Here is a 41,895-nt window from a genome sequence, read left to right as displayed (position 1 = left end):
AACTCGAAGGTCAGCAGCGCCACCGAATAGCGGGTGACGGAGCGCATGTGGACGAGGTTGGGAATGCCACGCGCGGCGATCTCGATGGGCGCGGTGACACGGCTTTCGAGCTCCTCCGGCGTCAGGCCGGCGGCGCGCATGGAGACGAGCACCTGCGTCGGCGCGACATCGGGGAACGCGTCGATGGGCAGCTTCAGATAGGCGTTGGCGCCCCAGGCGACGAGCGCGATGGCGGCAATGAAAGCGATGAGGCGCTGGCGCAGGGCCAGCTCGGTCAGGCGTCCGAGCATGGCCTCACTCCTCCCCGGTCTCGGAGAGTTCGGCGACGAGGGCGAGGAGGCCGCGGGTGGCGATCTCGGTGCCCGGCGGAAGGTCGGCGCGGAACGCCACGCCGCGCGCCGTCTCGGCGACGACCTGCACCGGCACGGCGAGGAAGCCGCTGGCATTGCGGGTGAAGACCCAGGTCCGGTCGCGATGGCGCACCACGCCTGAGGGCGGCGCCAGCCACTGGGCCAGCCCGCTCTGCTCCACACGGACGGAGACGTTCACGGCGAGGCCAGGCCTCACGCTGCCGCCATTGGTGTCGACCTCGGCAACCACCGCGACCGACTGGGTCGCGGCATCGACGGTCCGGCCGATGCGGATGACGCGGCCCTGCGCCCCTTGGGTCGGCAGGATGACGCGGGAGCCGACCTGCAAGGCGCCGAGGCGCGTCGCCGGTACCTGGATATTGACCCAGAGCGGGCTGAGGTCGGCAATAGTGAAGATCGGCGACGACGCGACGACACGCTCGCCGGCGCTGGCGTGACGAATGGTCACGACGCCGTCCATCGGCGCGCGCATCTCCAGGGAGGCCATCAGCCGGCGCGTCCGCCGCAGCGTCTCGACGCCCTCATCCGCCATGCCGATGAGCTTCAGCAGCTGGATCTGCTCGTCGAGCTTCGCAGCGGCATTCGTCGCCTCGGTCTCGGCGACGCGCAGGTCGCGCTCGGGGATCACCCGGCTTTCATGGAGCGAGCGGGAGCGGCGCAGCCGGTCCTGGGCGAGGCTCTCGTCGGCAATGGCGGTGAGGAAACCGCGCTGCGCCTCGATCAGCTCGGGCGAGCGCATGGTGGCGATGACCTGGCCCTTTCGCACGGCCTCGTCCGGGGCCACGAGCACGGTTTCGACGAGGCCCGCGGCGGGGGCGGCGACCACCCGGATCTGCTGGGGCGGAACGGCCACCATGCCGGGGAACGACAGGTCGGTGGCCCCGGATTCCGGCTGGATGGGGCTCAACTGGATGCCGGCGGCGCGCACCGCCCGTTCATCGATGGACAGGGGCACGGGCCGGAGGGCCGTAGATGACTCAAGGGCTGCGGCGCGGCCCGTGGGGATGACGGACAGGGCGATGAGCAGCGAGGCTGCGGCAGGTCGAAGGAACAGACGGGTCATGGCTTTGCAAACGGTGAGAGGCGCCCGCCGCGGTGCGGGGGCGATCGGGAAGGTCGGGGTGAGGGAAGCGGGTCAGGCGCGGCGATGACCAGGGGGCGGTGGCCGATGCGGCACACGGCCCCTTGCCGGTTCACGGGCCAGGGAGCTCCCAGCGGGCACGTCAGGCTCACGCGGGGCGTCAGAACGAGTTCGGTCAGTCATGGTCTTGCCAATCGGACCGGCGCAGAAAGGTCGTCAGGTCGCGACATCGCGAGATCGCCGGATGATCTCGCCAGAGGGGCCCGCGCCTCCATGCGCATGAACCATGCGCAATATATCAAAGGCTTTAAATCGCTAGGTCGTAGTCTCCACTGCTCAAGCGAGGCCTTAAAAAACCGGCATGCGCCTCGCCCGCAAAAATAAAACCAAACGTAAAGGATTTATTGATGCACGAAGCGATGACGACACTGAAGCAAATCAGCCGATCAAGGCGTGTGCACCATCTACGCGATGAGATATTCGTTGATCAGATGGCAGTTTGTCGCATAGCGGTAAAATAATACGTAGGAACGTTCACATCTTCGGGAATGAGAGCCGTCTAATTCGCCAGTTTCGAAGCGGTGACCATCAGGGTCACGACAAGGCCATCAGGCTCCCAGGCATAGTCGATGGAGCCGCCGAGATGGCCGTTGACGCTCCGCGTCACCAGCTGGCCCCCGTAGCCGCCATTGGTGGGGCGATCGACGCGGGGGCCTCCCCGCTCCAGCCAGACGATCTTGAGCTTGTCGCCCTCCAGCGCGCCGGACAGATCGAGCGTGCCCGTGTCCGATGACAGCGCCCCGTACTTCACGGAATTGGTCGCCAGCTCGTGCAGGACGAGCGCGAGGGTGGTCGCGGCGCCCTCGCCGACGCCCATGCGCGGCACCGCCACCCGGATGCGGCCGCTGAAGGCGCCGAGGTCCTCGTAAGGCGACAGCAGGATCACCAGCAGATCACCGAGCAGGGCTGCCTTGCCCTGGTGGCCGGGAAGCGGGCGGACGAGATCATGCGCCCGCCCGAGCGCCGTCAGGCGGCTGGTCAGGTCCTTCGCCATGTCGGCCGCCGTGGTGCAGGACCGCGAGGCGATCTGGGTGAGCCCCGAGGCGATGGCCAGCAGGTTCTTCACCCGATGGCTCATCTCGCCGGCGAGGAGCTCGTGGCCCTCTTCGGCCTGCTTGCGCCCGGTCACGTCGAGGAAGATGCCGTACATGAACCCCTGGTGCATGCCGATATCGCTGCCAAGGCCGCGGGCCGATATCCAGCGGATCTCGTCGCCGATCATGATGCGGAAGTCGGTCTCGTAGGAGCCCTCGATGCCGCGCGTCGCCGCGAAGGCGGCGCGCACGCGGTCCCTGTCGGCGGGGTGGATGCGGGCTGAGAGATCCTCGAAGCGCAGGGCGTCCGTGGGCTCGACGGCCCACATCACGAAACCCTGCTCGTCCATGTCGAAGCGGTCGTCGGCGACGTGCCAGGACCACAGCGAGACCCCCGCGGCCTGGATGGCGCGGCGCAGGCTGTCGGGCGTCCAGGAGCTCAGCGACATGGGGCAGCCGACAGGTTGTGAAGCTTGGCAGGTTACACCGATTTTATGCGCGGGATGCGTTTTTCTATGCGCACGACGCGCCGGCCGCAACCGAGCCCGGTTACCGCATCAGGCCGGCGGCCCTCAGCGCATCCTCGATGATCTTGCCGACGCCCCCGGTCGCCGAGGGAGGTGTCCACTGCGGAACGGATCGGTCAGCAAAGGGACGGCCCGGGGACAGGGAGGGTGTGACGCTCTCGCTGGGGGCGGAGGAGGACTGCACGGTCTCGGCTGTCGTCAATTGCCAGAAGCGCGCGATATGGAGCGTCGAGGAGATCCCGGCATCGAGCATGAAGGGCCCCGTGCTGCCGAGGCCGCCGGCGCCGTCGAGCGGCGCGCCATGGCCCATGCCGGCAATGCTGAACGCCTCGATCCGCGGCGACCCTGCCGCGTCGTGCCAGACGCGGCGGGTATGCGGGCCGAGACTGGTCTGCGCGGCGTCGACCTGTTCGACGCCATGCAAGCGGCTCCATTGCGCGACGAGGGCATCCATGTTGGCGGGTGCCACGGTCATGTCCGCGGCCCCATGCCACAGCGACAGCGTCGGCCAGGGGCCCGGATGGCTGGAGGCCTGCCGCACCTTGCTCTCGAGGTCGCGCCGCGCGGGCAGCCCATGGCCGCGCATCCGGTCGAAAGCCTCGGGCACGGACGCGGCGGAACCGAAGGGGAGCCCCGCAATGATCGCGCCGCTCGCGAAGAGTTCGGGATAGGTGGCGAGCATGGCGGCCGCCATGGCGCCGCCGGCGGAGAGGCCGGTGACGAAGACCCGGTCCCGGTCCAGCCCGTGAAGGCTGATCATGGTGCGGATCATCCGGGCGATCGACAGCGCCTCGCCGGACTCTCGCGCGACATCGCCAGGAGCGAACCAGTTGAAGCAGAGATTGGGATTGTTCGACCGCTGCTGCTCGGGAAACAGAACGGCAAAGCGCTCCAGGTCCGCCAGCCGGGACCAGCCCGTGCCGTGATCGTAGTCGGCGGCGGTCTGCGTGCAGCCGTGGAGTGCGACGACCAGCGGCGCCCCGGCCGGCAAGCCCTCGGGGACGTAGCAGAAGGCGGCCAGATCCCCGGGATTGGCGCCAAAGCCGCCCAGCGCGGTGAGGCGGGAGGGGACGGCCGGGTGCAGCGAGGGCTGCCCGCGGGCCGTCTTCAACCGGCTGATCAGATCGGAAAGGGAACGCATCGCAAGCTGTCCTCGTCGGTCATGCCGACTCAGCGATGACGACCATCAACCCATGGGGCAGGCACATGTTGCATCGCAGCATCAAAATGCCTGCCGTGCAAGGAGCCCGCCAAAGATCGTGCGCGGGTTCACTCCCGCTGCGGCGGGCAAACGCCCCATGTCAGGCACGGCGACTGGGCTAACGCCACGTTCCGCCCCACATAGCGCCGGCAGGACCATTCCGCTATGGTCCGGCCAACCTTACAGGACCTGGCCATGTCAGCAGCCGCCCAGACCGATTTCGGATTCCGCCGCGTCGACCTCGACGCCAAGCAAGACCTCGTGGACGACGTCTTCCACAAGGTCGCGGCGCGCTATGACCTGATGAACGACATGATGTCGGCCGGCCTCCACCGCGTCTGGAAGGACGTGATGGTGACACGGCTCGGTCTGTCGAAGACGCGGCCCTTCCGCCACCTCGATGTGGCCGGCGGCACGGGCGACGTCGCCTTCAAGGTGGTCGGTGCCGGCGAGCGCGCCACCGCCACCGTCTGCGACATCAACGGCGAGATGCTGAAGGTCGGCCAGGGCCGCGCCGACAAGCGCGGCCTGTCGGACCGCGTCACCTTCGTCCAGGGCAATGCCGAGGACCTGCCGTTCCCCTCCTCGCATTTCGACGGCTACACCATCGCCTTCGGCATCCGGAACGTGCCGCGCATCCAGAAGGCGCTCGACGAGGCCTATCGCGTGCTGCGCCCCGGCGGCCGGCTCCTGGTGCTGGAATTCTCGCCCGACGTGGTGCCCGGCCTCGACCGCGTCTACGACGCCTATTCGTTCACGGTGATCCCGCCCATGGGCCGCATGGTCACCGGCGATGCCCAGCCCTACCAGTATCTCGTCGAATCCATCCGCAAGTTCCCGCGCAACGACGTCTTCGCCGGCATGATCGCCAAGGCCGGCTTCTCGCGCGTCGAGGTCACGCCGATGACCGGCGGCATCGCCTGCCTCTCCGGCGGCTGGAAGATCTGACGCCGTGATCGCAGGTCTTCTCCATGCCATCCGCCTGGGGCGGGCCGGCTTCGTCTTCGCCCGCGAGGGCGTCCTCGCCCTTGTCGATCCCGCGGCGCTGCCGCCGCCGGCCCGGCTCGGCCTGCGCATCGCCCGCCTCATCGAGCGCCGCCGCGCCGGCACGCGCTCGGATCGCCTCACCGCCGCCCTCACCCGCCTCGGCCCGACCTATGTGAAGCTCGGCCAGTTCCTCTCGACCCGGCCGGACGTGGTCGGCCCGCTCATCGCGCGGGACCTCGAAAGCCTGCAGGACAAGGTGCCGCCCTTCGACCAGGCGACCGCCGAAGCCATCGTCGCCGAGACCCTCGGCGAGCCGGTCGCCTCCGCCTTCATCGCCTTCGGCCCGCCGATCGCCGCCGCCTCCATCGCCCAGGTCCATAAGGCCCGGGTGCGCGACGGCGAGGTGGAGCGCGACGTGGCGGTGAAGATCCTGCGGCCGAACGTGGCGGACCGCTTCCGCGCCGATCTCGCCGACTACTACTTCGCCGCCCATCTCGCCGAGCGCCTCGTGCCGGCAAGCCGCCGCCTCAAACCCCTCGGCATCGTCGACACCCTCGCCCGTTCCATGGCCATCGAGCTTGATCTGAGGCTCGAGGCGGCCGCGGCATCCGAAATGGCGGAGCGGACCAAGGACGATCCCGGCTTCCGCGTGCCCTCGGTCGACTGGAACCGCACCGGGCGCTCCGTCCTCACCACCGAATGGATCGACGGGCTGAAGCTGGGCGATCGTGCGGGCCTCGACGCCGCCGGCATCGATGCGCGGGCGCTTGGCCAGATCGTCATCCAGAGCTTCCTGCGCCATGCGCTGCGCGACGGCTTCTTCCATGCCGACATGCACCAGGGCAATCTGTTCGCCGACCGCGATGGCAATCTCGTCGCCGTCGATTTCGGCATCATGGGCCGCATCGGCCCGAAGGAGCGCCGTTTCCTCGCCGAGATCCTGCTGGGCTTCATCACCAAGCAGTATCGCCGCGTCGCCGAGGTGCATTTCGAAGCCGGCTATGTGCCGGCCCACCATTCCATCGATGAGTTCGCACAGGCCATCCGCGCCATCGGCGAGCCGATCCATTCGCGCACCGCCGACCAGATTTCCATGGCGAAGCTCCTGTCCCTGCTCTTCGAGGTGACGGCGATCTTCGACATGAAGACCCGCACGGAGCTGATCCTGCTGCAGAAGACCATGGTGGTCGTCGAGGGCGTCGCCCGCTCGCTCGATCCGCGGCTCGACATCTGGACCAGCTCGGAGCCTGTGGTGCGCGAGTGGATCACCCGCAATCTCGGTCCGGTCGGGCGCATCGAGGAGGCGGGCGCCGGCGTCCGCGAGGTCGGGCGCGTCATCGCCGAGGCGCCGGCCCTGCTGACGCGCGCCGCCATGCTGTCGGAGCGCATCGACGAATTGACCCGCGAGGGCTTCGTGCTCGCCCCGGACTCGCTCAAGGGCATTGGCGAGGCCGAGGCCCGCCGCAACCGCTCCTCGACGGTGGCGCTGTGGATCATCGCCGCGCTGCTGGCGGCGAACCTGATCTGGGGGTGAGCCATCCGGAGAAGTGGTGCGGCTGGCAGGCCCCACCCGCACCCTCCCCTTCTCGCATTGCTCGAAGGAGAGGGGGACCATGACGTCCCACCTTCTTCATGGTCGGTCGCGCCTGGCCCCGCCGTTGCGAACAAGGCGGGAGCTGGTAGTCCCCCTCCCCGCGCAGCGGGGAGGGTGAGGGTGGGGCATTCCAGGGTCCCTAACCCCCGAAATACCGATCAATGATCCGCCGGTAGATCGCCGTCAGCGCCACCAGATCCTCGACCCCCACCCGCTCGTCCACCGCGTGCATGGTCTGGCCGACAAGGCCGAACTCGATCACCGGGCAATAGTCCTTGATGAACCGCGCGTCCGACGTGCCGCCGGTGGTCGACAGTTCCGGGCTTCGTCCGGTGACCTCGGCAATGGTCTCGGCGACCATCTCGACGAAGGGGCCGGGCTTGGTGATGAAGCTCTGCGAATTGCCTCGCGCGTAGCTGACCGACGGCGTGATGCCCGGCCGCGCCGCCTCGGCCACGACGGCCTCGATCCGCGCCTTCAGGCTGTCGAGCGTATGCTCGTCGTTGAAGCGGATGTTGAACCGGGCGGTCGCCGCCTGCGGGATGACATTGGTCGCGCCATTGCCGACATCGATGGAGGTGATCTCCAGGTTCGAGGGCTGGAAATGGGCGTTGCCCGCATCGAGCGGCTCGGCGGTCAGCCGGTTGAGGATCGCCAGAAGGACGGGGATCGGGTTGGCCGCCCGCTGCGGATAGGCGACATGCCCCTGTCGGCCCCCGACCGTGACGATGGCCGAGAGCGAGCCGCGCCGGCCGATCTTGATCATGTCGCCGAGGGCCTCGGGATTGCTCGGCTCGCCGACGATGCAATGGTCGAAGCGCTCGCCGCGCTGATGCGCCCAGGCGATGAGCTTCTCCGTGCCGTTGACCGAGGGGCCTTCCTCGTCGCCGGTGATGAGGAAGCTGATCGAGCCCTTCGGCTTGCCGCCCTCGGCGGCCACATGGTCCAGCGCCGCTGCGAGGAAGCAGGCGATGCCGCCCTTCATGTCCACTGCGCCACGGCCATAGAGCTGGCCGTCGACGATCTCGCCGGCAAAGGGCCCGTGGCGCCACTGGCCGGCATCGCCGGGTGGCACCACGTCGGTATGGCCGGCAAAGGTCAGGTGCGGGCCCTCGGTGCCGATGCGGGCATAGAGGTTGTCCACGTCCGGCGTGCCCGGCTCGGAGAAGGTGACGCGCTCGACCGTGAAGCCGGCAGGCTTCAGGACGCTTTCGAGGAAGGCGAGGGCACCGCCCTCCGCCGGTGTGACGGAGGGGCACTGGATGAGGGCGCGCGCCAGCGCGACCGGATCGGATGTCATGTCTGAGGAACTTCCAGGGGATCGGGGCCATAGCGGTTCGGGCCGCGGGTGCCCTGGAAGAAGCCGAGATCGACCAGCGCCCAGAGGCCCGCCAACGCGATGGCGATGGAGAAGAGATTGGCGAGCAGGCTCTGCCCGCCCATGGTCATCGGCAGCACGATGGCCTGGAGCTGGAAGGCGATGTTGAGCGCCGTCAGGGCCTGGACATAGGTCTGCGGGTAGTCGCGGTCGTTCGAGCGCTTCACCATGAGGAAATAGCCCGGCAGGGCCATGGCGAGGCCGGCGAGACCGATGAGGATGATCGCGCCCCACATGCCGCCGATCATCGAGCCGATCGCGCCCAGAACCACGCTGAGCACGATATTGGCGACGATCAGGATGGCGATGCCGATCCAGAAGTCACGGCGGGGAATGCGGCCATCGCCGTTCAGGAAAAGATATTGAAAGTCCATGGGTCTGCCTCGGGTCTGACACTGCCGGAAACGCCACCCGTGCCAAGGGTGGCCGGTGGCGCCCGCAAGGTCAACGCCGAAGGTTTCCGCCCCATGTCGCCCACCGGGGCCTCGTCGCACAGGTCAGGCGAGCGGGTCGGGCCCATGGGCGTTGGGGCCCTCCTGCCCGCGCAGGAGGCCAAGGTCGATGACGAGGACGATCAGGGCGATGAGCACCCACAGCCCGAGGATCGACAGCACGGGTCCGACAGGGCCCGAGGAATCGAGATAGCCGAGCACCTGCAGCACCGTCACGAGGAAGGCGGGGAGGAACAGGAAGAGCAGGTAGAGGTCGGAATGGCCGCGATCGTGGGCCCGTTTGATGGCGAGCGCCAGCGAGGGATAGAGGAAGGCGAGCCCCACCACCGCCGCGGCGGGATTGCCGCCGAGGCTCAGGGCCACGCGATCGGCCAGATAGGCCACGATGTTGAGAGCCGCGGCGGCGATCCAGAACGGCAGCCGCGGAATGCGCCCCTCGAAGGAGAGCAGGAGATAGGACCAGACGGCGGGGACCGCCCAGACCTTCCGGCTCGTCCAGTCGAAGCGGGCCACGGGACCTGCCGCCTCAGTCGCGCAGCAGTTCGTTGATGCCGGTCTTGGAGCGGGTCTTCTCGTCCACCGTCTTGACGATGACGGCGCAATAGGTCGACGGGCCCCAGTTCTCGCCCGGCAGCGCCTTGCCCGGCAGGTTGCCGGAGACGACGACCGAATAGGGGGGCACGCGCCCGACATGGATCTCGCCGGTCTGGCGGTCGACGATCTTGGTCGAGGCCGAGAGATAGACGCCCATCGAGATCACCGAGCCCTGGCCGACGACGACGCCCTCGACCACCTCGGAGCGCGCGCCGATGAAGCAGTTGTCCTCGATGATCGTCGGGTTCGCCTGCAGCGGCTCCAGCACGCCGCCGATGCCGACGCCGCCGGAGAGGTGCACGTTCTTGCCGATCTGGGCGCAGGACCCGACCGTCGCCCAGGTGTCGACCATCGTGCCCTCGTCGACATAGGCGCCGAGATTCACGAAGGAGGGCATCAGCACGACATTCCTGGCGATGAAGGCCGAGCGGCGCACGACGCAGTTCGGCACGGCGCGGAAGCCGGCGCGGGAGAATTCGGGGGCGCCCCAGCCGTCGAACTTCGAGGGCACCTTGTCCCACCAGGATGAGCCGCCCGGGCCGCCGGCAATGGTGGTCATGTCGTTGAGGCGGAAGGACAGCAGCACCGCCTTCTTCAGCCACTGGTGCACGACCCACTCGCCGGTCTCCTTCGAGGCAACGCGCAGCGTGCCGGCATCGAGCAGGTCGAGGGCGGTGTCGACGGCCTCGCGGATCTCGCCCTTGGTCGCCGCCGTCACCTCGGCGCGGTTCTCGAAGGCGGTCTCGATGACGGACTGGAGCTGGGCGTGGGACATGGTGCGGGTTCCGCGGGAGGCCAGGATCGGTCGCGCCTTGTCCCCGTGCCTTGGGGTCCTGTCAAGCGAGGCGGTGACGCGCACATGCCGGCTGCGACGGCAGGCCATGGCGCGATGCGCCCTCCATCCTGTATGAGGAGCGCCGGAAGCGGGCCGATATCGAGTGCGGCAACCGCATCATGCGAGAGATCGTTGTACCTCGAGATAGCGATTATCCTGGTCTTGACCGTCGTCAACGGCGTCCTGGCCATGTCCGAACTGGCGGTGGTCTCCTCCCGCCCCGCGCGTCTCAAGGTGCTGAGCGAACAGGGTAGCCGCGGTGCCGGCACCGCCCTCCGGCTGGCCGAGCATCCCGGCCGCTTCCTCTCCACCGTCCAGATCGGCATCACCCTCGTCGGCGTGCTCTCTGGCGCCTTCTCGGGCGCGACCCTCGGCGTGCGCGCGAGCGACGGCCTGCAGGAGCTCGGCCTCTCGCAGAACATCGCGGAATGGCTCGGCGTCGGCGCGGTGGTCATCCTCATCACCTATCTGTCGCTGATCATCGGCGAACTGGTTCCCAAGCAGGTCGCCCTGCGCGACCCCGAGCGCATCGCTGTGATGGTGGCCCCGGCCATGTCGCTGCTGTCGCGCGTCGCCGCTCCACTCGTCTGGCTCCTCGACAATTCCGGCCGCCTGGTCCTGACGCTCCTCGGCCAGCGTGGCGAGAGCGGCGAGAAGGTCACCGAGGAGGAGGTGAAGACCATCATCGCCGAGGCGGAGACCGCCGGCGTGATCGAGCGCGACGAGGGCGAGATGATCGCCGGCGTCATGCGCCTTGCCGACCGCACCGCCAACGCGCTGATGACGCCCCGTCGCGAGGTGGAGGTCATCAATCTTGCCGAGCCGCTGGACACCATCCGCCAGCGCGCCGTGGCGACGCGCCGTTCGCGCCTGCCCGTGCAGGACGGCGATTCCGATTCCATCGTCGGCATCATCCTCGCCAAGGACCTGCTGGAGGCCTTCGGCGCCCGGGGCCGCCCGGACATGGCCAGCCTCATCCAGGACGTGCCGGTGGTGCTGGACCGCACGCCGGCCCTCGACGTGCTCAGGGCGCTGCGCGCCTCCAACGCCCACATGGTGCTGGTCTTCGACGAGTACGGCCATTTCGAGGGCTTGATCACCGCCAACGACGTGCTCGAGGCCATTGTCGGCGCCCTGCCCGACGAGGCGGACGAGGAGCCCGCGGTGGTCGCCCGCGCCGACGGCTCGCTGCTGGTGGCTGGCTGGATGGCGGCGGACGAATTCGCCGCCCAGTTCGGCGTCGCCATGGACCGCGATGCGGATTTCCACACCGTGGCCGGCTTCGTGCTGCATGAGATGCAGCGCCTGCCGCAGGTGGGCGAGGCCTTCGACAAGGGCGGCTGGCGCTTCGAGGTGATCGACCTGGACGGCCGCCGCATCGACAAGATCCTCGCAACCCGCATCGGCTGATCCGCACGCTGATTTTGCATGACTGCAAGAATCCACTTGCCGCTCTCGCATCAGCCGGGCGGCAGGCGCATGTTTTGGGACGACGCGGCGCGCAGCCGCAAACGATCCGAGGAGCATGACCATGACCACCGCCACTGCCGCCCCTCTCGTCCCCACGGAGAGCCCGCCGCGCCCCGTCGCCGCCGGCACCCGCATCGGCCATGTCCACCTGAAGGTGGCCGATCTCGACCGTTCGCTCGCCTTCTACCGCGACGTCCTCGGCTTCGAGGTCACCCAGCGCTACGGCGACCAGGCGGTGTTCCTGTCGGCCGGCGGCTATCACCACCATATCGGCCTCAACACCTGGGAGAGCCGGGGCGGCCGCCCGCCCGCGCCGGGCACGACCGGCCTCTATCACACGGCGATCCTCTATCCCGACCGTGCAGCGCTCGCCGATGCCCTGCGCCGCCTCGTCGAGGCCGGCATCCGCCTGGATGGCGCCAGCGACCACGGGGTGAGCGAGGCGCTCTATCTCTCCGATCCCGATGGCAACGGCGTCGAGCTCTACCGCGACCGGCCCGAGGCGGAATGGCCGCGCAATGCCGACGGCACGCTCGCCATGGTGACGAAGCGCCTCGACCTCAACGCGCTGCTGGCCGAGGCCCCCGCCGCCTGACGCCTCACCCCGCCCAGTGCCAGCCACTGAACCGGGCGGTGATGACGAAGAGCCCGATGGCCCCCGCCGCGAGCACGGCGAGGGTCAGCCGCGGGCGGTGCTCCAGCAGCAGCGCCGCGGTCACCATGGCCGGAAAGACGATGAGGACGTAGCGCGGCATCGAGCCGAGCCCCGGCAACCCGGTGGCAACGGTGAGATAGGGAATGGCCAGCGCGAGGGCGCCATAGAGCGTCCAGGTCCAGGGCAGCCGCCAGGCACCGATGACCACCAGCGCCGTGAAGACCAGGAACCACGGCACGCCCCCGTTGGTGGACAGGATCGGCCGCAGCGTCACCACCCGCCACAGCCGCTGGCCAGCGCCGAGGGCGCCGGACCAGGCCTCCTGGCCCCGCAGGAAGGCCAGCGGATCGCCGAACACCCAGGCCTGCCAGGCCATGAACGCCAGGAGCCCGCCGATGCCGACGAGGCCGAGCGCCGCGCCGAGGACGAGGCGTCGCGGGACAGGCCCCGCACCGGCGAGCACGACCTGCGCGACCAGGGCCGCCGTTGCGGCGACCGAGGTGAGCCGGGCCGCGGTGGCGAGGCCCGCCGCCAGGGCGGCCGCCCAGAACCAGCCGCGCGCCATGGCAAGGAACATCAGCAGCACGAGGACCAGCGTGACCTGCTCCGTATAGGCGGAGGACAGGAACACCGAGGTGGGCGTGAAGGCGAGGATCGCCGCCGAGAGGATCGCGACCTTCGGCCCGAAAACCGGCCGCACCAGCGCCGCCAGCAGGCCGACGGCCGCGAGGGATGCCAGGTTCCCCACCACCAGCAGGGCGTCGAAACCGCGCAGGCCGGTGACGACCGACAGGCCCCGCGCGAGCATGGGCAGGAGCGGGAAGAAGACGATGGAGGCCTCGGCCTGGGGCGTCGCACCGACGCGGTAGCCCTCGCGCACGATGCTCATGTACCAGCCGGCGTCCCAGCGCAGCAGCCGGTGGAACCAGTACTCCCCGACGCTCCACAGGCCCGGCCCGGTGCGCGGGGCGATGACGATGTCGGCGAAGATCACGCCGAGCCAGACCACCACCCGCGATGCCGCGAAGATCAGGATGGCGGTGGCGACCGGATGGGCGAGGGCCAGCGCGGCAATGCGGTCCGGCAGCGAGGGCGCGCCGAGGCCGGATGCGGCCGGGCTGTCGGAAACCGGCGTCATCGATCAGCCATGCAGCCGGATGAGCCGCTTGCCGCGGTTCTCGCCACGATAGAGCGAGGCGATGGCATCGGGCGCCGCCGCGATGCCTTCCAGGATGTCCTCGGCATAGCGCAGCTCGCCGCTGCGCACCCACCCGGCAAGGCGGGCCAGCGCCTCGGGGAAGCGGTGGGCATAGTCGAAGGCGAGCACGCCCTGCATCCGCGCGCGCTTGACGAGGAGGTGCCGCTCGGGGCGCGGTCCCGCCGGCCAGGGGTCCCAGGAGGCGACGGAGGCCGTGCCACAGATCACCACCCGCGCGCCCATGGCGAGGGTCCTGAGCACCGCGTCGGAGACGGCGCCGGAGGTGTTGTCGAAATAGACGTCGACGCCGCGCGGGCAGGCCTCGGCCACCGCCGCCGCGAGGTCGTTCGTCGCCTTGTAGTCGATGGCGGCGTCATAGCCGAAATCGTCGAGGCATTGCCGCACCTTCGCCGCGCCGCCGGCAATGCCGACCGTGCGGCAGCCCATGAGCCTGGCGATCTGCCCCACCGCCGAGCCGACCGAACCGGCGGCGGTCGAGACCAGCACCGTGTCGCCGGGCTTGGGGCAGCCGACATCGAGGAGGCCGAAATAGGCCGTGACGCCGTTGAGGCCGAGCACGCCGAGCGAGGTGGAGAGCGGCAGGTCGGTCTCGGTGACCTTGCGGCTGACCGCCGAGGCCGGCACCACCGCCACCTCCTGCCAGCCGAACATGCCCGTCACCTTGTCGCCGGGCCGGTAGCCCGGATGCTCCGAGGCGATCACCTCGCCGGAAGCGAAGGAGCGCATCACCTCGCCGATGCCAACCGGCTCGGCATAGTTCGCCACCGCCGAGACCCAGCCGCGCATGGCCGGCTCGACCGACAGGAACTGGTTGCGCACGACGACCTCGCCGGGTTTCGGCGCCAGCGGCTCATGGGCCTCGACGCGGAAATGCTCAGCCTGCGGAATGCCGTCGGGACGGGCGGCGAGGACGACGCGGCGGGAGAGGGGCATACGAAGCTCCGTTTGAGCCTTGACGAAGTCGACGAACGCGCTGAACGTTCCAACTGATAATGGCTCGCTTAAAGCACGTTTGGAGCTTTGCTACGTCGTCGCTATTTGATCAGTTGACCCAGAAGCGAGAGCTTCCACACCCGACCAGCCGGACGTTCAACGGTGTTTCGTGGGTCGAAGCGTTTTTGCGCCTAGAGAAGCCTTCCCCGCGAGACAAAGACCTATTGGACGCCGCGCTTTTTTTTGGCCAAGAGATATCAAGTTTCAGGCGCGCCGTTGAAGATAAGATATTTCCAAATTTATCTCGATCTTCAGCAATTATTTTAACTTTAGCACTGGCGAACCGTAATTTCAACGTCGTTAAGCAGAAAGCATCCGACGCACTACGGAAGCACGAGGGCATCGCGCACCTTAACACTTTGTCCAAAATTCCAATCAAGACTGGCTTCGATGGAAACGAGCTTGATGTCGATAGTCTCATCACCTCACTTGTTGACTCGATTCCAAATTACCTGGAGCGCGCATTCCGAAGAGATGAAACGCCACATTGTGCACTGCGTTTGAACACCAGCGGGATAGTGACCGATTTTTTCGTTCTTTCCATTGAGAGGACGTTGCGAGATTTTTGGCACCAGGTCCTTTGGGACGAGTGGTATATTGATGACAATCAGAAGGAAATCTGTCTTACGCCCAGGAATAGCGAGCTAGCCGTGATATGGGAGGCGGGTCTCTGGAGGCAGGAGAGCATACTAACTCAAACAAACGTTCTCGATTCTGTTGAGACTCGGGAACGATTGCGCTCCGGCCAGCGGATTCCCCCAGCAGTTCCGAAAACAATAACTGGCATAGGAGGAAACAGTAAATCAAATAGGCGATTTCGCATCGGTGACGTTTCCGGCGCGTCGAAAAGTCAAAGACTCCACCAAGCCGAGATTAATATTCTAAGTAACTCATACCTAGCTCCCTTTCTAGACGAATCACTTAAATCGGCTGATGCAAATTTATCATGTAGACTACTTCAGAATGTTTGGTGTATTCTGCGTGATGCCTGCGAAATTTTGCTGCGAAAAAATCCAAAGTGGGAACTAAGTTACGATGCCGCGGCGTCCTGGTCGCTGAATACGGACAAGAGAGATTTGATTCGGGCGATTTCCGAATGCCTCTCCGAGAAGGACACTGTAATCGCTGCTTGCATTGATTTCCTGTCCGCGGACAGCAATATAAGTCATTTGTTTTCGAGAGGTGTGTGGGCCTTTCCAATTGTCCCTGTAGGAGACGATCGACTTTGCATCGCATTCGCTCCTATCTCTTCAGGATCGGTGATCCGTCGCGTAGAGGGGTGGCTTGCTAAAGCTGGTTTCAGTGACGAAGCAGCAGATGTTCGACGCGGATTACAATTTGAGGCGAGCTTTCGAAAGACGATCTGCGAGCTAATAGCCGGTAACAAATATCTAACTTCCACACGCTGCGTAGAAAATTCCGTCACAATCGGCGGAGAGCAAATAGATTTTTTATGCAAAATTGACCGTCGGCTGATTATAGGAGAAATAAAATGCCTGATTCAGCCGACAGAGCCCATGGAACGGTACAACTATAGGAGAAAATTACAAAAAGCGTCAGATCAAGTGCACCGCAAGACACTTATCTTGAAGCAAAATTGGGAAAAAATTGCGCGCATTTTCGACATTGAACCGTCAACATTGAGCCAATTCGAAATAACTGAGATTGTTATAATCAATAATTGCCTTGGAACTGGTTTAAGATTTGACAACGTCATTGTAACAGATGACAATATAATGAAAATATTCTTTGGCTCACCTGATTATGTAAGCGGCCTCAAATTTGATTTGATTAAAAATCAAATAGAGACGCGCTCTGAAATGCTGTACAAAAATGACGCAGAGGCGAGCAAAAGCTTCGAGAAAATAGCTAACCGCCCAGTCCTTCTCAAAAATCTTATCGAAAACACGCAGTGGAAAAGAGGAAAATTCCCTCGTAGCAACGGGGAAAAATTCCAGTTTATGCACTGCGTGCTTTCAGAAACCTTCGCGACAGACGACGCTGTTCGCTTTGGTGAAGCGTAACTGGTGCGCCAAAACGTGCTACGTTAGAGCTTGGCGTTGCTGGCCTTCACGGCTTCCGTGGTCTCGACATAGACCTTGCCGCCCATGGCGCGGAACTTCTCGCTCATCTGCGCCATGCCCTCCTCGGCCGTGATCCCGTCGGCGCCCGCCACCGCGCGGCGCTCCGGGTCGTTCAGCGTCGCCGCATAGTCGCGCACGTCCTGCGTGATCTTCATCGAGCAGAATTTCGGCCCGCACATCGAGCAGAAATGCGCGACCTTGTGCGCCTCCTTCGGCAGGGTCTCGTCGTGGAACTCACGCGCCGTGTCCGGGTCGAGGCCAAGATTGAACTGATCCTCCCAGCGGAACTCGAAGCGCGCCCGCGACAGGGCGTCGTCGCGCAGCTGCGCGGCCGGGTGGCCCTTGCCGAGATCGGCCGCATGGGCGGCGATCTTGTAGGTGATGACGCCGGTCTTCACGTCGTCGCGGTTCGGCAGGCCGAGATGCTCCTTCGGCGTGACGTAGCAGAGCATCGCGCAGCCGAACCAGCCGATCATCGCCGCGCCGATGCCGGAGGTGATGTGGTCGTAGCCCGGGGCGATGTCGGTGATCAGCGGTCCGAGCGTGTAGAAGGGCGCCTCGCCGCATTCGCGCAGCTGCTTGTCCATGTTGATCTTGATCTTGTGGATCGGCACGTGGCCGGGCCCCTCGATCATCACCTGGCAGCCCTTCTTCCAGGCGATCTGGGTGAGTTCGCCCAGCGTCTCCAGCTCGGCGAACTGCGCCGCGTCATTGGCGTCCGCGATCGAGCCGGGGCGCAGGCCGTCACCCAGCGAGAACGACACGTCGTAGCGCCGCATGATGTCGCAGATCTCGTCGAAATGCTCGTAGAGGAAGCTCTCGCGGTGATGGGCGAGGCACCACTTGGCCATGATCGAGCCGCCGCGGGAGACGATGCCCGTGACGCGCTTGGCGGTGAGCGGCACATAGGCGAGGCGCACGCCGGCATGGATGGTGAAATAGTCGACGCCCTGCTCGGCCTGCTCGATCAGCGTGTCGCGGTAGAGCTCCCAGGTGAGCTTGACGGGATCGCCGCCGACCTTCTCCAGCGCCTGGTAGATCGGCACCGTGCCGATCGGCACCGGCGAGTTGCGGATGATCCATTCGCGGGTGTTGTGGATGTTGCGGCCCGTCGACAGGTCCATGACCGTGTCGGCGCCCCAGCGGATGGCCCAGACCAGCTTGTCCACCTCTTCCTCGATGGAGGAGGAGACGGCGGAATTGCCGATATTGGCGTTGATCTTCACCAGGAAATTGCGGCCGATGATCATCGGCTCGAGTTCCGGATGGTTGATGTTGCAGGGGATGATCGCGCGGCCGCGGGCGATCTCCGAGCGGACGAATTCAGGGGTGATGAAGGCCGGGATCTCCGCGCCGAAGCTCTCGCCATCGGCAATGGTTTGGGCGGCGCCCTCGATCATCGCCTTGCGGCCGAGATTCTCGCGCTCGGCGACGTAGATCATCTCCTTGGTGATGATGCCGCGCCTCGCGAACTCGTACTGGGTGACGGGCGCATCGCCGACGCCGCGCAGCGGCTGGTGGGAGATCGGGAAGGCGCGGGCGAGGTGGCGGCCGGCATGGCCGTTGTCCTCGGGCTTCACCTCGCGGCCGTCATAGGCCTCGAGCCCGCCGCGCTCCAGCGCCCAGGCGCTGCGGGCGCGGGCAAGGCCCTTCTCCACGTCGATGACGACGGAGGGGTCGGTATAGGGACCCGACGTGTCATAGACCGGCAGCGGCGGCTCGCCCGAGCCTTCCGACAGGATGATCTCGCGCAGCGGCACGCGCAGGTCCGGCGCGGATGCCGGGATCGCATGCACCTTGCGGGAGGCGGGGAGCGGACCGGTGGTGACCGCGGGCTTGATGTCCTTGACCGGGACGTTCATGGGGCGCCTCCCTTCAGGCAGATGATGTTGGCCGGATGCGCGAACGCGCGTCGGCGACAGGCGGATGGGCCAGAGGCAAGACGGACGGGGATTGTCGTGAAGCCAAGGTGTCCCATCCCTCCGCCGGCATGACCCGGATCAGGTTCAAGGGTCGCTTGCGGGGTTCCGGTGAGGGAACGGTGCAGCCTCTCAGCCCCTTCGTCGGGGCCCCCCTTGGACGGGGCCCAATCTGGACCCTTCGCCGGCGAAGTCAAGCGAATGGCTGAGGGAGGGGGGATGCGCGCCGAAACGGCTGGAGTGCACTGTCCTCGCCGTCATGCCCGGCCTTGTGCCGGGCATCGACGACGTGAACACCGCCGAATGGAAGGAATTCGTGGATGCCCGGGATAAACCCGGGCATGACGGGCAGAGGCGGCTCAAAGGGAAGAGCTCAATCCAAGCTCCTCACCCGCCGAACACCGCCTTCTCCAGCGCGATGAAGGCCCGCGCCCGGTGCGACAGGCCGGCGCCCTTCGGCGGCAGGCCGTGCTTCTCCTCGGCCGTCATCTCGCCGAAGGTCAGGGCATGGCCGTCCGGCTGGAACATCGGGTCATAGCCGAAGCCCTTCGGCCCCCGCGGCGGCCAGGCGAGCGTCCCGAAGACGCGGCCCTCGAAGATGCGCTCGGAGCCATCGGGGAAGGTCAGGGCCAGCGCGGAGATGAAATGCGCCCGCGCCCCGGCCGTCGTCACGCCGCGCAGGGTGAGCTCGCGGTCCACCCGCGCCATGGCGGCGGCGAAGTCGCGCGGCTTGCCGGCCCAGTCGGCGGTGAAGAGGCCGGGCGCGCCATCCAGCGCATCGATGGCGAGACCGGAATCGTCGGCGATGGCGGGAAGACCCGTCGCATCCGTCGCCGCCCGCGCCTTGATCAGCGCGTTCTCGGCGTAGAGCGTGCCGGTCTCGTCGGGCTCGGGCAGCCCCAGTTCGCCGGCCGAGACGAGCTCGACGCCATGGGGCCCGAGCAGGTCGCGGAATTCGGCGAGCTTGCCGGCATTGTGGGTGGCGACGACCAGGCGCATACCAGCCTCCAATACCGCCATTTTACGTGACATGTCGCTTACCGTCTGATCAGGTGCCGCTGCGGAATCATCCGATTCCGCACGTGCATTCAAGGGGTTTATCCGTGGCAACGACCGTAATGATGAGGCACCCTCAGACCGGCCTGGTGAAGAAGGGCCTGGTGGGCTTTTCCTGGACCACGCTCTTCTTCGGCGGCTTTCCCGCCCTGTTCCGCGGCGACATCGTCATCGGCCTCGTCACCATGGTGCTGAGCTTCTTCACCCTCGGCATCAGCAACATCATCTGGGCCTTCATGTACAACAAGCAGTACACGACGCGCCTGGTCGAGGGTGGCTATGTCTTCGCCGATGGCGAGGCGCTGAACGCCCTCGCCCGCTCGAAGCTCGGCATCGCCTGATCAGGCGACCGCCGTCTTCTGCAGGTCGACGAGGCGGGCGCAGCCGCCACGGGCGAGATCCAGCAGGCTGAGAAGCTCCTCCTGGCTGAAGGGGGTCTTCTCGGCCGTGCCCTGGATCTCGACGATGCCGCCGCCGCCGGTCATGACGAAATTGGCGTCGGTGTCGGCTTCCGAATCCTCGGCATAATCGAGGTCGAGGACTGGCGTGCCCTGGTAGATGCCGCAGGACACCGCCGCGACATGGTCGCGGATCGGGTTCACCTTCAGCATGGACCGGGCGGTCATCCAGGCGATGCAGTCATGCAGCGCCACCCAGGCACCGGTGATCGCGGCCGTGCGGGTGCCGCCATCGGCCTGGATCACGTCGCAATCGATGGTGATCTGCCGCTCGCCGAGCGCCTGCAGGTCGACGATGGTGCGCAGCGACCGGCCGATGAGGCGCTGGATCTCCTGGGTGCGCCCCGAGGGCTTGCCGGAGGTCGATTCACGGCGGGTGCGCTCCAGCGTCGCCCGCGGCAGCATGGAATATTCCGCCGTCACCCAGCCGCGGCCCTGGCCGCGCAGCCACGGCGGCGGCTTTTCTTCCAGCGACGCCGTGCAGAGCACATGGGTGTTGCCGAACTTCACGAAGCAGGAGCCCTCCGCATAGCGGGCGACGGCGCGCTCCAGCGAGACGGGGCGCAGCGCATCGGGGGCGCGTTTGGAGGGACGCATGGGCGTGATCCTGGGGAGAGGGGGCCGGGTCGGGCGGTCATAGGGCCGAACGGTCGGGGCGGCAAGGACGCTCCATCGGGCGCCGTCCAACAGAACGCTTGATCGGCGGGCGACGCAGGCCCAAATTCGGCACTGGAGGTTTGCCCCGTGTCAGCCGAGTTCCCGCGCCAGAATCCCGACCCGACCGCCGGTGCCCCATCGGCGCTCGCCCGGCTCGACGAGCGCTCGCGCGAGATTTTCCGCCAGATCGTCGAGAGCTATCTGGCCACCGGCGAGCCGGTCGGCTCGCGCAACATCTCCAAGATCATCCCGATGACGCTGTCGCCGGCCTCGGTCCGCAACGTGATGCAGGACCTCGAGGAGGCGGGCCTCATCTATGCGCCGCACACCTCCGCCGGCCGCATGCCGACCGAACGGGGCCTGCGCTTCTTCGTCGACGCGCTGATGCAGTTCGGCGACCTCGCGCAGGAAGAGCGCCAGGCCATCGAGGCGCAGGTGGCGGCGTCAGCGCGCCAGCAGTCCTTTGAGACGGTGCTGGCCGATGCGACGCAGTTGCTTTCGGGCCTGTCGCGCGGCGCCGGCGTGGTGCTCGCCTCGAAGAGCAATGTCCGGCTAAAGCACATCGAATTCGTCCGCATCGAGCCGGAGCGCGCCCTGGTCGTGCTGGTCTCCGAGGACGGGCAGGTCGAGAACCGCATCGTGCCGATCCCCGCGGGGCTGCCGCCCTCGGCGCTGATCGAGGCGTCGAACTTCCTCAACGCCCATATCCGCGGCCGGACGCTGGCCGATGCCCGCAGCGAGCTGCAGTCGAGCCTCGACCAGTCGCGGCAGGAGCTGGACGGGCTGACGCAGAAGCTGGTGGAGGCCGGGCTTGCCTCCTGGTCCGGCGGCGACCCGACCGAGCGCAAGCTCATCGTCCGCGGCCAGGCGAACCTCCTCGGCGACCTCAGGGCCATGGAGGATCTCGAGCGCATCCGCCTGCTCTTCGACGACCTCGAATCGAAGCGCGATCTCGTCGACCTGCTCGGCCGCGCCGAGACCGCCGATGGCGTGCGCATCTTCATCGGCTCCGAGAACCAGCTCTTTTCGCTGTCCGGCTCGTCCATGGTGGTCGCGCCCTATCGCGACGGCCAGAGCCGCATCGTCGGCGTCCTCGGCGTCATCGGCCCGACGCGGCTGAACTATGCCCGCATCGTCCCCATGGTGGACTACACGGCCAAGGTCCTCTCCCGGCTCATCACCTGAACGCTGGATGACCGGCGCCGCCTCATTGTCGCCGGGCTGCCATCCGACCATGATCCTCTCGCGACTTGGCGGGAGGAGGTCGTCCTCCCGCGCGCATCCATGGGAGGAGACCCGCATGAGCGGCCGGTTCAACTGGAACGAACTGATGACGAACGACATCGCCAAGGCCAAGGCCTTCTACGGCCAGACCCTGGGCTGGACGTTCGAGCCCTTCCCCATGCCGGATGGCGAGTACTGGATTGCCCGCGCGCCCGATGGCACGCCGACCGCCGGCATCATGCCGATGGACCCGCAGGACACCGAGAGCCAGCCCGGCTGGCTGTCCTATGTGCAGGTCGACGACCTCGATCGCGCCGTCTCGGCAACGACCGCCGGCGGCGGCCAGGTGCTCCAGCCGCCCATGGACATCCCCAATGTCGGCCGCATCGCCGTGGTCGAGGATCCGGCCGGCGCCGTGCTCGGCCTGATGAAGCCGGTTTCCGCTCCCGCGAGCTGATCCTCGAGAGACGTGGTCCCGGGGTGCCCGCACCCCGGGATCTTCACGGCCCCGGCCGCGTGACCCGGCGCAGCGTCAGGTTGATGCGCCCGCCATCCTTCAGCAGGCCGCTGGTGCCGGGGATGAGCCGGTCGACGCCGTGATAGGCGAGCCGCGCTGCGCCGCCGAAGACCAGCACATCCCCCGAGGCGAGCTTCACCGGCACGGTCTTGCCGCCCTTCACCGTGCCGCCAATGCGGAACAGACCGGTCTCGCCGAGCGACAGCGACACGACTGGCGCGTCGAAATCCTCCTCGTCCCGGTCCTGGTGCAGGCCCATGCGGGCGCCGGGGCCGTACCAGTTCACGAGGCAGGCCTCGGGCGGATGCGGATAGCCCGACACCGCCTCCCAGATCGCAAGGATCTCCGTCGGGATCGTCGGCCAGGGCGCCGACGTCACCGGATGCAGCGGCTGGTAGCGATAGCCGTCCCGGTCGGACACCCAGCCGAGCGATCCAAGATTGGTCATCTTGACGGAAAAGGGCTGGCCCGTGCGCGGCATGACCGGCTGGAACAGCGGCGCGATGCGCAGGAGATCCCGCAGCGTCTCGACCAGGCGGCGCTGGGCCTCCGCGTCGCAATAACCCGGATACCAGGTGCAGCCCGGGACGACCGGAACCGCGGTCATTGTTGCGGGGCGGGCGCCGGGTTCTGCGGCGGGGGACGCGGCCGGGCCGGACGGGGCGGCGCATCGGAGGGCGGCCCGCCCACCATGGCGGAGAGCTTCTCGGCGCGGGCCTCGGTGAACTTCAGCGCGCAGAAGCCCGGACCGATGTCGGAGGTGCCGTAGTTGCGGCAGAGCCGCTCGCGGTTGGCCGGGAAGGCCGCCTGTTCCTGCAGGAACTGCCGCCCCTCCGGCGTGCTGCGCAGCCGCTGCTGGAGGATGCGGCGGGCATCGTTCAGCTTGCGCTCGGCGACGCCGCGGGCGCGCTCGATCTCGCGGTCGGCCGGGATCTCGCGGTCGTTCGGCCCCCAGAGCCCCGACGGGTCGAAGACGCAATCGTCGAAGGTGCAGACCCCGCCCGGCGCCGAGACGAAGGCGGCATCCGCCATCAGGTCGAGGGTGATGGTGCAGCCAGGGAAGGCCGCCTGATAGCGCGCGAGGCCGTCAGGGCGGCCCGCCGGCGTCAGCGTCACCGGGCGGCCGCCATTGAGGTCCGGCGTGCACATGTTGCGGATGTCGTTGCCGCGGCGCCCGACAATATTGGTCGCGGCGATCGTGTAGCCCGCCTGCGGACCGGCGCCGGTGCGGTTGATCACCATGGAGCCGTGCTGGCCAAGGAAGCGCAATGTGCGCCCCGGCAGGCCCTCTTCCCAGCGCCGCAGCGGCGGCCCCGAGACCGTGCGCGGCACGGAAGGCTCACCGGTCGGGCGGGCGCCCGCGCCACCATGGGTCGCTCCCCCCTGCGGGGTCGGCGCCACGGCGCCGGGAAGCTGCAGCTGCGCCAGCGCCGGCCCGGCAAGGACGGCGAGCGTCAGAATCAGCAGGAGTGCGGCGCGGCGGGGCATGAATCATCCACGGTTCGGAGCCGACACATAACCTGCGGCTGACTCACCGTCATTACGCGCGTCACAAGTTCGGCACGACATCCCGGTGATGTTGCGCGCGGGACGCACCCGCCCTTCGCCCGGCCGGTATCCCCAGACGGATAAGATTCCCTCACGGCGACGTGACGCGGACGCTTGCGGCGCCATGGTGCCCCCCCTATATCCGGCCCAACCGGCGGAAAGCGGCATGGCGCCGCGGCTTTCGCCAGTCACCACCAGCTTGCAAACCCCGCTTGGCGAAGGGGTCGGCGCGAGCGGCCGGAACGAAAATCCCTCTTCGTCCCGGCGCGTGAGCCTCACGGGTGCTTCGGGCCCGGCCGATCCGCTTGAGAAGGAGTAGACCATGGGCAAGGTCATCGGCATCGACCTGGGTACGACGAATTCCTGCGTGGCCGTCATGGAAGGCACCACGCCGAAGGTCATCATCAATTCGGAAGGCGCGAACACCACGCCGTCCATCGTCGCCTTTACCGACGAGGAGCGTCTCGTCGGCCAGCCGGCCAAGCGCCAGGCGGTGACGAACCCCGAGCGCACCATCTTCGCGGTGAAGCGCCTCATCGGCCGTCGCTTCGACGATCCGACCGTCACCAAGGACCAGAAGCTGGTCCCCTACCAGATCGCCCGCGCCGGCAACGGCGACGCCTGGGTCGAGGTCGAGGGCAAGCCCTACTCGCCCTCGCAGATCTCCGCCTTCACGCTGATGAAGATGAAGGAGACCGCGGAGGCCTATCTCGGCCAGAGCGTCGACCAGGCGGTCATCACCGTTCCCGCCTATTTCAACGACGCCCAGCGCCAGGCCACCAAGGACGCCGGCAAGATCGCCGGCCTCGAGGTGCTGCGCATCATCAACGAGCCGACGGCTGCCGCCCTCGCCTATGGCCTCGACAAGAAGTCGAACGGCACCATCGCGGTCTATGACCTCGGCGGCGGCACCTTCGACGTGTCGATCCTCGAGATCGGCGACGGCGTCTTCGAGGTGAAGTCGACCAACGGCGACACGTTCCTCGGCGGCGAGGACTTCGACATGCGCCTCGTCGACTATCTCGCGGCCGAGTTCCAGAAGGAGCAGGGCATCGACCTGCGCAAGGACAAGCTCGCCCTGCAGCGCCTGAAGGAGGCGGCCGAGAAGGCCAAGATCGAGCTGTCGTCCTCGACGCAGACCGAGATCAACCTGCCCTTCATCACCGCCGACGCCTCGGGCCCGAAGCACCTGCAGCTGAAGCTGACCCGCGCCAAGTTCGAAGCGCTGGTGGACGACCTGATCCAGCGCACCATGGAGCCCTGCAAGAAGGCCCTCAAGGATGCCGGCATCTCCGCGGGCCAGATCGACGAAGTGGTTCTCGTCGGCGGCATGACCCGCATGCCGAAGGTCCAGGAGGTCGTGAAGCAGTTCTTCGGCAAGGAGCCGCACAAGGGCGTCAACCCGGACGAGGTCGTCGCCATCGGCGCCGCGATCCAGGCCGGCGTGCTGCAGGGCGACGTCAAGGACGTCCTGCTGCTCGACGTCACCCCGCTCTCCCTCGGCATCGAGACGCTGGGCGGCGTGTTCACCCGCCTCATCGACCGCAACACCACGATCCCCACCAAGAAGAGCCAGGTCTTCTCCACCGCCGACGACAACCAGAACGCGGTGACGATCCGGGTCTTCCAGGGCGAGCGTGAAATGGCCGCCGACAACAAGATGCTCGGTCAGTTCGACCTGATGGGCATCCCGCCGGCGCCGCGCGGCGTGCCGCAGATCGAGGTCACCTTCGACATCGACGCCAACGGCATCGTCAACGTCCAGGCCAAGGACAAGGGCACCGGCAAGGAGCAGCAGATCCGCATCCAGGCTTCCGGTGGCCTTTCCGACTCCGACATCGAGAAGATGGTCAAGGACGCTGAGGCCCATGCGGCCGAGGACAAGCAGCGCAAGGAGCTCGCCGAGGCGAAGAACCAGGCCGACGGCCTCGTTCATTCGACCGAGAAGGCGCTTGCCGAGCATGGCTCCAAGGTCGGCGAGACCGAGCGCAAGGCCATCGAGGACGCGCTGGCGGCCGTGAAGGAAGCGGTCAAGGCCGAGGACGTCGAAGCCCTCAAGGAGAAGACCAACGCCCTGGCGCAGGCCTCCATGAAGCTCGGCGAGGCCATGTACGCGGCCCAGCAGGCGGAAGCCGAGGGCGGCGCCGAGCCGAAGAAGGACGATGTCGTCGATGCCGACTTCACGGAAGTGAAGGACGACAAGAAGAAGAGCGCGTAAGGCCTGACCGGCCTACCCATCGAGCCCCCGGACATCGTTCCGGGGGCCTTCGCTTGACGAGGGGCGAGAGCGACTGTCGATGTCCAAGCGCGACTATTACGAGATCCTCGGTGTCCCCCGGGACGCCGACGAGGCGGCCCTGAAATCGGCCTTCCGCAAGAAGGCGATGCAGTGCCATCCCGACCGCAATCCCGGCGACGAGAAGGCCGAGGCCCAGTTCAAGGAGCTGAACGAGGCCTACCAGGTCCTGTCCGACGGCCAGAAGCGCGCCGCCTATGACCGTTTCGGCCACCAGGCCTTCGAGAATGGCGGAGGTGGCGGCCATCCCGGCTTCGGCGGCGACTTCGCCTCCTCCATGTCCGACATCTTCGAGGAGCTGTTCGGCATGGGCGGCGGCCGCCGCCGCGGCGCCTCCGGCGGGCGCGAGCGCGGCGCCGACCTGCGCTACAACATGGACATCACGCTGGAGGAAGCCTTCGCCGGCAAGTCCGCCCAGATCCGCATCCCCACGACGGTGTCCTGCGAGGCCTGTTCCGGCACCGGCGCCAAGCCCGGATCCAAGCCTAAGACCTGCGGCACCTGCGGCGGCCATGGCCGCGTGCGCGCCTCGCAAGGGTTCTTCTCCATCGAGCGCACCTGCCCGACCTGCCAGGGCCGCGGCCAGGTGATCGAGGACCCCTGCACCGCCTGTTCCGGCGCCGGCCGCATCACCCGCGAGCGCGTGCTCTCGGTGAACATCCCCGCCGGCGTCGAGGACGGCACCCGCATCCGCCTCGCCAACGAGGGCGAGGCCGGCTTCCGCGGCGGCCCCTCCGGCGACCTCTACATCTTCCTCTCCATCGAGCCGCATGCCTTCTTCCAGCGCGACGGGCAGGACCTCTATTGCCGCGCGCCGGTCTCCATGGTCACCGCCTCGCTCGGCGGCACCTTCGAGGTACCGACCATCGACGGCGGCCGCGCCCAGGTGAAGGTTCCCGAGGGCACCCAGTCCGGCAAGCGCTTCCGCCTCTCGGGCAAGGGCATGCCGGTGCTGCGCTCCAAGGCGGTCGGCGACCTCTATGTGCAGGTGGACGTGGAGACCCCGCGCAACCTCACCAAGCGGCAGAAGGAGCTGCTGGCGGAGTTCGAGAAGGAGAGCTCCAAGGACACCCAGCCGGAGACCGCCGGCTTCTTCGCCCGCGCCAAGGCCTTCTGGGACGGGCTCGCGAAGGAGGGGTGAGGCGAGAGATCGGGGCGGGGAAGGCGTAGCGCACAGGTGCCTCCCGCCGCTGCCTCGCGCGGCCTGCCGTCCAAGGCTCCCTGCCGGACACCCCCTCCCTCATCCTGAGGTGCGAGCGAAGCGAGCCTCGAAGGACGCACTTGCCGGACTGCAGCTCAGAGCCGCGTCCGGGGCCGCGAGGCGAGTTCAGGCAGCTTATGCCAGTGCCCGGCGATCACAGCTTCCTTCTTCGCCCTGCTCCAGCCCTTCAGCTTGCGCTCGAAGGCGATGGCCTCCGTGATCAGGTCGAATTCTCCGGACCAGACGAGGCTCACCGGAAGGCGGGCGGCAGTGTACCCGTCTTGAAGACCTTGCTAGTGTTCCGAGAGGCGGCGGTCGACATCCTCGGCCCGCGTCGAGCCCACATAGAACGATCCGTCCGAGCAGCGCAGGATGTAGACGAAGGCGGCCATCTTCGAATGGTGGCTGAGGCAGGTGCCTTGCACAACCCAAGTGCGTCCTTCGAGGCTCGCTTCGCTCGCACCTCAGGATGAGGATGGTGGTGCTTGGCATTCGCAGCGGTTGAAGCCGCCAGGAGGCCGGACAACCTCCCTGCAGGACACCCCCTCCCTCATCCTGAGGTGCGAGCGAAGCGAGCCTCGAAGGACGCACTTCGGTTGTGCAAGACACCCGGATTGCTCAGGCAGGCCTTCCAACGCCCGCTCACTCCGCTGCCATTGACCCCTTGAGCGGCAGCTTGGCGAGCGGCGGCTGGGCCGCCGGCTCGTCGAATTCCAGCGCCTCGATCCGCGCCCCGCGCTTGGTGATCTTCTCCGACGAGGTGATGATCTGGCCGATATCGTCCTGCGCCTGGCCGAAATGCCGCTGCAGGTTCAGCACCCGGTCCGTCAGCCGCCCCACATCATCCAGCAGCAGCGAGACTTCCTTCTGGATGACGCGGGCCTCCTCGCGCATCCGCTCGTCCTTCAGGAGGCCCTGCACCACCTGCACCGCCAGCATCAGCAGCGAGGGCGAGACGACCAGCACGCGCGCGCGGAACGCCTTCTGCATCACGTCGTCGAAGAACTCGTTGAGGTCGGCATAGATGCCTTCCGAGGGCACGAACATCAGCGCCACGTCCTGCGTCTCGCCCGCCAGCAGGTATTTCTCGGCGATGTCCTTGATGTGGACGGAGAGATCCTGCCGGAGCCGCTGCGCGGCGAGGCGCTTGACCTCCTCGGCCTTGGCCTCGCGCCACAGCGTCACCGCCTCCAGCGGGAACTTGGCATCGACCACGAGGCCGCGGCTGTCGCCCGCGAGGCGGATGACCGCATCGGGCCGCTTGCCGTTGGAGAGCGTCGGCTGCAGCTGGAAGCCGTTGCGCGGCAGGGCGTCGGTGAGGATCGCCTCCATCCGCCCCTGGCCGAAGGCGCCGCGCGCCTGCTTATTGGCCAGCACGTCCTTCAGCGTCACCACCTGGCCCGCGAGATCGGTGATGTTGCGCTGGGCATTGTCGATGACGGCAAGCCGCTCGTTGAGCTTGCCGAGGTTCTCCATCGTCGTCTTGGACTGGCCCTCGAGCGACTGACCGATCCGCGTCGTCATGCCGTCGAGGCGGTCGCCGAGCTGCTTGGCGAGGTCGTTCTGGCGGGAGCCGAGCCCCTCGGCCATGGCCTGGAGCCGGCCGGTCAGTTCCGCCTGGATGCGGGTCATCTCGCCCATCCGCTCCTCCAGCTCCTGGGCATGGATGACAGAGCGCTCGGCTTCCAGGGCCTGGGCGGCGGCCTGCCGGCGCAGAGCCACGAAGACCACCACGAGCAGCAGCACCGCGAAGCCGAGGAGGCCGAGGACGAGTTCGCCGGCCGTGACGGGGCGGCCGCCGATGACGAGGAGGATGTCGGACATGCCTGCACTCTAGGTGATTCGGCGCCGCATCACGAACGAAGGGGGAACGGTATCGGGCGCCGCCCGATCAGAGGTAGCGGCGCAGGTCCTGGGCGGCTTTCGCCGGGTCGCGGGCGACGTCGAAGGTCGAGACGAACTGGCCGCGCCGGTCCATCAGGTACACGAAGGTCGTGTGGTCCATCGTGTAGCCGCCGGCGTCGAGCGGCACCTTGCGCGCATAGGCGCGATAGGCCCGCATCGCCGCCGTCACCTGCTCCTCGGTACCGGTGAAGCCGCGGATGCCGGCGTGGAAGCTGCCGAGATAGGTGGAGAGCAGCTCGGCCGTGTCCCGCGCCGGATCGACGGTGATGAAGACCACGTTGACCTTCGTGGCGTCGGTGCCGAGCTGGTCGAGCATCTGGGTGATCTCGAAGAGCTTGGTCGGGCAGATGTCGGGGCAATGGGTGAAGCCGAAGAAGACCAGGCTCGGCTTGCCCATCAGGTCCTGCTCGCTCACCGCCTTGCCGGTCTGGTCGGTGAGCGCGAAGGCGCCGCCGATGGCGGAGGGGCTGGAGGCGAGCTGGCCGCCGCGCGGCATGGTGAAATGCACCACGGCGGCGAGAATGCCGAGACCACCGACCAGCAGGGCGAGGGAGAGCAGCAGCGCGACGGAGCGCGGGCCCTTGGCGGGCGAAGCAGGCGTCTTGTCGGTCATGTCAGGCTCAGAAGCACCAGGCGAGGCCGGCGGCGAGCGTGTCGAGGAAGACCTTGGCGCCCTGCGTCCACCAGAGGAGACCCGAGGCGGCGAGCAGCGCGGCAACGCCCACCCCGGTCGCCCATTTGGCGAGGCGCGGGACGCTGGACGAAGGCTGCTGAACCGTCCGGGTCGACATGGCGTTTATCTAGTCCACAATGCGACCCGACGCAAAAGCCCGGGACGTCGCACCGTTCCCCTTTTCGTGAAGAGCAGCCGCTTCCCCATGCGCCCCGACGACCTCCTCCAGCCGACGCCGCGGGGCCTCTATTGTCCGCCGGCCGATGTCTATATCGACCCGGTGCGGCCGGTGGAGAAGGCGCTCATCACCCACGGCCATTCCGACCATGCCCGCCCCGGCCATGGCGCCGTGCTGGCCACGGGCACGACGCTGAAGATCATGGCGATCCGCTACGGCGAGGATTTCGCCGGGACGACGCAGGCCGCCGCATGGGGGCGGCCGGTCACCATCAACGGCGTCACCTTCACCTTCCATCCCGCCGGCCACATCCTCGGTTCGGCGCAGATCGCGGTCAGCTGGAAGGGGCTCACCATCGTCGCCTCGGGTGACTACAAGCGCGGCCGTGACCCGACCGCCGAGCCCTTCGAGGTCGTGCCCTGCGACGTCTTCATCACCGAGGCGACCTTCGGCCTGCCGGTCTTCCGCCATCCCGACCCGGCGGCGGAGGTGGCAAAGCTCCTCGCCTCCCTGCGGCTGTTCCCGGATCGCGCCCATCTCGTCGGCGCCTATGCGTTGGGCAAGGCGCAGCGGGTCATGTCGCTGGTGCGCGCAGCCGGCTGGGACCAGCCGATCTACATGCATGGCGCAGCCGAGAAGCTGACGCGCTTCTACGAGGCCGAGGGCATCGACCTCGGCGAGGTGCGGCTGGTGAAAGCTGCCGACCGAAAATCCCTGGGCGGTGCCGTCGTGCTCTGCCCGCCGGGCTCGATGAAGGACCTCTGGGCCCGCCGTTTCCCCGATCCGGTCACCGCCTTCGCCTCGGGCTGGATGCGGGTGAGGGCGCGGGCGCGGCAGGGCGGCGTCGAGCTGCCGCTGATCATTTCCGACCATTCCGACTGGGACGAGCTGCGCGAGACCATTCGCGAGACCGGCGCCTCCGAGGTCTGGGTCACCCATGGCCAGGAGGACGCGCTCGTCCACTGGTGCGGCACGGTGGGCTTGCGCGCGCGGCCGCTGCGCATCGTCGGCTATGGCGAGGAGGGCGAGGCCGAGCCCGCCGACCTCGCCCCCGCCAGCGTGGAGCCGGCGGCATGAACCGCTTCGCCGCCCTGCTCGACCGCCTCGCCTATGAGCCGCGCCGCAACGCCAAGCTGGCGCTGATCGCCGATCATTTCCGCTCGGTGCCCGATCCCGAACGCGGCTTTGCCCTGGCGGCCATGACCGGCGCCCTCTCCTTCCGCAATGCCAAGGCGGGCCTCGTGCGCGGCCTCATCGCCGAGCGCACCGATCCCGTCCTCTTCGGCCTCTCCTACGACTATGTCGGCGACCTCTCGGAGACCGTCGCGCTGATGTGGCCGGCGCCCGAGGGCCCTGCCCGCAACGAGCCGCCGCCGACCCTCTCGGAGGTGGTCGCCACCCTCGCCACCACCTCGAAGACCGCGCTGCCGCGGATCCTCGCCGGCTGGCTCGACCATCTCGACGAGACCGGCCGCTGGGCGCTGCTCAAGCTCATCACCGGATCGCTGCGCATCGGCGTCTCCGCCCGCCTCGCCAAGACGGCCGTGGCGGCGCTGGGCGATCGCGATCCCGACGAGATCGAGCTGGTCTGGCCGGGCCTCAAGCCGCCCTACGAGGAGCTCTTCGCCTGGGTCGAGGGCCGCGGGCCGCGCCCGGAGGCCATCGATCCCGCGCCCTTCCGGCCGCCCATGCTCGCCCACGGCATCGAGGACGAGGATTTCGGCAAGCTCGAGCCCGCCGATTTCGCCGCGGAGTGGAAGTGGGACGGCATCCGCGTCCAGGCCGCCGCCGGCACCCTCCCCGACGGACGGCGCGTGGCGCGGCTCTATTCGCGCACCGGCGAGGACATCTCCGCCGCCTTTCCGGACCTCGCGGAGGCCATGACCTTCGACGGCGCCATCGACGGCGAGTTGCTGGTGCTGCGCGAGGGCCGCGTCCAGAGCTTCAACGTCCTGCAGCAGCGGCTGAACCGCAAGCAGGTGACACCGGCCATGCTGGTCGACTTCCCCGCCCATATCCGCGCCTATGACCTCATCGTCGCCGAGGGCGAGGACCTGCGCGACAAGCCCTTCGCGGCCCGCCGCGCGCTGCTGGAGAGCTTCATCGCCGGCATCGGCTCGCCGCGCATCGACCTCTCGCCGCTCGTGCCCTTCGACACCTGGGAGGCGCTCGCCGCCTCCCGCCTCGACCCGGCCTCCGCCGCGGCGGGCGAGGATGCCGAGGCCATCGAGGGCCTGATGATCAAGCGGCGGGATTCCGCCTACATGCCGGGGCGGCCAAAAGGCCTCTGGTACAAGTGGAAGCGCGACCCGATGGCGGTGGACTGCGTGCTGATGTACGCCCAGCGCGGCCACGGCAAGCGCTCCAGCTTCTATTCCGACTTCACCTTCGGCGTCTGGCGCGCCGGTCCCTCGGGCGACGAGCTGGTCCCGGTCGGCAAGGCCTATTTCGGCTTCACCGACGAGGAGCTCGGCCAGCTCGACCGCTTCGTGCGCAACAACACCGTCAACCGTTTCGGCCCGGTGCGCGAGGTCGTCCACAGCCCGACCGAGGGGCTCGTTCTGGAGATCGCCTTCGAGGGCCTGCAGCGCTCGACGCGGCACAAATCCGGCGTCGCCATGCGCTTTCCGCGCATCGCCCGCATCCGCTGGGACAAGCCGCCGGGCGAGGCCGACCGCATCGAGGCGCTGGAGGTCCGGCTCAAGGATTGAGCCCTGCCTTGACGCCGCCACATCGGACCCTGACAGTCCCACCATGACCTGCGCCGGCCGCACCATCGCCCCGACCTCGACGCTGATCTTCGGCGTCTGACCCCTGCCCGGCACCGCGTGCCCCGGGCACGGGGACGCCGGTCCTTTGCCGACGGCACGCACAACCCTCCCCTTCTTTCACCGCCCCGCCGCGCCGGAGTTGCGCGGTCAGGCGCCATGGATTTCGCTATGACCACCACCCTCTCCACTGCCCCGCGGCGCGCCCGCGGCCGTCCCGCCATCATCGTCAGCGACGTCGATCACCGCATCGTCACGGGGCTCGCCACCGGCGCGCTCGATCGCCTGCCGGCGGTGGCCGAAGCCCTTCTCGACGAGATGGACCGCGCTCGCATCGTTCCCGCGGCGAAGCGCCCGGCCGATGTCGCGGGCCTCGGCTCCCGCATCACCTATCGCGACCACGAGGGCCGCGAGCGCACCGTCGATCTTGTGCTGCCGGCGCAGGCCGACATCCATGACGGCCGCATCTCCATCCTGACGCCGGTCGGCGCCGCGCTGATCGGCCTTTCGCCCGGCCAGTCCTTCACCTGGCAGGGCCCGGCAGGCCATGACCGCAGCCTCACCGTCACGGCGGTCTCGCCGGTATCCTGACGCAGGCGCCCGGCAGGCATGCCGCCGTGGCTTTGCCTCGCCCGCCGCTTCGTGCGAAGCGGGCGAGGTGATGCCCGCTTCGGTTCTCGACTTTCTCCGGACCTTCGCGCTCCCCGGCCTCGTCGGCGCCGTGGGCGGCTGGATCTTCGCGCGGCTGGGACTTCCCGCTGCCTGGATGTCGGGCGCCCTCGTCGCCACCACCGTCATGGCGCTGGCGGGCTTCAGGGTCGCCGTCCCCACCCCCATCGCCACCGCCATCTTCCTGCTCTTCGGCACGATCATGGGCTCGGCGGTGACGCCGAACACGCTGCGCCTGATGATGACCTGGCCCGTCTCCATGGCCGGCCTCGCCATCCTCGTGCCAGCCATCATCGGCGGCATCACGCTCTACCTGCAGCGGGTCGAGCGGCTCGACCGCAACACCGCCTTCTTCGCCTCCATTCCCGGCGCACTCAGCTACGTCATGGCCATGACGCTGGCCTCCCGCGCCGACACCCGCGCCGTTGCCGTCATCCAGAGCTTCCGCCTCGTCCTGCTGGTCGCCGCCCTGCCGGGCCTCCTGACGCTGGCGGGCCTCGGCGGCATCCCTATGCCGCCCGCGCCCGCCGCCACCGCGGACACGGCCGGAGAACTCCTGCTCCTCGCCGTCCTCTCGGCGAGCTGCGGCCTCGGCATGGAGCGCCTGCGCGTGCCCGGCGGCGCCACCGTCGGCGCCATGCTGGCCAGCGCCGTGCTGCACGGCACCGGCCTCGTCACGGTCGGCGTGCCCGAGCCGCTGATGACCATCGGCTTCATCATCATCGGCCTGATCATCGCCGCGCGCTTCGCCGGCACCTCCCTCGTCGAACTGCGCCAGCTCCTGCGCGCCTCCGTCGGCGCCTTCGTGGTGGGCGTCGCCGTCACGCTGGTCGTCGCGCTGGCTGTCGCCCTCATCACCGGCCTTCCCGCCGGCAAGGTCATCCTCGCCTATGCGCCCGGCGGCATCGAGGCCATGGCCATTCTCGCCTTCGTCCTCGACATGGACCCCGCCTTCGTCGGCGCCCACCATCTCGTCCGCTTCGTCGGCATCGCCCTGCTTCTGCCGCTCGCCGCCCGGATCGTGCTCGGACCCGCCCGGGACGGCTGAAACCCGCGGAAAACCGCCAAAAACAACCGCGACGCGATTGCCGACACGGCCCGTCTCCGCTATCGGTCGCAGCACGTTTTTCCGGGGTTCCCCGCATGCTCCGCCGTCGCCTGCCCCATCTCGGCATCGCCCTCGCCGCGCTCGTCGTCGCCGGCACCGCCAGCACCCCCGCTTCGGCCCTTTGCACCGTCCCCGCCATTGCCGGCGCCACCGCCTCCGGCGCCCTGCCGCGCACGACGGCGCGCCTCAAGGCCCGCCAGCCCGTGCGCATCCTCGCCATTGGGTCGTCGACCACGGCGGGCGTCGGCGCCGGCGGCGTCGGCTTCGCCCATCGGCTCGGCCCCATGGTGAAGGCCCGCTGGCCCGACACCACGGTCGAAGTGGTGGTCTCGGGCGTCTCCGGCGAGACGGCCTCGGGCGCGGCAGGCCGCATGCAATCCGAACTCGCCCAGCACCATCCCGTCCTGGTCGTCTGGCAGCTTGGCACCAACGACGCCAATTTCGGCGTTTCGGCCGAGGCCTTCCGTGCCACCATCGCCTCAGGCCTTGCCGCCATCCGCGCGGCGAATGCCGACGTGATCCTGGTCGATCCGCAATATTCCCGCTGGGCCGAGGGCCGACCGCGCACCGGCGAATTCGCCGCCCTCATCGCCGCCGAGGGCGCGCGGGCCGGCGTGCCGGTGGTCCGGCGCTACCAGGCGATGTTCCAGCTCGCCCAGGCGAACCGCAGCGCCTTCGACGGGCTCCTCGCCTTTGACGGCCTGCATCTGAGCGCCGCCGGCCATGATTGCATGGCCCAGCAGGTGGCCGGTACCATCGTCCGCAACGCCCGCCGCTGACGCTGCAGCCGCGGCGCAGGCGCGCGGCTGTCTTGCCATCGGCACATGCCGCCATCACATTGAGGCCGCCGGCGTCAGGCCGGTTCTGGCCCCATGAGCGATGCGATGACCACGCCGACCACGCCCGCCCCGACCGGAACCACGACGACCGTGGTGCCGTCTGCGCAGAATTATCTCGATCGCGCCACCGGGGTCCTGCGCGATCTCGGGCTCATGCCCTCCAAGATCGACGAGCAGCCGATCATTCCGCTGCTGCAGAAGATCTCCGACCTCGACGAGGGGCGCGTCACGATGATCGCCCGCACCCTCAACCAGGTCGGCGTCTTCAACGAGGTGGTGCGCAACCAGGTCGCCGGCATGGAGGTGGGCGAGCGCTACGAGCTCATCACCAAGAGCTTCAACTCCATCCGTGACGATGCCAAGCGCATGGTCGACCAGCTCGCCGACGGCAAGCTCTCGACCTTCGAGCGGCTGGAGAACGTCTGGACCAAGGTCAGCCGCGGCGACATCGCCACGCGCTTCGAGAGCATCCGCACGACCTATCTCGACGTCGCCCGCGCCACCAAGGACCAGATCCAGCGCGAGCAGACCATCCTCGACGCCTATCGCGATTTCCGCGGCGCCCTGAAACAGGCCGAGGTCCTCGCCCTCGAGGTGCTGCAGAAGGCCGATGCCAAGCTGCAGGAGAAGCAGGCCGAGCTGAAGGCCTCCTCTGAGGCGGTGGCGGCCTATGCCGGCTCGGTGCCGGCCGAGCGCGCCAATCTCGAACTCATCCGCGACACCAAGCTGCGCGAGATGCAGGACGAGGAGAAGCGCTTCCAGATCGCCAAGGACCTCTCCGACAACCTGACCATCGGCTACAACACCTCCGAGGTCATCATGGCGCGCCTGATGCAGACGACGAACGCCAAGGAGCGCGTCTATGCCCAGGCCATCTCCTTCTTCTCCACCAACGACGCGGTGCTGACCGCGCTGAAGGCCTCCTTCACCGGCCTGCAGGGTCTGCATGAATCGACCCGCACCCTCAACGAGATGAAGGAGGGCGTCTCGAAGTCGCTCGAGACCCTCTCCGAGATCGGCGACAAGGTGCAGGAAGAGGCTTTGCGAGCCGGCTACGGACCGACCATCCGCGCCGATGCTGTGAAGAAGCTGGTGGAGAGCGTCGTCTCCTTCCAGGAGAAGTCCGGCGAGATCATCTACGAAATGCGCAAGCAGTCGACGCAGAACTCCCAGGAGATCCGCGACGCGGTCGAGGACGGCAAGCGCCGCCTGGCGGCTCTGGCCGAGAAGGGTGCGGCGCTCGGCATGTGAGGCGGGCCTTGTCGCCCGCCCTGCCACAGCCCGCTGACCGAGGGTCCGCTCCATGACAGACACCGCTCTCGCACCCGCCGCGGCCGCCCCGGCGCCCGAGAGGCAGTCGTCCAAGCTCGACGACGTCATGCTCGCCATGGACGTCGTCGACACCCTCCGGCATGACCAGAAGATCACCGAGCGGGAGCTCGCCGAGAGCGACCGCGAGGAGGACCTGATCGAGCGCCTCAGGGCGATCTATCGCGGCCAGGGCATCGCCGTTCCGGACGAGATCCTGCGCCAGGGCGTGAAGGCGCTGCGCGAGGAGCGCTTCACCTACAAGCCACCGCGCGACAGCCTGTCGCTGAAGCTCGCGCGGCTCTACGTGACCCGCGAGCGCTGGGGCAAATGGGCGCTCGGCGCCTTCGCCGCCCTCGTCATCGGCTCGGGCTGGCTCGCCTATGAGGGCTATTCGGCCCGCGTCGAGCTGACCCAGACCATCCCCGCCGCCATCACCCGCCTCTCCACCGACATCACGCGCGAGGCCGGCTCCGACGCCGTGCGCCAGCGCGCCGCGGCCCTCGTGGTCGACGGCGAGACGGCGGCCCGCGACGGCAAGGCCCCGGCGGCCCGTGCGGCGGTCGCCGCCCTCGAGGCGCTGCGCGACGACCTTCGCCTCGAATATGACCTGCGCATCGTCTCGCGCCCGGGCGAGTCGACCGGCGTCTGGCGCCGCCCGCGCCGCAACCCCGGCGCCATGAACTACTATGTCATCGTCGAGGCCATCGGCCGCGACGGCCGCGCCATCGCCCGGCCTGTCACCTCCGAGGAGGACGGCACGACGCGGACCGTGACCAAGTGGGGCGTGCGGGTGCCCGAAAGCCTCTACCGCCGGGTGGAGGCCGATAAGCGCGACGACGGCATCGTCCAGAACGCCATACTCGGCCGCAAGGCCCGCGGGCAGCTCGAACCTGTCTGGCGCGAAGCGCTGCCCGGCGGCGCCATCCTCGACTGGTAAGGCGAGCCGCCATGATCCCCGGACATTCCGCCCTCGGCGGCATCGAAAGCGCCCTCGCCGAAATCCGCCAGGCCGAGAGCGAGGCCAATGCCCGCCTCGACGCGGCGACGCGCCGCGCTGCGGAGGCCCGCGCCGAGGAGGCGGAGGCCTTCCGCGGCCTCGCCGCCTTCCGCCTCAACGCCGCCGGCGCCCTTGGCGGGCAGCTTGCCCAGCTCGCCACCGACGTGCGCGCCATGCTGGCGCTGCGCCTCAACGACCGCAACAAGCTCGACGCCGAGATCGCTGCGGTGGAGGCGGAGATCGACCGCATCACCGCCGAGCGCCAGCAGGCGACGCGCCGGCTCGACGAATCCGCCGAGAAGCGCGAGGCCGTGGCCAATGCCGCGCAGATCGGCCTCGCCGCCAAGAGCGACTATGCCAGCGCCAAGACCGAGGCCGACCGCCTCGCGCGGGTCGCCGAGGAGGCTGACAAGAAGGCCCGCCTCGCCGAGGAGGAACTGGAAGCCAAGCGCAAGCCCTACGAGGACGACGCACTCTTCATGTATCTGTGGCGTCGGTCCTATGCGACGGGCGCCTATGAGGCCGGCAATGTCGCACGCCTCCTCGACGGCTGGGTCGCAAGGCTCGTCGACTACAACAATGCCCGCCCGAACTATGCCCGCCTCACCGAGATCCCCAAGCGCCTGCGCGAACATGCCAATCGCAGCGCCGCCGCCGCAGTGGAGGCGACCGAAAGGCTGAAGGCGATGGAGCGCGAGGCCTTCCTCGGCACCGGCGGCGATGCCGCGGATGCCGAGATCGGCAAGCTCCACGCCGAGCTGGAGCGGCTGGACGCCGCGCGTGCCGCCGCCGAGCAGAAGCACAACGCGCTCGACGCGCGGGCCGCCGCCTTCGCCCGCGGCGAGGACGACCGTTTCCGCCAGGCGGTGGGCACCCTCGCCGAGGCCCTGCGCCGAGAGGATCTCGACAGGCTCTATGCCGAGGCCCTACGCACGCCCTCGCCGGAAGACGAGGCGCTGGTCGGCCGCATCCGCGCCCTGCGTGACGAGCAGGAGCGGATCGACCTCGACACCCGCCGGCAGAGGGCGGAGCTTGCCGAACTGTCGCGCCGCAAGGGCGAGGTCTCGCAGGTGGCGAACGGCTTCCGCCAGCGCCGCTATGACGCCGACGGCTCGGTCTTCTCCAACGACGTGGTCGGCGCCCTGCTGCGCGGCCTCGTCACCGGCGTCATCACCGGCGCCGACTATTGGGGCCGCATGGAACAGGGCCGCCGCTGGCAGCGCCAGGACGACGGCAATTGGGGCGGCGGCAACTGGGGTGGCGGCGGCTCCTGGGGTGGTGGATCGTCCGGCGGCAGCTCGGGTGGTGGTGGCAGCTGGGGCGGAGGCGGTTCGTCCGGCGGCAGCTCGTCCGGCGGCTCCTGGGGCGGCGGCGGTTCGTCCGGCGGCGGCGACGGCTTCGACACCGGCGGCAGGTTCTGACCAGCGCCGCTGCCGGCCGCGGCAGCAGAGCTGCCGTCAGCACGCCCGCAGCGGTTCATCGATCATGATTCGTCGAAGGAAACTGGCGCACCCGACACGATTCGAACGTGTGACCTTTGCCTTCGGAGGGCTGCAGAAGGGGATTTCTGACCTATTCTGCAGCTTTCCACAGATGCCTATATCGTTGCTTTCATTGACATTGACACTATCCAGTTATCTGAGATTGTCTCCAAATTCCTACGCCGTGTTACCCCGGTGTTACCCCGAAGGGCCGCATCCATGGCTTCAGCAAAACTCACCAAGCGCAGCGTCGACGCAATCACGCCAAGGGCCACCGAGTTCTGCGTCTGGGACGCCGAGGTCTCCGGGTTTGGCGTTCGCGTGAGGCCATCGGGTGCAATGTCGTATCTAGCGATGTACCGCACCGGCGGCCGCAACAGTCCACTCCGCAAAGTGACCCTTGGCTCGGTTGGTAAGCTGACCGTCGAGGAAGCGCGAGCCGCCGCAAGGACGATCCTCGCCAAGGCGGAGCTCGGCGAGGACGTCGCCGAACAGCTCTCGAATGCCCGCAAGGCCGAGACCATCTCCGACTTGTGTGACCTCTATTTCAAGGAGGCAGAGCGTGGGGTCCTGATCGGGAAGCGCGGCAAGCCGAAGAAGGCCTCAACGCTTACCTCGGATCGCGGCCGCATCACGCGACACATCAAGCCCCTGCTCGGTCGAAAGACTGTCCAGGAAGTCACCAAGGCGGACGTTGAAAGGTTTCTGAGGGACGTTGCCTCAGGTCGGACCGCGACCGATGTCCGCACAAAAAAGCATGGACGGGCGATCGTGCGCGGCGGACAGGGTACGGCCACCCGAACCGTTCGCCTTCTCGGGGGCATCTTCACCTACGCGATCGAGTTGGGGATGCGGCAGGACAACCCGGTCCATGGCGTCCGAAAGTTCGCCGACGGCCAAAGCGAGCGCTTCCTGTCATCAGAAGAATTGTCTCGGCTCGGCGCGGCGCTTCGGGAGGCCGAAACCATCGGCCTCCCTTGGAACGCCAACTTGGACGCGCCCGGCGCCAAACATCTGCCACGCAATCCGGAGGATCGGCGGACGAGGCTAAGCCCTCATGCCACCGCTGCGATCCGCTTCCTCATCCTCACCGGGCTTAGGTTAAGGGAAGCGCTTTCCTTGCGATGGTCAGACGTGGATGTCGAACGCGGGCTTCTGTTCCTACCCGACACGAAAACCGGGCGACGAACCGTGGTGCTTGGCGATTCCGCTATGGAAATTCTGCAGTCCGTTCCGCGGATCTCTGGGTTTCGCTTCGTCTTCGCAGGGGAGAAGCTGGATCGGCCGAGGTCAGACCTCAAGCGCCCTTGGTCGATCGTCACACGAGCGGCGGGACTGGAAGGTGTTCGTCTTCATGATCTGCGCCACACGTTCGCCAGCCACGGCGCCGCAGCTGGGATGGGCCTGACGGTGGTTGGCCGTCTTTTGGGACACGCGGACATCAAGACGACGAACCGGTACAGCCACTTCGATACCGGTCCACTGCGGCGGGCAGCAGATGCGGCGGGAGCTCCGATCGCGGCTGCCCTGAATGGCACTGGTCAACTCAAGCGCAGTGGCGCCTAGGCGGAACGGCGCAAAGAGAACGATCGGCTACCGGGTCCGGGAATTGGATATGCACACGAACGCGACAGCCTCTGAGCGTGAGAAAACTGACGACGAGCCGGCAGAGCCCTTTTCACCGTATGGGGAAGGCTACATGCCGCTTACTTGTGCGGCTCAATGGCATGCGACCAACGGACTTCGGGTGCCGTTCGATCGAATAGGCCGTAAGGCTCGTCATGAAAGCTATCGAAAGATCCTCGAATTGCTGGCGTCCGGGAAAATCGCTGCGGTAGGCGACAATGTCACTGGACCACCCAAAAACGGCGAAATCCCTCCTTATGAATTCGCCGATTGCGCGATTCACCTCCCGGATTTTGACGAAGTTGACGCGTGGGAATACGTGGAGGATCAGCCAGTCCTACTATCCTATGCCTACGACGATATGGAGGCTTGGCGCGATCTGTTCGATGACCAAATCATTCGAGGTCGTTGCACAATTTGGCGCCGAATAAAGCTCCGCAAGGCTGACATAATAGCTCACCTTCAGGTGCAACAGCGAATGCGAGGCTCCGGAGGGCCAGGAAGGCCGACGTCCATTCCCAACCTCATCATACCGGAACTGCTCAGACGAAGCGCTGAGAACCAACTCGAGCAAACCCTAGCGGCTGAAGCCCGGGTCCTTTCTGCATGGTTGGCAAAGGAATATCCGGCGGAGCCCCAGGTCAAACCGCGCCCCTGCGAGATAGGGATCAGGCATGTCTACTGGAAGGCTCGAGGCCGCAGTAAATGACCTACACAGTCGAATTTACTGTGGCTGTTTGCTGCTGAAGCGCTTGGGCATTGATCTCCCGACCCGGCCATACCCGGGGCTTTCGGGAGATCCACATGAACCCAGTCACCCAAACTGAGCACGGTTGTCAATCGGCGCCCAAAGTTGACCCCTTGTCGGCGTCCAAAGTTGACCCCCTTGCAGTATGGCAGCGGACGCCCCGACGCAGCTGGTCGGGATT

Annotated in this window: 40 protein-coding genes, 1 tRNA gene and 1 riboswitch; of the genes, 20 read left to right on the top strand and 21 right to left on the bottom strand. The window is 67.6% G+C overall.

Annotation, left to right across the window (positions count from 1 at the left end; translation table 11 throughout):
* The 4 genes from C8P69_RS20875 to C8P69_RS20860 form a co-directional block, all read right to left on the bottom strand.
* The coding region (locus C8P69_RS20875) for an efflux RND transporter permease subunit (RefSeq protein ID WP_146167400.1) at nt 1–290 on the bottom strand (290 nt) is incomplete at its 3' end.
* Between the two features lie 4 nt (nt 291–294).
* Nucleotides 295–1,434, bottom strand: coding sequence for an efflux RND transporter periplasmic adaptor subunit (locus tag C8P69_RS20870; RefSeq protein WP_108179390.1), 1,140 nt, complete (start codon nt 1,432–1,434; stop codon nt 295–297).
* A 577-nt stretch (nt 1,435–2,011) separates the two neighbouring features.
* Entirely contained in the window at nt 2,012–2,995 is a 984-nt protein-coding gene (locus C8P69_RS20865; protein WP_108179389.1) for a sensor histidine kinase, read from the bottom strand.
* 100 nt (nt 2,996–3,095) lie between these two features.
* Nucleotides 3,096–4,214: an extracellular catalytic domain type 1 short-chain-length polyhydroxyalkanoate depolymerase gene (locus C8P69_RS20860; RefSeq protein ID WP_108179388.1), complete on the bottom strand. Its 1,119-nt coding sequence runs from the start codon at nt 4,212–4,214 to the stop codon at nt 3,096–3,098.
* 255 nt (nt 4,215–4,469) lie between these two features.
* On the opposite strand from C8P69_RS20860, the gene ubiE reads away from it, so the two are divergent.
* Together ubiE and ubiB are read left to right on the top strand one after the other, a co-directional pair.
* Nucleotides 4,470–5,222 (top strand): bifunctional demethylmenaquinone methyltransferase/2-methoxy-6-polyprenyl-1,4-benzoquinol methylase UbiE, encoded by a 753-nt coding sequence (gene ubiE, locus C8P69_RS20855; RefSeq protein ID WP_108179387.1) that lies wholly within the window; start codon nt 4,470–4,472, stop codon nt 5,220–5,222.
* A 4-nt stretch (nt 5,223–5,226) separates the two neighbouring features.
* Entirely contained in the window at nt 5,227–6,795 is a 1,569-nt protein-coding gene (gene ubiB, locus C8P69_RS20850) for a 2-polyprenylphenol 6-hydroxylase (RefSeq protein WP_108179386.1), read from the top strand.
* A 199-nt stretch (nt 6,796–6,994) separates the two neighbouring features.
* Here ubiB and dapE read toward each other — a convergent pair whose 3' ends face one another.
* The 4 genes from dapE to dapD form a co-directional block, all read right to left on the bottom strand.
* The gene (dapE, locus tag C8P69_RS20845; RefSeq protein ID WP_108179385.1) at nt 6,995–8,155 is read right to left on the bottom strand and encodes a succinyl-diaminopimelate desuccinylase; all 1,161 of its coding nucleotides are present in this window, start codon (nt 8,153–8,155) and stop codon (nt 6,995–6,997) included.
* The gene (locus tag C8P69_RS20840; protein WP_108179384.1) at nt 8,152–8,607 is read right to left on the bottom strand and encodes a DUF805 domain-containing protein; all 456 of its coding nucleotides are present in this window, start codon (nt 8,605–8,607) and stop codon (nt 8,152–8,154) included. Before C8P69_RS20840 ends, dapE begins: the two co-directional genes overlap by 4 nt.
* A gap of 123 nt (nt 8,608–8,730) precedes the next feature.
* On the bottom strand, nt 8,731–9,198 hold the full coding sequence (locus C8P69_RS20835) for a DUF805 domain-containing protein (protein WP_170118327.1): 468 nt from the start codon (nt 9,196–9,198) through the stop codon (nt 8,731–8,733).
* A 13-nt stretch (nt 9,199–9,211) separates the two neighbouring features.
* Nucleotides 9,212–10,054, bottom strand: coding sequence for a 2,3,4,5-tetrahydropyridine-2,6-dicarboxylate N-succinyltransferase (gene dapD, locus C8P69_RS20830; protein WP_108179382.1), 843 nt, complete (start codon nt 10,052–10,054; stop codon nt 9,212–9,214).
* Nucleotides 10,055–10,246: 192 nt separating this feature from the next.
* On the opposite strand from dapD, the gene C8P69_RS20825 reads away from it, so the two are divergent.
* Both C8P69_RS20825 and C8P69_RS20820 read left to right on the top strand, forming a co-directional pair.
* Entirely contained in the window at nt 10,247–11,524 is a 1,278-nt protein-coding gene (locus C8P69_RS20825; protein ID WP_108179381.1) for a hemolysin family protein, read from the top strand.
* Nucleotides 11,525–11,645: 121 nt separating this feature from the next.
* The gene (locus C8P69_RS20820) at nt 11,646–12,179 is read left to right on the top strand and encodes a VOC family protein (RefSeq protein ID WP_108179392.1); all 534 of its coding nucleotides are present in this window, start codon (nt 11,646–11,648) and stop codon (nt 12,177–12,179) included.
* A 4-nt stretch (nt 12,180–12,183) separates the two neighbouring features.
* On the opposite strand, the gene C8P69_RS20815 is transcribed toward C8P69_RS20820, so the two are convergent.
* Complete coding sequence (locus tag C8P69_RS20815; RefSeq protein WP_108179380.1) at nt 12,184–13,377, bottom strand: mannosyltransferase family protein; 1,194 nt, start codon at nt 13,375–13,377, stop codon at nt 12,184–12,186.
* Nucleotides 13,378–13,380: 3 nt separating this feature from the next.
* The gene (locus C8P69_RS20810; RefSeq protein ID WP_108179379.1) at nt 13,381–14,391 is read right to left on the bottom strand and encodes an NADP-dependent oxidoreductase; all 1,011 of its coding nucleotides are present in this window, start codon (nt 14,389–14,391) and stop codon (nt 13,381–13,383) included.
* 224 nt (nt 14,392–14,615) lie between these two features.
* On the opposite strand from C8P69_RS20810, the gene C8P69_RS23615 reads away from it, so the two are divergent.
* Nucleotides 14,616–16,475 (top strand): hypothetical protein, encoded by a 1,860-nt coding sequence (locus C8P69_RS23615; RefSeq protein ID WP_170118325.1) that lies wholly within the window; start codon nt 14,616–14,618, stop codon nt 16,473–16,475.
* 23 nt (nt 16,476–16,498) lie between these two features.
* Here C8P69_RS23615 and thiC read toward each other — a convergent pair whose 3' ends face one another.
* Both thiC and C8P69_RS20800 read right to left on the bottom strand, forming a co-directional pair.
* Nucleotides 16,499–18,397, bottom strand: coding sequence for a phosphomethylpyrimidine synthase ThiC (gene thiC, locus C8P69_RS20805; protein ID WP_108179378.1), 1,899 nt, complete (start codon nt 18,395–18,397; stop codon nt 16,499–16,501).
* A gap of 98 nt (nt 18,398–18,495) precedes the next feature.
* A riboswitch (TPP riboswitch) is annotated at nt 18,496–18,621 on the bottom strand.
* Nucleotides 18,622–18,841: 220 nt separating this feature from the next.
* Complete coding sequence (locus C8P69_RS20800; protein WP_425440776.1) at nt 18,842–19,453, bottom strand: non-canonical purine NTP pyrophosphatase; 612 nt, start codon at nt 19,451–19,453, stop codon at nt 18,842–18,844.
* A gap of 122 nt (nt 19,454–19,575) precedes the next feature.
* On the opposite strand from C8P69_RS20800, the gene C8P69_RS20795 reads away from it, so the two are divergent.
* Nucleotides 19,576–19,851 carry a hypothetical protein gene (locus C8P69_RS20795; RefSeq protein WP_245902166.1) on the top strand — a complete coding sequence of 92 codons (276 nt, stop codon included), beginning with the start codon at nt 19,576–19,578 and terminating at the stop codon, nt 19,849–19,851.
* On the opposite strand, the gene rph is transcribed toward C8P69_RS20795, so the two are convergent.
* Nucleotides 19,852–20,565 (bottom strand): ribonuclease PH, encoded by a 714-nt coding sequence (gene rph, locus C8P69_RS20790; protein ID WP_108179375.1) that lies wholly within the window; start codon nt 20,563–20,565, stop codon nt 19,852–19,854.
* 147 nt (nt 20,566–20,712) lie between these two features.
* On the opposite strand from rph, the gene hrcA reads away from it, so the two are divergent.
* Nucleotides 20,713–21,810 carry a heat-inducible transcriptional repressor HrcA gene (gene hrcA, locus C8P69_RS20785; protein WP_108179374.1) on the top strand — a complete coding sequence of 366 codons (1,098 nt, stop codon included), beginning with the start codon at nt 20,713–20,715 and terminating at the stop codon, nt 21,808–21,810.
* 115 nt (nt 21,811–21,925) lie between these two features.
* The gene (locus C8P69_RS20780; RefSeq protein WP_108179373.1) at nt 21,926–22,306 is read left to right on the top strand and encodes a VOC family protein; all 381 of its coding nucleotides are present in this window, start codon (nt 21,926–21,928) and stop codon (nt 22,304–22,306) included.
* Between the two features lie 43 nt (nt 22,307–22,349).
* Here C8P69_RS20780 and C8P69_RS20775 read toward each other — a convergent pair whose 3' ends face one another.
* On the bottom strand, nt 22,350–22,973 hold the full coding sequence (locus C8P69_RS20775) for an alpha-ketoglutarate-dependent dioxygenase AlkB family protein (protein WP_108179372.1): 624 nt from the start codon (nt 22,971–22,973) through the stop codon (nt 22,350–22,352).
* On the bottom strand, nt 22,970–23,854 hold the full coding sequence (locus C8P69_RS20770) for a hypothetical protein (RefSeq protein WP_108179371.1): 885 nt from the start codon (nt 23,852–23,854) through the stop codon (nt 22,970–22,972). The genes C8P69_RS20775 and C8P69_RS20770 overlap by 4 nt, the downstream gene beginning before the upstream one ends.
* A gap of 382 nt (nt 23,855–24,236) precedes the next feature.
* On the opposite strand from C8P69_RS20770, the gene dnaK reads away from it, so the two are divergent.
* Both dnaK and dnaJ read left to right on the top strand, forming a co-directional pair.
* Nucleotides 24,237–26,132, top strand: a complete 1,896-nt coding sequence (gene dnaK, locus C8P69_RS20765) for a molecular chaperone DnaK (protein WP_108179370.1) — start codon at nt 24,237–24,239, stop codon at nt 26,130–26,132.
* 79 nt (nt 26,133–26,211) lie between these two features.
* On the top strand, nt 26,212–27,351 hold the full coding sequence (dnaJ, locus tag C8P69_RS20760) for a molecular chaperone DnaJ (RefSeq protein ID WP_108179369.1): 1,140 nt from the start codon (nt 26,212–26,214) through the stop codon (nt 27,349–27,351).
* A 155-nt stretch (nt 27,352–27,506) separates the two neighbouring features.
* Here the strand turns inward: dnaJ and C8P69_RS24525 are convergent, their stop codons facing one another.
* The 5 genes from C8P69_RS24525 to C8P69_RS23970 all read right to left on the bottom strand — a co-directional run bounded on the left by C8P69_RS24525 (nt 27,507) and on the right by C8P69_RS23970 (nt 30,107).
* Nucleotides 27,507–27,665 (bottom strand): hypothetical protein, encoded by a 159-nt coding sequence (locus C8P69_RS24525; RefSeq protein WP_342750216.1) that lies wholly within the window; start codon nt 27,663–27,665, stop codon nt 27,507–27,509.
* A gap of 39 nt (nt 27,666–27,704) precedes the next feature.
* Entirely contained in the window at nt 27,705–27,836 is a 132-nt protein-coding gene (locus tag C8P69_RS24520) for a GIY-YIG nuclease family protein (protein WP_342750215.1), read from the bottom strand.
* A gap of 217 nt (nt 27,837–28,053) precedes the next feature.
* Complete coding sequence (locus tag C8P69_RS20750) at nt 28,054–29,235, bottom strand: DNA recombination protein RmuC (RefSeq protein WP_108179368.1); 1,182 nt, start codon at nt 29,233–29,235, stop codon at nt 28,054–28,056.
* Nucleotides 29,236–29,302: 67 nt separating this feature from the next.
* Nucleotides 29,303–29,929 (bottom strand): SCO family protein, encoded by a 627-nt coding sequence (locus C8P69_RS20745; protein WP_108179367.1) that lies wholly within the window; start codon nt 29,927–29,929, stop codon nt 29,303–29,305.
* Nucleotides 29,930–29,936: 7 nt separating this feature from the next.
* Nucleotides 29,937–30,107, bottom strand: a complete 171-nt coding sequence (locus C8P69_RS23970; protein ID WP_170118323.1) for a hypothetical protein — start codon at nt 30,105–30,107, stop codon at nt 29,937–29,939.
* Between the two features lie 87 nt (nt 30,108–30,194).
* Here C8P69_RS23970 and C8P69_RS20740 point away from each other — a divergent pair, with 87 nt between their 5' ends.
* From C8P69_RS20740 to C8P69_RS20705, 8 genes are all read left to right on the top strand, one after another.
* Nucleotides 30,195–31,244, top strand: a complete 1,050-nt coding sequence (locus tag C8P69_RS20740; RefSeq protein ID WP_108179366.1) for a ligase-associated DNA damage response exonuclease — start codon at nt 30,195–30,197, stop codon at nt 31,242–31,244.
* Nucleotides 31,241–32,878, top strand: a complete 1,638-nt coding sequence (locus C8P69_RS20735) for a cisplatin damage response ATP-dependent DNA ligase (protein ID WP_108179365.1) — start codon at nt 31,241–31,243, stop codon at nt 32,876–32,878. Before C8P69_RS20740 ends, C8P69_RS20735 begins: the two co-directional genes overlap by 4 nt.
* 228 nt (nt 32,879–33,106) lie before the next feature.
* The gene (gene rnk / locus C8P69_RS20730) at nt 33,107–33,526 is read left to right on the top strand and encodes a nucleoside diphosphate kinase regulator (protein WP_108179364.1); all 420 of its coding nucleotides are present in this window, start codon (nt 33,107–33,109) and stop codon (nt 33,524–33,526) included.
* Nucleotides 33,527–33,596: 70 nt separating this feature from the next.
* Nucleotides 33,597–34,652, top strand: a complete 1,056-nt coding sequence (locus C8P69_RS20725) for an AbrB family transcriptional regulator (protein WP_170118324.1) — start codon at nt 33,597–33,599, stop codon at nt 34,650–34,652.
* Between the two features lie 95 nt (nt 34,653–34,747).
* Nucleotides 34,748–35,491, top strand: coding sequence for an SGNH/GDSL hydrolase family protein (locus C8P69_RS20720; RefSeq protein WP_108179362.1), 744 nt, complete (start codon nt 34,748–34,750; stop codon nt 35,489–35,491).
* A 105-nt stretch (nt 35,492–35,596) separates the two neighbouring features.
* Entirely contained in the window at nt 35,597–36,802 is a 1,206-nt protein-coding gene (locus C8P69_RS20715) for a cell surface protein (RefSeq protein ID WP_245902165.1), read from the top strand.
* A gap of 52 nt (nt 36,803–36,854) precedes the next feature.
* Complete coding sequence (locus C8P69_RS20710) at nt 36,855–37,799, top strand: DUF6384 family protein (RefSeq protein WP_108179361.1); 945 nt, start codon at nt 36,855–36,857, stop codon at nt 37,797–37,799.
* 11 nt (nt 37,800–37,810) lie between these two features.
* The gene (locus C8P69_RS20705; protein WP_108179360.1) at nt 37,811–39,280 is read left to right on the top strand and encodes a coiled-coil domain-containing protein; all 1,470 of its coding nucleotides are present in this window, start codon (nt 37,811–37,813) and stop codon (nt 39,278–39,280) included.
* 83 nt (nt 39,281–39,363) lie between these two features.
* Here C8P69_RS20705 and C8P69_RS23965 read toward each other — a convergent pair.
* Nucleotides 39,364–39,456, bottom strand: a tRNA-OTHER gene (locus C8P69_RS23965).
* 103 nt (nt 39,457–39,559) lie between these two features.
* Here C8P69_RS23965 and C8P69_RS20700 point away from each other — a divergent pair.
* Nucleotides 39,560–40,906 carry a site-specific integrase gene (locus tag C8P69_RS20700; protein ID WP_108179359.1) on the top strand — a complete coding sequence of 449 codons (1,347 nt, stop codon included), beginning with the start codon at nt 39,560–39,562 and terminating at the stop codon, nt 40,904–40,906.
* Nucleotides 40,872–41,675, top strand: coding sequence for a hypothetical protein (locus tag C8P69_RS23610; protein ID WP_146167398.1), 804 nt, complete (start codon nt 40,872–40,874; stop codon nt 41,673–41,675). Before C8P69_RS20700 ends, C8P69_RS23610 begins: the two co-directional genes overlap by 35 nt.
* The last annotated feature ends 220 nt before the right edge of the window (nt 41,676–41,895 follow it).

Origin of the sequence: Phreatobacter oligotrophus, from assembly GCF_003046185.1 — a bacterium.
GTDB lineage: Bacteria > Pseudomonadota > Alphaproteobacteria > Rhizobiales > Phreatobacteraceae > Phreatobacter > Phreatobacter oligotrophus.
Note: the sequence above shows the minus strand (reverse complement) of the source record. Positions and strands in the feature narration are given on the sequence as shown.

Coding starts and splice junctions, on each gene's coding strand:
- C8P69_RS20870 (WP_108179390.1), bottom strand. CDS start 1,434: ATGACCCGTCTGTTCCTTCGACCTGCCGCAGCCTCGCTGCTCATCGCC.
- C8P69_RS20865 (WP_108179389.1), bottom strand. CDS start 2,995: ATGTCGCTGAGCTCCTGGACGCCCGACAGCCTGCGCCGCGCCATCCAG.
- C8P69_RS20860 (WP_108179388.1), bottom strand. CDS start 4,214: ATGCGTTCCCTTTCCGATCTGATCAGCCGGTTGAAGACGGCCCGCGGG.
- ubiE (WP_108179387.1), top strand. CDS start 4,470: ATGTCAGCAGCCGCCCAGACCGATTTCGGATTCCGCCGCGTCGACCTC.
- dapE (WP_108179385.1), bottom strand. CDS start 8,155: ATGACATCCGATCCGGTCGCGCTGGCGCGCGCCCTCATCCAGTGCCCC.
- C8P69_RS20840 (WP_108179384.1), bottom strand. CDS start 8,607: ATGGACTTTCAATATCTTTTCCTGAACGGCGATGGCCGCATTCCCCGC.
- dapD (WP_108179382.1), bottom strand. CDS start 10,054: ATGTCCCACGCCCAGCTCCAGTCCGTCATCGAGACCGCCTTCGAGAAC.
- C8P69_RS20820 (WP_108179392.1), top strand. CDS start 11,646: ATGACCACCGCCACTGCCGCCCCTCTCGTCCCCACGGAGAGCCCGCCG.
- C8P69_RS20815 (WP_108179380.1), bottom strand. CDS start 13,377: ATGACGCCGGTTTCCGACAGCCCGGCCGCATCCGGCCTCGGCGCGCCC.
- C8P69_RS20810 (WP_108179379.1), bottom strand. CDS start 14,391: ATGCCCCTCTCCCGCCGCGTCGTCCTCGCCGCCCGTCCCGACGGCATT.
- thiC (WP_108179378.1), bottom strand. CDS start 18,397: ATGAACGTCCCGGTCAAGGACATCAAGCCCGCGGTCACCACCGGTCCG.
- C8P69_RS20800 (WP_425440776.1), bottom strand. CDS start 19,453: ATGCGCCTGGTCGTCGCCACCCACAATGCCGGCAAGCTCGCCGAATTC.
- C8P69_RS20795 (WP_245902166.1), top strand. CDS start 19,576: ATGAGGCACCCTCAGACCGGCCTGGTGAAGAAGGGCCTGGTGGGCTTT.
- rph (WP_108179375.1), bottom strand. CDS start 20,565: ATGCGTCCCTCCAAACGCGCCCCCGATGCGCTGCGCCCCGTCTCGCTG.
- C8P69_RS20780 (WP_108179373.1), top strand. CDS start 21,926: ATGAGCGGCCGGTTCAACTGGAACGAACTGATGACGAACGACATCGCC.
- C8P69_RS20775 (WP_108179372.1), bottom strand. CDS start 22,973: ATGACCGCGGTTCCGGTCGTCCCGGGCTGCACCTGGTATCCGGGTTAT.
- C8P69_RS20770 (WP_108179371.1), bottom strand. CDS start 23,854: ATGCCCCGCCGCGCCGCACTCCTGCTGATTCTGACGCTCGCCGTCCTT.
- dnaK (WP_108179370.1), top strand. CDS start 24,237: ATGGGCAAGGTCATCGGCATCGACCTGGGTACGACGAATTCCTGCGTG.
- dnaJ (WP_108179369.1), top strand. CDS start 26,212: ATGTCCAAGCGCGACTATTACGAGATCCTCGGTGTCCCCCGGGACGCC.
- C8P69_RS20750 (WP_108179368.1), bottom strand. CDS start 29,235: ATGTCCGACATCCTCCTCGTCATCGGCGGCCGCCCCGTCACGGCCGGC.
- C8P69_RS20745 (WP_108179367.1), bottom strand. CDS start 29,929: ATGACCGACAAGACGCCTGCTTCGCCCGCCAAGGGCCCGCGCTCCGTC.
- C8P69_RS23970 (WP_170118323.1), bottom strand. CDS start 30,107: ATGTCGACCCGGACGGTTCAGCAGCCTTCGTCCAGCGTCCCGCGCCTC.
- C8P69_RS20740 (WP_108179366.1), top strand. CDS start 30,195: ATGCGCCCCGACGACCTCCTCCAGCCGACGCCGCGGGGCCTCTATTGT.
- C8P69_RS20735 (WP_108179365.1), top strand. CDS start 31,241: ATGAACCGCTTCGCCGCCCTGCTCGACCGCCTCGCCTATGAGCCGCGC.
- rnk (WP_108179364.1), top strand. CDS start 33,107: ATGACCACCACCCTCTCCACTGCCCCGCGGCGCGCCCGCGGCCGTCCC.
- C8P69_RS20725 (WP_170118324.1), top strand. CDS start 33,597: ATGCCCGCTTCGGTTCTCGACTTTCTCCGGACCTTCGCGCTCCCCGGC.
- C8P69_RS20720 (WP_108179362.1), top strand. CDS start 34,748: ATGCTCCGCCGTCGCCTGCCCCATCTCGGCATCGCCCTCGCCGCGCTC.
- C8P69_RS20715 (WP_245902165.1), top strand. CDS start 35,597: ATGACCACGCCGACCACGCCCGCCCCGACCGGAACCACGACGACCGTG.
- C8P69_RS20710 (WP_108179361.1), top strand. CDS start 36,855: ATGACAGACACCGCTCTCGCACCCGCCGCGGCCGCCCCGGCGCCCGAG.
- C8P69_RS20705 (WP_108179360.1), top strand. CDS start 37,811: ATGATCCCCGGACATTCCGCCCTCGGCGGCATCGAAAGCGCCCTCGCC.
- C8P69_RS20700 (WP_108179359.1), top strand. CDS start 39,560: ATGGCTTCAGCAAAACTCACCAAGCGCAGCGTCGACGCAATCACGCCA.
- C8P69_RS23610 (WP_146167398.1), top strand. CDS start 40,872: ATGGCACTGGTCAACTCAAGCGCAGTGGCGCCTAGGCGGAACGGCGCA.